The sequence below is a fragment of the Sungkyunkwania multivorans genome (assembly GCF_042675645.1).
In the GTDB taxonomy this organism is placed as follows: domain Bacteria; phylum Bacteroidota; class Bacteroidia; order Flavobacteriales; family Flavobacteriaceae; genus Sungkyunkwania; species Sungkyunkwania multivorans.
Genome location: NZ_JBHTJH010000017.1, coordinates 1,095,845 through 1,152,399, shown reverse-complemented (window position 1 = coordinate 1,152,399; position 56,555 = coordinate 1,095,845). Strand labels below are relative to the sequence as shown.

Annotated in this window: 64 protein-coding genes (2 of these 64 running past the window's edge); 25 read left to right on the top strand and 39 right to left on the bottom strand. The window is 41.8% G+C overall.

All coding sequences use genetic code 11. From position 1 onward, the window contains the following. The 11 genes from ACFQ1M_RS16545 to ACFQ1M_RS16495 all read left to right on the top strand — a co-directional run. Positions 1–864 carry the 3' end of a heavy metal translocating P-type ATPase gene (locus ACFQ1M_RS16545; RefSeq protein ID WP_386410289.1) on the top strand. 1,512 nt of this gene lie to the left of the window's left edge, so the window shows 864 of its 2,376 coding nt (coding positions 1,513–2,376); its start codon lies beyond the left edge, outside the window; it ends in the stop codon at positions 862–864. An 85-nt stretch (positions 865–949) separates the two neighbouring features. After that, positions 950–1,141: a cbb3-type cytochrome oxidase assembly protein CcoS gene (ccoS, locus tag ACFQ1M_RS16540; RefSeq protein WP_386410286.1), complete on the top strand. Its 192-nt coding sequence runs from the start codon at positions 950–952 to the stop codon at positions 1,139–1,141. Positions 1,142–1,143: 2 nt separating this feature from the next. Beyond that, a complete protein-coding gene (gene ccoN, locus ACFQ1M_RS16535) occupies positions 1,144–3,345 on the top strand; it encodes a cytochrome-c oxidase, cbb3-type subunit I (protein WP_386410283.1) in 2,202 nt (733 codons plus the stop codon). A gap of 2 nt (positions 3,346–3,347) precedes the next feature. Next, a complete protein-coding gene (locus ACFQ1M_RS16530; RefSeq protein WP_386410280.1) occupies positions 3,348–3,524 on the top strand; it encodes a CcoQ/FixQ family Cbb3-type cytochrome c oxidase assembly chaperone in 177 nt (58 codons plus the stop codon). Positions 3,525–3,529: 5 nt separating this feature from the next. Further along, a complete protein-coding gene (locus ACFQ1M_RS16525; RefSeq protein WP_386410277.1) occupies positions 3,530–4,474 on the top strand; it encodes a cbb3-type cytochrome c oxidase N-terminal domain-containing protein in 945 nt (314 codons plus the stop codon). 22 nt (positions 4,475–4,496) lie between these two features. Then, positions 4,497–5,918 (top strand): cytochrome c oxidase accessory protein CcoG, encoded by a 1,422-nt coding sequence (gene ccoG / locus ACFQ1M_RS16520; protein ID WP_386410274.1) that lies wholly within the window; start codon positions 4,497–4,499, stop codon positions 5,916–5,918. Between the two features lie 19 nt (positions 5,919–5,937). Beyond that, entirely contained in the window at positions 5,938–6,384 is a 447-nt protein-coding gene (locus tag ACFQ1M_RS16515) for a FixH family protein (RefSeq protein ID WP_386410271.1), read from the top strand. A gap of 1 nt (position 6,385) precedes the next feature. Then, complete coding sequence (locus ACFQ1M_RS16510; RefSeq protein ID WP_386410268.1) at positions 6,386–7,087, top strand: sulfite exporter TauE/SafE family protein; 702 nt, start codon at positions 6,386–6,388, stop codon at positions 7,085–7,087. A gap of 114 nt (positions 7,088–7,201) precedes the next feature. Continuing rightward, complete coding sequence (trxA, locus tag ACFQ1M_RS16505) at positions 7,202–7,498, top strand: thioredoxin (RefSeq protein ID WP_386410265.1); 297 nt, start codon at positions 7,202–7,204, stop codon at positions 7,496–7,498. An 8-nt stretch (positions 7,499–7,506) separates the two neighbouring features. Next, on the top strand, positions 7,507–8,793 hold the full coding sequence (locus ACFQ1M_RS16500; RefSeq protein WP_386410262.1) for an acetyl-CoA hydrolase/transferase family protein: 1,287 nt from the start codon (positions 7,507–7,509) through the stop codon (positions 8,791–8,793). Between the two features lie 31 nt (positions 8,794–8,824). Next, complete coding sequence (locus tag ACFQ1M_RS16495; RefSeq protein ID WP_386410259.1) at positions 8,825–9,169, top strand: hypothetical protein; 345 nt, start codon at positions 8,825–8,827, stop codon at positions 9,167–9,169. A gap of 27 nt (positions 9,170–9,196) precedes the next feature. On the opposite strand, the gene ACFQ1M_RS16490 is transcribed toward ACFQ1M_RS16495, so the two are convergent. From ACFQ1M_RS16490 to ACFQ1M_RS16450, 9 genes are all read right to left on the bottom strand, one after another. Next, on the bottom strand, positions 9,197–9,979 hold the full coding sequence (locus ACFQ1M_RS16490) for an ABC transporter permease (RefSeq protein ID WP_386410256.1): 783 nt from the start codon (positions 9,977–9,979) through the stop codon (positions 9,197–9,199). Next, the gene (locus tag ACFQ1M_RS16485; protein WP_386410253.1) at positions 9,972–10,679 is read right to left on the bottom strand and encodes an ABC transporter ATP-binding protein; all 708 of its coding nucleotides are present in this window, start codon (positions 10,677–10,679) and stop codon (positions 9,972–9,974) included. Before ACFQ1M_RS16485 ends, ACFQ1M_RS16490 begins: the two co-directional genes overlap by 8 nt. After that, on the bottom strand, positions 10,676–11,914 hold the full coding sequence (locus ACFQ1M_RS16480) for a nitrous oxide reductase family maturation protein NosD (protein WP_386410250.1): 1,239 nt from the start codon (positions 11,912–11,914) through the stop codon (positions 10,676–10,678). Before ACFQ1M_RS16480 ends, ACFQ1M_RS16485 begins: the two co-directional genes overlap by 4 nt. After that, complete coding sequence (locus ACFQ1M_RS16475; RefSeq protein WP_386410247.1) at positions 11,911–12,204, bottom strand: cupin domain-containing protein; 294 nt, start codon at positions 12,202–12,204, stop codon at positions 11,911–11,913. The genes ACFQ1M_RS16480 and ACFQ1M_RS16475 overlap by 4 nt, the downstream gene beginning before the upstream one ends. Before the next feature lie 6 nt (positions 12,205–12,210). Then, a complete protein-coding gene (locus ACFQ1M_RS16470) occupies positions 12,211–12,642 on the bottom strand; it encodes a nitrous oxide reductase accessory protein NosL (RefSeq protein ID WP_386410244.1) in 432 nt (143 codons plus the stop codon). Continuing rightward, on the bottom strand, positions 12,639–13,241 hold the full coding sequence (locus ACFQ1M_RS16465; protein WP_386410241.1) for a hypothetical protein: 603 nt from the start codon (positions 13,239–13,241) through the stop codon (positions 12,639–12,641). Before ACFQ1M_RS16465 ends, ACFQ1M_RS16470 begins: the two co-directional genes overlap by 4 nt. 87 nt (positions 13,242–13,328) lie before the next feature. Continuing rightward, complete coding sequence (gene nosZ, locus ACFQ1M_RS16460) at positions 13,329–15,245, bottom strand: Sec-dependent nitrous-oxide reductase (protein ID WP_386410915.1); 1,917 nt, start codon at positions 15,243–15,245, stop codon at positions 13,329–13,331. A gap of 64 nt (positions 15,246–15,309) precedes the next feature. Next, a complete protein-coding gene (locus tag ACFQ1M_RS16455) occupies positions 15,310–15,882 on the bottom strand; it encodes a fasciclin domain-containing protein (RefSeq protein WP_386410238.1) in 573 nt (190 codons plus the stop codon). Between the two features lie 13 nt (positions 15,883–15,895). Continuing rightward, positions 15,896–16,414 carry a c-type cytochrome gene (locus ACFQ1M_RS16450; protein ID WP_386410235.1) on the bottom strand — a complete coding sequence of 173 codons (519 nt, stop codon included), beginning with the start codon at positions 16,412–16,414 and terminating at the stop codon, positions 15,896–15,898. 115 nt (positions 16,415–16,529) lie between these two features. On the opposite strand from ACFQ1M_RS16450, the gene ACFQ1M_RS16445 reads away from it, so the two are divergent. Then, on the top strand, positions 16,530–16,961 hold the full coding sequence (locus ACFQ1M_RS16445) for an RrF2 family transcriptional regulator (protein ID WP_386410232.1): 432 nt from the start codon (positions 16,530–16,532) through the stop codon (positions 16,959–16,961). 74 nt (positions 16,962–17,035) lie between these two features. Here the strand turns inward: ACFQ1M_RS16445 and ACFQ1M_RS16440 are convergent, their stop codons facing one another. Together ACFQ1M_RS16440 and hemN are read right to left on the bottom strand one after the other, a co-directional pair. Then, entirely contained in the window at positions 17,036–17,869 is an 834-nt protein-coding gene (locus tag ACFQ1M_RS16440; RefSeq protein ID WP_386410229.1) for a universal stress protein, read from the bottom strand. A gap of 23 nt (positions 17,870–17,892) precedes the next feature. Further along, the gene (gene hemN, locus ACFQ1M_RS16435) at positions 17,893–19,257 is read right to left on the bottom strand and encodes an oxygen-independent coproporphyrinogen III oxidase (protein WP_386410912.1); all 1,365 of its coding nucleotides are present in this window, start codon (positions 19,255–19,257) and stop codon (positions 17,893–17,895) included. Positions 19,258–19,374: 117 nt separating this feature from the next. On the opposite strand from hemN, the gene ACFQ1M_RS16430 reads away from it, so the two are divergent. Together ACFQ1M_RS16430 and ACFQ1M_RS16425 are read left to right on the top strand one after the other, a co-directional pair. Then, positions 19,375–19,995 (top strand): WG repeat-containing protein, encoded by a 621-nt coding sequence (locus ACFQ1M_RS16430; RefSeq protein WP_386410226.1) that lies wholly within the window; start codon positions 19,375–19,377, stop codon positions 19,993–19,995. A gap of 2 nt (positions 19,996–19,997) precedes the next feature. Next, positions 19,998–20,444: a DUF2267 domain-containing protein gene (locus ACFQ1M_RS16425; protein ID WP_386410223.1), complete on the top strand. Its 447-nt coding sequence runs from the start codon at positions 19,998–20,000 to the stop codon at positions 20,442–20,444. Between the two features lie 61 nt (positions 20,445–20,505). On the opposite strand, the gene ACFQ1M_RS16420 is transcribed toward ACFQ1M_RS16425, so the two are convergent. Beyond that, entirely contained in the window at positions 20,506–21,132 is a 627-nt protein-coding gene (locus tag ACFQ1M_RS16420; RefSeq protein WP_386410220.1) for a hypothetical protein, read from the bottom strand. Between the two features lie 171 nt (positions 21,133–21,303). Between ACFQ1M_RS16420 and ACFQ1M_RS16415 the strand changes: the two genes are divergently transcribed. Continuing rightward, positions 21,304–21,753 carry a hypothetical protein gene (locus ACFQ1M_RS16415; protein ID WP_386410217.1) on the top strand — a complete coding sequence of 150 codons (450 nt, stop codon included), beginning with the start codon at positions 21,304–21,306 and terminating at the stop codon, positions 21,751–21,753. Between the two features lies 1 nt (position 21,754). On the opposite strand, the gene ACFQ1M_RS16410 is transcribed toward ACFQ1M_RS16415, so the two are convergent. The 8 genes from ACFQ1M_RS16410 to ACFQ1M_RS16375 form a co-directional block, all read right to left on the bottom strand. Next, on the bottom strand, positions 21,755–23,443 hold the full coding sequence (locus tag ACFQ1M_RS16410; protein WP_386410214.1) for an adenosylcobalamin-dependent ribonucleoside-diphosphate reductase: 1,689 nt from the start codon (positions 23,441–23,443) through the stop codon (positions 21,755–21,757). 6 nt (positions 23,444–23,449) lie between these two features. Then, entirely contained in the window at positions 23,450–23,752 is a 303-nt protein-coding gene (gene hpf / locus ACFQ1M_RS16405) for a ribosome hibernation-promoting factor, HPF/YfiA family (protein WP_386410211.1), read from the bottom strand. Positions 23,753–23,860: 108 nt separating this feature from the next. Then, the gene (locus ACFQ1M_RS16400) at positions 23,861–24,880 is read right to left on the bottom strand and encodes a hypothetical protein (protein ID WP_386410209.1); all 1,020 of its coding nucleotides are present in this window, start codon (positions 24,878–24,880) and stop codon (positions 23,861–23,863) included. Further along, complete coding sequence (locus tag ACFQ1M_RS16395) at positions 24,877–26,052, bottom strand: M20 family metallopeptidase (protein ID WP_386410206.1); 1,176 nt, start codon at positions 26,050–26,052, stop codon at positions 24,877–24,879. The genes ACFQ1M_RS16400 and ACFQ1M_RS16395 overlap by 4 nt, the downstream gene beginning before the upstream one ends. Next, entirely contained in the window at positions 26,049–26,654 is a 606-nt protein-coding gene (locus tag ACFQ1M_RS16390) for a flavin reductase (protein ID WP_386410203.1), read from the bottom strand. Before ACFQ1M_RS16390 ends, ACFQ1M_RS16395 begins: the two co-directional genes overlap by 4 nt. Before the next feature lie 507 nt (positions 26,655–27,161). Beyond that, positions 27,162–28,001, bottom strand: a complete 840-nt coding sequence (locus tag ACFQ1M_RS16385; RefSeq protein WP_386410200.1) for a universal stress protein — start codon at positions 27,999–28,001, stop codon at positions 27,162–27,164. Between the two features lie 78 nt (positions 28,002–28,079). Next, positions 28,080–29,129, bottom strand: a complete 1,050-nt coding sequence (locus ACFQ1M_RS16380; RefSeq protein WP_386410197.1) for a response regulator — start codon at positions 29,127–29,129, stop codon at positions 28,080–28,082. Next, positions 29,126–30,358: a PAS domain-containing sensor histidine kinase gene (locus tag ACFQ1M_RS16375; RefSeq protein WP_386410194.1), complete on the bottom strand. Its 1,233-nt coding sequence runs from the start codon at positions 30,356–30,358 to the stop codon at positions 29,126–29,128. Before ACFQ1M_RS16375 ends, ACFQ1M_RS16380 begins: the two co-directional genes overlap by 4 nt. Before the next feature lie 151 nt (positions 30,359–30,509). On the opposite strand from ACFQ1M_RS16375, the gene ACFQ1M_RS16370 reads away from it, so the two are divergent. The 4 genes from ACFQ1M_RS16370 (at position 30,510) to ACFQ1M_RS16355 (ending at position 34,712) form a co-directional block, all read left to right on the top strand. Continuing rightward, positions 30,510–31,604, top strand: coding sequence for a site-2 protease family protein (locus ACFQ1M_RS16370; RefSeq protein WP_386410191.1), 1,095 nt, complete (start codon positions 30,510–30,512; stop codon positions 31,602–31,604). Between the two features lie 82 nt (positions 31,605–31,686). After that, positions 31,687–32,769, top strand: coding sequence for an efflux RND transporter periplasmic adaptor subunit (locus ACFQ1M_RS16365; protein WP_386410188.1), 1,083 nt, complete (start codon positions 31,687–31,689; stop codon positions 32,767–32,769). Then, positions 32,766–34,028, top strand: a complete 1,263-nt coding sequence (locus ACFQ1M_RS16360) for an ABC transporter permease (RefSeq protein WP_386410185.1) — start codon at positions 32,766–32,768, stop codon at positions 34,026–34,028. The genes ACFQ1M_RS16365 and ACFQ1M_RS16360 overlap by 4 nt, the downstream gene beginning before the upstream one ends. Positions 34,029–34,037: 9 nt before the next feature. Next, positions 34,038–34,712, top strand: a complete 675-nt coding sequence (locus tag ACFQ1M_RS16355; RefSeq protein WP_386410182.1) for an ABC transporter ATP-binding protein — start codon at positions 34,038–34,040, stop codon at positions 34,710–34,712. 52 nt (positions 34,713–34,764) lie between these two features. On the opposite strand, the gene ACFQ1M_RS16350 is transcribed toward ACFQ1M_RS16355, so the two are convergent. Then, positions 34,765–35,631: a universal stress protein gene (locus tag ACFQ1M_RS16350; protein WP_386410179.1), complete on the bottom strand. Its 867-nt coding sequence runs from the start codon at positions 35,629–35,631 to the stop codon at positions 34,765–34,767. A gap of 215 nt (positions 35,632–35,846) precedes the next feature. On the opposite strand from ACFQ1M_RS16350, the gene ACFQ1M_RS16345 reads away from it, so the two are divergent. Then, on the top strand, positions 35,847–36,608 hold the full coding sequence (locus tag ACFQ1M_RS16345) for a GNAT family N-acetyltransferase (protein WP_386410175.1): 762 nt from the start codon (positions 35,847–35,849) through the stop codon (positions 36,606–36,608). A gap of 92 nt (positions 36,609–36,700) precedes the next feature. Here the strand turns inward: ACFQ1M_RS16345 and ACFQ1M_RS16340 are convergent, their stop codons facing one another. The 5 genes from ACFQ1M_RS16340 to ACFQ1M_RS16320 are packed head-to-tail and all read right to left on the bottom strand — an operon-like array spanning position 36,701 to position 40,358. Then, complete coding sequence (locus ACFQ1M_RS16340; protein ID WP_386410172.1) at positions 36,701–37,198, bottom strand: hypothetical protein; 498 nt, start codon at positions 37,196–37,198, stop codon at positions 36,701–36,703. Positions 37,199–37,204: 6 nt separating this feature from the next. Then, the gene (locus ACFQ1M_RS16335; protein ID WP_386410169.1) at positions 37,205–37,789 is read right to left on the bottom strand and encodes a DUF998 domain-containing protein; all 585 of its coding nucleotides are present in this window, start codon (positions 37,787–37,789) and stop codon (positions 37,205–37,207) included. Further along, positions 37,782–38,795 (bottom strand): MlaD family protein, encoded by a 1,014-nt coding sequence (locus ACFQ1M_RS16330; protein ID WP_386410166.1) that lies wholly within the window; start codon positions 38,793–38,795, stop codon positions 37,782–37,784. Before ACFQ1M_RS16330 ends, ACFQ1M_RS16335 begins: the two co-directional genes overlap by 8 nt. 1 nt (position 38,796) lies before the next feature. Beyond that, on the bottom strand, positions 38,797–39,579 hold the full coding sequence (locus ACFQ1M_RS16325) for an ABC transporter ATP-binding protein (RefSeq protein ID WP_386410164.1): 783 nt from the start codon (positions 39,577–39,579) through the stop codon (positions 38,797–38,799). Next, entirely contained in the window at positions 39,576–40,358 is a 783-nt protein-coding gene (locus tag ACFQ1M_RS16320; RefSeq protein WP_386410161.1) for an MlaE family ABC transporter permease, read from the bottom strand. The genes ACFQ1M_RS16325 and ACFQ1M_RS16320 overlap by 4 nt, the downstream gene beginning before the upstream one ends. A gap of 145 nt (positions 40,359–40,503) precedes the next feature. Here ACFQ1M_RS16320 and ACFQ1M_RS16315 point away from each other — a divergent pair, with 145 nt between their 5' ends. The 3 genes from ACFQ1M_RS16315 (at position 40,504) to ACFQ1M_RS16305 (ending at position 42,038) form a co-directional block, all read left to right on the top strand. After that, positions 40,504–40,890 carry a hypothetical protein gene (locus tag ACFQ1M_RS16315; RefSeq protein ID WP_386410158.1) on the top strand — a complete coding sequence of 129 codons (387 nt, stop codon included), beginning with the start codon at positions 40,504–40,506 and terminating at the stop codon, positions 40,888–40,890. Positions 40,891–40,965: 75 nt separating this feature from the next. After that, positions 40,966–41,742 (top strand): LOG family protein, encoded by a 777-nt coding sequence (locus tag ACFQ1M_RS16310; protein ID WP_386410155.1) that lies wholly within the window; start codon positions 40,966–40,968, stop codon positions 41,740–41,742. A gap of 5 nt (positions 41,743–41,747) precedes the next feature. After that, complete coding sequence (locus ACFQ1M_RS16305) at positions 41,748–42,038, top strand: heavy-metal-associated domain-containing protein (RefSeq protein WP_386410152.1); 291 nt, start codon at positions 41,748–41,750, stop codon at positions 42,036–42,038. On the opposite strand, the gene ACFQ1M_RS16300 is transcribed toward ACFQ1M_RS16305, so the two are convergent. From ACFQ1M_RS16300 to ACFQ1M_RS16265, 8 genes are all read right to left on the bottom strand, one after another. Next, positions 42,039–42,341, bottom strand: coding sequence for a chaperone modulator CbpM (locus ACFQ1M_RS16300; RefSeq protein WP_386410149.1), 303 nt, complete (start codon positions 42,339–42,341; stop codon positions 42,039–42,041). A gap of 8 nt (positions 42,342–42,349) precedes the next feature. Then, positions 42,350–43,243, bottom strand: coding sequence for a DnaJ C-terminal domain-containing protein (locus ACFQ1M_RS16295; protein ID WP_386410146.1), 894 nt, complete (start codon positions 43,241–43,243; stop codon positions 42,350–42,352). An 8-nt stretch (positions 43,244–43,251) separates the two neighbouring features. Beyond that, positions 43,252–44,046, bottom strand: coding sequence for a DUF6544 family protein (locus tag ACFQ1M_RS16290; RefSeq protein WP_386410143.1), 795 nt, complete (start codon positions 44,044–44,046; stop codon positions 43,252–43,254). Positions 44,047–44,065: 19 nt separating this feature from the next. Beyond that, positions 44,066–44,809, bottom strand: a complete 744-nt coding sequence (locus tag ACFQ1M_RS16285) for a sulfite exporter TauE/SafE family protein (protein ID WP_386410140.1) — start codon at positions 44,807–44,809, stop codon at positions 44,066–44,068. A 64-nt stretch (positions 44,810–44,873) separates the two neighbouring features. Further along, the gene (locus ACFQ1M_RS16280) at positions 44,874–45,410 is read right to left on the bottom strand and encodes a DUF4136 domain-containing protein (RefSeq protein WP_386410137.1); all 537 of its coding nucleotides are present in this window, start codon (positions 45,408–45,410) and stop codon (positions 44,874–44,876) included. A 67-nt stretch (positions 45,411–45,477) separates the two neighbouring features. Then, entirely contained in the window at positions 45,478–46,434 is a 957-nt protein-coding gene (locus ACFQ1M_RS16275) for a 2-hydroxyacid dehydrogenase (protein WP_386410134.1), read from the bottom strand. Positions 46,435–46,440: 6 nt separating this feature from the next. Further along, positions 46,441–46,881 carry a hypothetical protein gene (locus ACFQ1M_RS16270; RefSeq protein ID WP_386410131.1) on the bottom strand — a complete coding sequence of 147 codons (441 nt, stop codon included), beginning with the start codon at positions 46,879–46,881 and terminating at the stop codon, positions 46,441–46,443. 71 nt (positions 46,882–46,952) lie between these two features. Continuing rightward, a complete protein-coding gene (locus ACFQ1M_RS16265; RefSeq protein WP_386410128.1) occupies positions 46,953–47,393 on the bottom strand; it encodes an Hsp20/alpha crystallin family protein in 441 nt (146 codons plus the stop codon). A 190-nt stretch (positions 47,394–47,583) separates the two neighbouring features. Between ACFQ1M_RS16265 and ACFQ1M_RS16260 the strand changes: the two genes are divergently transcribed. After that, positions 47,584–49,041, top strand: coding sequence for an SLC13 family permease (locus ACFQ1M_RS16260; RefSeq protein WP_386410125.1), 1,458 nt, complete (start codon positions 47,584–47,586; stop codon positions 49,039–49,041). A 74-nt stretch (positions 49,042–49,115) separates the two neighbouring features. Beyond that, positions 49,116–49,559, top strand: a complete 444-nt coding sequence (locus ACFQ1M_RS16255; protein WP_386410122.1) for a hypothetical protein — start codon at positions 49,116–49,118, stop codon at positions 49,557–49,559. Here the strand turns inward: ACFQ1M_RS16255 and ACFQ1M_RS16250 are convergent, their stop codons facing one another. The 5 genes from ACFQ1M_RS16250 to abc-f all read right to left on the bottom strand — a co-directional run. Further along, positions 49,560–49,739 (bottom strand): CPXCG motif-containing cysteine-rich protein, encoded by a 180-nt coding sequence (locus ACFQ1M_RS16250; protein ID WP_386410119.1) that lies wholly within the window; start codon positions 49,737–49,739, stop codon positions 49,560–49,562. It abuts the gene before it with no gap. 3 nt (positions 49,740–49,742) lie between these two features. Next, positions 49,743–51,059, bottom strand: coding sequence for a TolC family protein (locus tag ACFQ1M_RS16245; RefSeq protein ID WP_386410116.1), 1,317 nt, complete (start codon positions 51,057–51,059; stop codon positions 49,743–49,745). Continuing rightward, positions 51,049–54,249, bottom strand: a complete 3,201-nt coding sequence (locus ACFQ1M_RS16240) for an efflux RND transporter permease subunit (protein WP_386410112.1) — start codon at positions 54,247–54,249, stop codon at positions 51,049–51,051. The genes ACFQ1M_RS16245 and ACFQ1M_RS16240 overlap by 11 nt, the downstream gene beginning before the upstream one ends. Further along, a complete protein-coding gene (locus tag ACFQ1M_RS16235) occupies positions 54,249–55,406 on the bottom strand; it encodes an efflux RND transporter periplasmic adaptor subunit (protein WP_386410109.1) in 1,158 nt (385 codons plus the stop codon). Before ACFQ1M_RS16235 ends, ACFQ1M_RS16240 begins: the two co-directional genes overlap by 1 nt. Before the next feature lie 142 nt (positions 55,407–55,548). Next, a protein-coding gene (gene abc-f, locus ACFQ1M_RS16230; RefSeq protein WP_386410106.1) for a ribosomal protection-like ABC-F family protein crosses the window boundary here: on the bottom strand, positions 55,549–56,555 show its 3' portion. Its footprint extends 895 nt past the window's final position; only the last 1,007 of its 1,902 coding nucleotides appear in the window; the start codon falls outside the window, past its right edge; the stop codon is at positions 55,549–55,551.

Sequence of the window (56,555 nt, the reverse complement as noted above, 5' to 3'; positions counted from 1 at the left end):
ACTACTAACAAAAAGACCAACATTAACTATGAAGGGTCAGAACTGACCAGAGAGGAAGAATCACTTTTGAAGAACACACTACGTTCCTCCAATCATCCATTGAGCAGGGCGCTCTATGAAATGCTCTCCGAATATGATATTATGCCATTGGACGCATATGAAGAACATCTTGGTAAGGGAATTGAAGGCAAGAAAAACGAGCAGCATATCAAATTGGGATCGGCAGAATTTGTAGGGGCTAAGCGCCAAGATACAGCTGAGAGCACCTCTGTACACTTATGTGCCAACGAAAGCTATAAGGGAAAATTCCTTTTTAATAATTCTTATCGTAACGGTCTGGCACAGCTCTTTAGAAACCTCAGCAGAGACATGCAGTTGGTCATTATCTCGGGAGATAATGAAGGAGAACGCGAACGTCTGTCAAAGCTTCTACCTGCCAACACAAAAATGTTCTTCCGCCAAAAACCACAGGACAAACTGAACCATATAGCACTTTTACAGCAACACGGGAGCAATGTGATGATGGTTGGTGACGGCCTAAATGACGCTGGTGCTCTTGCACAAAGCAATGTAGGAATTGCGATCTCGGAGAATGTGAACGTCTTCTCACCGGCCTGTGATGCCATTTTGGATGCGTCGAAATTTGAGCATTTGGACCAATACATAAAGGCTTCAAAAAATGCTGTTCAAGTTATTAAGGCCAGCTTTATCCTGTCTTTCATCTATAATATCATCGGTTTGTATTTTGCTGTTACGGGTCAGTTATCACCTGTGGTGGCAGCCATATTAATGCCTCTGAGTTCCATTAGCATTGTGGTGTTTACCACAGTGGCCACGAACATCCTTGGGCGGAGGTTGAAATAATTTCCATGAATCTCAAAAACATGATTTATGTCATTTTATTCATTTTACATCAAGTATACTTTTGAACCCAATAACAACAATTGGTATGAGCGTTATTTATCTTCTTTTGGCCATTAGCATTGTGGTCGCTATTGGCTTTTTTATTGCTTTTATCATTTCGGTAAGAAATGGCCAATATGACGATTCATATACGCCATCGGTTCGTATGCTCTTTGAGGACGAACTTATCACCGAAACGGAAAAAGAATCTTCACTAACTAATGATAAACAATCCTAATTATGGAAATGCAGCAATTTTATTATGATAACAAGATCGTAAAGAAATTTCTTGTAGCAACAATTCTATGGGGTGTTGTAGGGATGGTCGTAGGGCTATTGCTGGCCTTTATGTTCCTCTATCCTAATCTTACGGACGGCATCTCTTGGCTAAGCTTTGGTCGTTTGCGACCCTTACATACCAACGCGGTCATCTTCGCCTTTGTGGGGAATGCAACCTTTGCTGGCATCTATTATTCGCTACAACGATTGCTCAAGGCTCGAATGTTTAGCAACTTTCTAAGCAACTTCAACTTTTGGGGTTGGCAGCTCATCATTGTCGCTGCGGCAATCACCTTACCGCTCGGAATCACCACCTCGAAAGAATATGCAGAACTGGAGTGGCCTATCGATATTGCCATCGCTTTGGTATGGGTGGCCTTTGGAGTGAATATGATCGGCACCATTCTAAAGAGGAGACAACGTCACCTCTATGTTGCCGTATGGTTTTATATTGCCACTTTCGTTACCGTTGCTGTGCTGCATATCTTTAACAGTCTTGAGCTTCCTGTAAGTGCATTAAAGAGTTATTCTGTCTATGCAGGTGTACAAGATGCCTTGGTACAATGGTGGTATGGACACAATGCGGTGGCCTTTTTTCTAACGACACCTTTCCTTGGACTGATGTACTATTTTGTGCCAAAAGCTGCCAATAGACCGGTATATTCATATCGATTGTCAATTGTTCACTTTTGGTCCTTGATCTTCATCTATATCTGGGCAGGACCTCACCACCTCTTGTATTCTTCTTTGCCAGATTGGGCACAGAATCTTGGTGTTGTTTTCTCCATAATGCTCATCGCACCATCTTGGGGTGGTATGATCAATGGATTGCTTACACTTCGTGGCGCTTGGGACAAGGTAAGAACCAATCCTGTACTAAAATTTATGGTAGTGGCCATCACAGGTTACGGGATGGCTACCTTCGAGGGGCCAATGTTATCCATAAAGACCTTCAATGCGGTGGCTCACTTTAGCGATTGGGTCATTGCACATGTGCACGTCGGAGCTCTAGCTTGGAATGGCTTCCTAACCTTTGGTATGATCTATTATCTAATTCCAAAATTGTTTAAGACCCGATTATATTCGTTACAATTGGCCAATGCACATTTTTGGATAGGAACGCTAGGAATCATTCTATATGCTTTACCAATGTATGTCGCTGGTTTTACACAAGCCTCTATGTGGAAGCAGTTCAATCCTGATGGCTCGCTTGTCTATGGAAACTTCTTGGAAACGGTAACGCAGATCATTCCGATGTATTGGATGCGTGCTATCGGCGGAACTTTCTTTATCATAGGTATGTTGATCATGGTGTACAATGTAATTCTTACAGTACGACAAGGAAGTAAAGTAGAAGATGAATTGGCAGAAGCCGCCCCATTGGCAAGAGTTTCCAAACGACGTGTAGCTGGAGAAGGATTCCACACTTGGTTAGAGCGCAAACCTGTACAATTGACGCTACTGGCTACAGTTGCCATATTGATCGGAGGAATCATTCAAATCATTCCAACGTTGTTGGTAAAATCCAATATTCCTACCATCACCAGTGTAAAACCATATACACCTTTAGAACTTGAGGGAAGAGACCTCTATATCCGTGAGGGTTGTGTGAGTTGTCACTCCCAAATGGTACGCCCGTTTAGAAGCGAGGTAGAGCGTTATGGCGAATATGCAAAGGCGGGCGAATTTGTTTATGACCATCCTTTCTTATGGGGAAGTAAGCGAACCGGACCTGATCTGCTTCGGGTCGGTGGAAAGTATTCAGACAACTGGCATTTAAATCATATGTATGACCCTCAGAGCACTTCTTCTGGAAGTATTATGCCAGCATATCAATGGTTGGTGCGCAATGAGCACGACCGTTCTCAAACCGAGGCCAAGATGAAGGCGATGGTTTCGCTTGGTGTGCCGTATACCGAAGAGGACATTGACAATGCGAAGGCGAGTATGGCGGCACAGGCCGAAAAAATAGAGAAGAACCTTTACTCCGATCCAGATTTTGCTTCGACCTACGAAGCCGATAAGAAGTATGCTCAAGATAACGGACAGCCTTTTGTAGAAATGCGCGATAGAGAGATCGTGGCCCTCATCGCCTATTTACAGCGCTTGGGGACTGATATAAAAGTTAAAGATGTCGAAGAACTAACTGCTCAAAACCAATAGTCATGTTGAAGTTTGTAAAAAATCATATGGAAAGCATCACGGGTATCGAAATTTATCCGATGATCTCGTTAGTGATCTTCTTTGGATTCTTTATGTTGCTATTTTTGTGGGTGGTCACTGCCAAGAAAGAATATATCAAAGAAGTAAGTAATATTCCTTTAGACAATCAAAATCAATAAACACTATGAAAATTCCATCATACATAAGAGTCCTTTTACTATTCTTCATCGTCTATGGAATAGTTGAATATATGGTCGAAAGTGAGAAGCCCGCCTTTATCGAGTATCCGTACGTGGCTTTATTCTTGCTGCTCGTTCTGCTCATCCTTATCGCAATAGAAAGCATTGTAGGTGCAGTAGAGCGCGTTATGTTCCAAACGTTGAGTGAAGAGGCACAAGAACGCTATCTAGCCAAAAAAGAAAAGAAAGTCGAATTCAAATGGTTTAAAAACATCTACAACAAACTATTGGATCAGAGGGCCATCGAGGAAGAGGAAGAAATAATCCTCGATCATAACTATGACGGCATTAAAGAGCTTGACAACAGCTTACCACCTTGGTGGCTATATCTTTTCTATGCAACCATCGTCTTTGGCGTGGTATATCTGGCAAAGTATCATGTATTTAATGGAACGACCCAAGCTCAGGAATATGAGATTGAAGTAGCCGAGGCTAGGGCAGCCATTGAAGAATGGAAGAAAACGGCAAAAGATCTGGTAGATGTGAATACTGTCGTGTTACTTACGGATGCTTCCGATCTAAACGCTGGACAAAAGATCTTTACGACCAATTGTGTAGCGTGCCACATGGCAGATGGCGGTGGGGGAATCGGCCCTAACCTCACAGACAGACATTGGATATTAGGTGGCGGCATTAAAAACGTCTTTAGAACGATCTCTGAAGGAGGTAGGGATGGAAAAGGGATGATCGCATGGAAACAAAGTTTGAAGCCGGCCGAAATGGCGCAGGTGGCAAGCTACATATTATCCCTACAAGGTACAACACCAGCAAAACCAAAAGCTCCAGAAGGTGATATTTGGATAGACCCAGATGCACCACAGGAAGAAGCCCCTACTGATGACATCGAGCCAGAAAAGGCAAATGATTCATTAGAGGTTGCCATGAATTAATCATTGATCAAACAACAGCCCATTGGAAGCACCTGCCAACGAAAGATTTAGAGACTCTATCGGTACCATCGATGAAGAAGGAAAAAGGGCTTGGGTGTTTCCTAAAAAGCCAAGTGGGCGCTTTTATGAATATAGAAAATGGGTGAGCTATGGCCTGCTCGCCTTTCTATTTGCAGCTCCTTTTGTTAAGATCAACGGCAACCAGTTCTTGATGTTCAATGTGCTAGAACGTCGATTCAATATCTTTGGTTTTCCATTCTGGCCGCAAGACTTTCACCTCTTTGTCATTTCTATGATCATCGGAGTGGTCTTTGTAACCCTCTTTACAGTTGCGTTTGGACGACTATTTTGCGGATGGATATGCCCGCAAACCATCTTCATGGAAATGGTGTTTAGAAGGATCGAATATTGGATCGATGGCGATCGAGGGAAGCAGATTCGTCTAAAAAAACAAGCCTGGAACGCCGAAAAGATCAGAAAGCGCGTATTGAAAGGGGTCATTTTCTTTATCATCTCATTTCTGATCGCCAATATATTCTTGGCGTATTTGATCGGAAGTGATCAGCTCATTCGGTATATCACCGATGGACCTCTGGCACATGTGAGTACGCTGGTATCGCTTCTTATCTTTACGGGTGTTTTCTATTTCGTATTTGCATGGTTCCGAGAACAGGTCTGTATCATCGCTTGTCCATATGGAAGATTACAAGGGGTATTGCTGGATAATAAATCGATCGTCGTGGCCTATGATCACAAACGAGGTGAAGGCGAAAAAGGAAGAAAGAAATGGCGCAAGAATGAAGATAGACAAGCCCTAGGACATGGAGATTGTATCGATTGCTTTCAATGCGTCCATGTTTGTCCTACAGGTATCGATATTAGAAATGGTACGCAGTTAGAATGTGTGAATTGTACCGCTTGTATTGACGAATGTGATGATATCATGGAAAAAGTTGGACTTGCAAAAGGCCTCATTAGATATGCAAGTGAAGAGAATATAGAGAAGAAAGCTACCTTTAAAATCACTGCGCGAATGAAGGGCTATGCAGCAGTTTTAGCAATTCTTATAGGAGTGCTCACTGGAATGCTCTTTTTAAGAAATGATGTTGAAGCTACCATTCTAAGATTACCGGGGCAGCTATATCAGAAGAAAGAAAACAACATGATCAGCAACGTATATACCTACAAGCTGGTGAACAAAACGACCAACGAAATTAAAAATATCAGCTTCAAACTGTTATCTCACAATGGTACAATAGAATCCGTTACGCACGAAAATTTTGATATGCCAGCACAGGACCTGGCCGAAGGAACTCTCTTTGTAGAGATCAACGCCGCCGCCCTTACCGGTGATAAAGATCGTTTAAAGATCGGCATCTATAGTGGCGAAGATCTTATAGAGACAACAATGACAGCCTTTTTGGGTCCACGGAGTTATAAATAAAATTTAAAAAAAGAATAAGATGAAAATCAATTGGGGAACTGGAATCGTGATCACTTTTATAGCATTCATTGGGTTTATCTTGTATTTTGTGATCACCTTGACCACGAATTCGGCATACCATCATGAACTGGTCACTGAAAAGTACTATGAACAAGAACTTGGCTACCAGAAAGAGATCGATGCAGAACGAAATGCAAGAGCGCTGCCTATTGATATCGTTCTCGAGAAGACAGCCGAAGGAATGGAAATACGGTTTCCAGAGTCATTGGATCCCAAAGCGATCAAAGGAAAAATATCCCTATACAGACCGTCTAACAAACAACTAGATTTTGACATTCCAATTGTATTGTCTAAATCGCATTTGCTCATACCTGAACAACGTTTGGTAGACGGTCGCTGGGATATAAAGATCCATTGGGAATACGATCAAAAAGAGTATTTATTTAAAAAGAGTATCACGTATTAGCATGTTATTTTCAGCATTCATACTAGGCCTACTGGGAAGCCTCCACTGCATTGGCATGTGTGGCCCCATTGCCTTTATGTTACCCGTTGATAGACACAACCCCAAGAAGAAACTTTTTCAAATAAGCATCTATCATTTTGGCAGGATATTGGCATATAGCATCATAGGATTGCTCTTTGGGCTGTTGGGCAAGAGTTTTCAACTATTTGGGCTTCAACAACAGCTTTCTATCGGAGTTGGAGTGCTCATGATCTTTGTCGTACTGATTCCGCAACATCGATTAAGTCGTTTTTCACTATCCAAGCCATTATTCAAAATTGTCTCCAAAGTGAAGAGCGAATTGGGTGCTGCACTAAAAAAACGAACCCCTGATACTTTTATTACCATCGGTTTTTTAAACGGCTTTTTGCCGTGCGGACTGGTATATATGGCAGTCTTTGGAGCAGTCGCCCTTGGAGACACCTGGCAAGGGAGTATGTATATGATATTGTTCGGTTTAGGGACGATTCCTTTAATGACATCGGCCATTTACGCAAGTAACTTTTTAAATGGAAAAGCAAGGCAGCACATTCGGAAAGCAATTCCGGTCTTTGTGATGATCATCGGAGTCTTGTTTATCGTTCGAGGTTTGGGATTGGGTATCCCATACATTTCGCCTAAGCCTGTGGTCGAATTGGTGTCGGCAGAACTAGAATGCCATTGAAACATGCCTTTTGTCATTGTTTGCAGTTGAGAGATCTCCTAATTTCGGTCAGATTTTAGGTTGTCGAAGACCTATCAATATAATGCAGTATCCATTGATAATAACATTCAAAAAATGAAATCCAACTTTAAAAAGATCATCAATGCCGAAGTCCCGGTACTCGTGGATTTCCATGCGGATTGGTGTGGTCCGTGCAAAATGCTCGCTCCAATTTTAAAACAAGTGAAGGATGAGCTTGGAGAGGGCATCAAGATCGTTAAGATAGATGTGGACAAGAACCAAGCCATTGCCAATAAATTTCAAGTGCGAGGAGTCCCAACCATGCTTTTATTTAAAGATGGAAAGCAGGTCTGGCGACAGTCTGGAGTACTTCAAAAACAAGATATCATCAATATCATTAATTCTCAATAACCAACGCTATGAAATACACTTTAAATACCGTTTTGCCAGAAGATGCAGTTTCCGTAGTAAAATCTGGAGACCGAGTATTCTTTCAAGGAGCCGCGATGACCCCCAACGTGCTTATAGATGCACTTTGTAATCGTTATGCAGAATTAGAAGATGTTGAGATCATTCAAATTCATACCGAAGGAAGCGCACCTTACATTCAAGAACCTTTTAGCAATTCCTTTAAATTGAGTTCTTGTTTTGTGGGAGGAAATGTCCGAAAGGCCGTAAATATGAACAATGGTGATTATATCCCGATGTTTCTTGGTGAAATGCACCTGCTTTTCAGAAGGCAAATTCTGCCCTTGGATGTCGCTTTGATACAAGTATCACCACCAGACAAACATGGCTATTGTTCATTGGGCGTTTCAGTAGATATCACCTTGCCGGCGATACAGAACGCCAAAACGGTCATCGCGCAAGTGAATCCACAGGTACCACGTACACATGGAGACGGTATCATTCACATGAAACAGATCGATCTTGCGGTTGAGGTCGATATGCCAATTCATACGACCATACTACCAGAGGTCACCGATATAGAACGTAAGATCGGGCGGCACGTGGCCAGTTTGATCGACGATGGCGCCACCTTGCAGATGGGTATTGGAAACATTCCCAACGCGACTTTGAGCAACTTGGGCAACCATAAGCGCCTGGGGGTGCATACCGAAATGTTCTCCGATGGCATATTGCCCTTGGTAGAAAGCGGTGTCATCACTGGTGAGGAAAAGGAAATTAAGACCAATAAAATAGTGACCTGCTTTGCTGCCGGATCACAAAAGCTATATGATTTTATAGATGACAATCCTATTGTCCATTTCAAAGAGGCAGCCTATACCAATGATACAGCTATTATAAGACGGAATCCTAAGGTGACAGCTATCAACAGTGCAATAGAGATCGACCTTACTGGACAAATTTGCGCCGATACGATTGGTAGTTATCAATATTCTGGCGTGGGCGGCCAAATGGATTTTATTAGAGGGGCCTCTTTATCTGAAGGTGGAAAGGCCATCATCGCAATGCCATCGACGACCAAGAAAGGAGCTTCGAAGATCTCGCCCTTTCTCAAAGAAGGTGCGGGCGTTACTACGACAAGGGCACATGTGCATTACGTTGTCACCGAATATGGGGTAGTGAACTTATTCGGAAAAAGTTTGAAGAAACGCGCAAAGGCACTTATTTCCATTGCGCATCCTGATCATAGAGCAGCTTTAGAGGAAAAAGCCTTCGAGAGGTTCAAATGTATCATATAAGATCTTGTCGCCCTGATTAACTATTAAAGGTATGGAACGAGCCCAAAAACTATTGACCATAAAGCTAGTTCATACTGTAATATGGGCATTCTTTGTTGCGATCATCTTTTATATCCTATATTCCGGATTAACAAATACCGTAAATACGTATACCTGGATCGGTATTGGACTTATCATTGGTGAGGGTATAGTTTTGTTACTGTTTAAGATGTATTGCCCTCTTACAGTCTTAGCGCGGAACTTTTCAGATTCTCAAAAGGACAATTTTGATATTTTCCTGCCTAATTGGTTAGCTAAACATAACAAATTGATCTTTACTACCATTTTTGTTGTAGGGTTTGTACTTGTAGTATTTAGATCGCTCAACCAGCCTTAAAATGGTTTATCATATGTTGCTCAATGGCTAGAAATCCTTTTTCTTCGACTTTCTGTAGATATTTAGGATAGGAAAAAGAACCCATATAGCAAGCCCGAGAAAGGAAAAAAGGACGCCTGTATTCGTTCCGAAGAATTTCTGGAACACTGCTCCAGTATAGCCTAAAAGAGCAGATATATCGAGTTTTAATAAAATAAGAATCCGTGAAAGATCGATCGGATTGAGCATGGTTGCCCACAATGAAAACTTATCCAAGGGGTAGGACTCAAAAATGATGAGTGATGCCAGAAACAATCCATCGTAAATGACCGCCATAAACAACCAGAAGAGAATAGCGTAGCTAAATCCTTTGATCTTGTTCTCGTTATAAAGCGCAATATTGAAGGCGAGCGCTGTGAAGATGAAGGTGAGAAAGGTTCCGATGATGAGCAACAAGAAAAATTCCCAGATGGCATCCGACTCGAAAAGACCATAAAAGAGAAAAGGCAGTCCCAATCCAATGATCAAACTCATGGAAAGCGACAAGGCCACACCCAAATACTGCCCTAGAAAAATAGAGGTTCGTTTTACGGGTTGTGCCAAGAGCAATTCGGTGAACTCCCTTGAGTTATAATAATACATGACCCCAAAGATGGTTCCAATAAGCGGCACCAATACAATGATGACATTCATCAAGGTAATGATGGCCTTCGAAAGGTCGCTGTTTAGGAATAACAGCACCATTCCCAGTGCCAAATAGAACAATAGGTAAATATAGCTCCATCGGCTACGAATAAGATCAAAGAAGCTGTATTTCAATATTTTAAACATAGGTTTCCTTTAAGATGGATGCAATGGCGTGTTCGAAATCTCGTTCGTCGGTCTTTTCCCTCAATGCGGCGATAGTTCCTTTAAAATAGATCACCCCATCCAATAGAAAGACGATCTCGTCGGCCACTTCTTCAACAAAGCTCATGATATGAGAGGTGATCAGAATGGTCTTTCCCTTTTGCTTTTCTCGTTGAATCAATTTCTTTAAATGCAAGAGTGCGATAGGATCGAGCCCAGCAGTAGGTTCGTCGAGGATGATCAACGGACTATCGAACATCAAGGCCAAAACAAGATTCACCTTTTGTTTGGTTCCTCCAGAAAGATTGACCAACTTCTTATCCAAGAAAGGCTGAAGGTTAAAAGCCTCAACAAGTGGCTGAAGCTCCCCTTTCCTTTCGCGCAGATCAACGATCATCCTTATAAGTTCTTTCACCTTCAAATTATTGGGAAAATTAGCGATCTGAGGTAAATAATCTATTTCTTGACGATATCTCCAAGCATTCTTTATGGATCGATCATCAATATAGATCGTTCCATGGTCCGGAATCACCATTCCCAAAAGGCATTTGATCAAGGTCGTCTTACCTGACCCGTTGGGGCCCAATACAGCGAAAACCCCACCGTTCTCAATTTGAAGATCGATACCACGAAGCACTTGGTTTTTAGAAAAGGATTTATGTAAATTCTCTATACTGATCATCGTGTGCGATTTATCAAAGGATTATGATCTACCAGGTCATCCGGAGTAAAAACAGGTGACACCCTTTCTGAGAAGTCGATGATGTCGACAAACAAGCTTCTCATAAGGATGATCGTCTCTGGGGTACGATTCACCACATAGGAGAACAATTTTACCGGACGATGTGGAACATCTCCTATTCCATCTTTATCAAGGTCGTAACCCGTATAATTGCTCCAATAGTTTTGATCGAAAATATTATCGTTGAGTTTGCTGTTATAGGAAACATCGAAACTATTGTACAAGAAGTTATTATTGATAAAATTATTGGTGTAACAGGCGCCTCTTACTTTGATCGCCCATCCATTCTGTTTGAAATCGTTACTGTGATAGTTGATTCTATTGGCACCCTCGATGCTAATGCCTATGGTATTCTCCTCAAATAAATTACCCTTGATCTCCGCGTCATTGATCTCCTTTAATAGCAGTCCGTACGAAGCCGTTCCCCAATTCTTACGAAAGGTATTCTGGAGCATTTTAATTTTTTTTGAGAACATCACTGCTACGCCCGCACCATTGTTTTCAAAGGTGTTAGACTGATAGAGGTCATCGTTTGAGAACATAAAATGTAGGCCGTAACGCAAGTTGTTGGTACTCCTATTGTTTTTGATGCGGCAATTGTTGGCAAACTCAAGATAGATGCCATCCCTTACTTTGGTAATTATATTTTCTGCAATATCTATATTGTGTGAATACCACAACTGAATACCATTCCCAGAGTTGTATTCTTCTTTGGCATTTCCTATGATCCTATTATTAAGTACTTTTCCATCTCTCGACTTCTCTAAATAGATTCCAAAGAACAATTTTTCGAGCACTAAGTTCTGAATGACAAAGTGTTTGCTCTTTACTACTCTGACCGCGGCAAAATCTTCGGTATAACTAGTGCCCACATTGATGATGAAGAGTCCATCAATAATCACGTGATCTGCCTGTACCCTGATGATTTCACCTTTGGATTCACCATCGATGGTCGGATAGTCTATACCTAGAAGCGTAAGCGGCTTATCGATGATCAAACCTGACTCATAATAGGTTCCTTTTCTAATGAGTACTGTATCTCGCGACTTGGCCAATTCAATTCCTTCTTTGATGGTCGTGACCGAACAGTTCTTACAAACCTCTATTCGCGAGGCCCATAACAGGCTCGGAAGCACCAAAAAAAACATGAGTATCAGGGATGAGATATTTTTCATCTTATGAGAAGAAATTTCGCATTTTGGATGGCTTTTACACTATGCTCGGTGTTTGCTGGAAAATCGAAAGTTTGATGGGTTTTCAGCAGGTATTCTTTGTCATTGATATAAAAGACCATTTCACCTTCAAGCATTACTAATAGTACATCTCTAGGTGCGGTATGTTGAGGAAATCTATGTCCTTTTTCTAGGCTAACGATCAATACTTCAGCAGCTTCTTTAGCTACGAGTTTTTTGATCTTTAACCCTTCAAAATCCAATTTATTAATATGGTCGGTAACTTGATACATCTCGCGCTATCTTAAATAGGTTAATAATCCCTCCCAATCGTAAAGTTCACCTCCTTTTTCGAGCTGTACCTCTACGGCCTGTTGTTTGTCTTTGAACCCTGTTAGATAAGCACCCATAGGGCTCGGAACATTTTCACTGATCAAGAAGGTCGCTTTGGTCGCATCGATCAATTCCTCTGGAGTGGCATAATGATTGGCCAAATAGTACCTGATCCGTTTCTCTTCTATTTGCTCGTGATAGTTTACCATGCATTCTATGGCGTCAAACTTATAGACCTTTCCCTTATTGGTAACGATCTCTGCGGCATGTATCTTATCGACAATGGTCATACTACAATAATGACAACCGTCTACACCGTATTCTATTGGTTTTGGACCATTGCTACAAGCACAAAAGAAAACGATGACCAGTAATGATATAGGCAACCTGTTATTCATGATTCGCTTTTTAAATTCTTTTCTTTTTTACCTACGAAAAATGCCACGAAGGAAAGCGCGATGCCAGCGGCCAAGAAATATGCTCCTAATTGAGGGTACGAATGTGCCTTGAAATTCAAGATATCCTTTGACCCAAACAATGGCGGTTGAAATCCCATGACAGAACCATCGGGATTGGTGAACTTCATAATGGCTTTCGGATCTAGATCATGACCGTAATCGTGTTCCCATAAATAAAAGTCGTATAAACCTGCAGCACTGAGTAGCATCATTAAGATAAACCATCCCAAATACCACTTGTAATTTCCCTTCCAGGCGATCAATAACCCTAAAATGGTGGTGGTGATGATACCTGCCGGAAATATCTTAAACTCTGGTATGGCCTCCGGGATGTACTTCATCCCCACGTAATGATTCATCAAATTGATGTTCTGAATGTCGTGAGGGTGCATATCGGTAAAATCATTGATATGAATGTTCATCCCTAGGGGTATAGGATATTGTGGCGCTTCTAGTGTTATATTCCATAAAGGAAAGACAAATAGGAATAGCGGAAGCAATGCCGCAACGATCATTATTATTCTAGATTTCTTCTTCATATTTGTGGTGTTATTCTTTGTAAGAAGGGGGAGAAAGATCTTCCTCCCCCTTCAAAAGGAAATTAAATAAGTGTTATTGAATTACCTTTAATCTTCACCTAGCGACCACGACAATGCAATATTGGAAGATGCTGGCGACACTCTCACATATCCCTGCATCTCTTGGTGCAATGCCGAACAGAAATCGGTGCAATAGAATGGCCAGACCCCGACTTGTTTAGGCTCCCAAACAAAAGTTTCGGTTTGGCCTGGCATGATCAACAATTCAGAAGTATTGGCACCGATCATACTGATCCCATGAGGCACGTCGTAATCTTGTTCCAAGTTAGTGACATGGAAATACACCTTATCCCCTACTTTGATGCCTTCGATGTTATCTGGTGTAAAGTGACTTCGTATCATCGTCATATAGACATGTACTTCATTCCCATTGCGTTCTACGCGTGTCTCAGCACTGCTTTTCACTCCATATTTATGCTGATTCTCTTCTAGCTTAAATATCTTCTTGGATCGTGGTTTTACAAGATCTGCCGCGATGCCTGCCGCATAGTGCGGTTCTCCAACCGTTGGAAAATCCAACAACAACTCCATTTTTTCACCAGTGATATCGTACAACTGCGCGGATTGTGTCACCTCCGGACCCGTAGGAAGATAACGGTCCTTGGTGATCTTATTCATGGCCAATGCATATTTTCCAAAAGGCTTTCTACTATTTCCTCCTGGGATCATTAAGTGTCCCACAGAGTAGTAGGTTGGTTTTCTATCGATCACCTCCCAAGTGCCCACTTTCCATTTTACAACTTCAGAAGAAATGAAGAAGGTGGTATAGGCATTTCCTTTGGCATCAAACTCGGTATGCAAAGGACCTAATCCTGCCTGAGACACCACTCCCGCCAACGCATCCTCGAATTTAATGATCGGAATTCCGTAGGCATCGCCATCGAATTTCTTATTCTCTATAGCATCCAACATTTTAGTGAAAGAGTGCACCGTGAGGTCGGCAGATAACTTGCCATTGCCAACGATGTATTCTCCCGTTGGGTCTACATCACATCCGTGAGGCGATTTTGGAGTTGGTAAAAAATAGACCAAACCTGGGCAATCTGCCGGGTCGAGTACTCTTACCTCTTTTTTCATCGTGGAAGTTGCCGTGTGCGTTCTTTCGTCATAGACGTTGTGCGCATAATTGGCTGGCATTGTTTTGAATTTTCCTTGTTTGATATATTCTTCTGCCTTTTTCCAATTGATCGCCGCAATAAAGTCCTTATCGTTTTGCGAAGCATTGACTTCCATCAAAGTATGCGACTCTTCCGAATTATAGGTCGAAAAGAAAAACCATCCATGTGAGGCACCTCTACCCGGGTGTGCCAGATCATAGTCAAATCCTGGGAGAAGGATCTGAAAGGCCATTTCCATCCCGCCATCTTCTGGGTCGACACTGATGAAGGAAACAGAACCTTTGAACTTGCCTTTGTACTCCTTGATCGAAATATCCTGTTGCGGAATCGGAACGGAGAATCGTGTGCCCGCGACGACATACTCCGTGTTTTCGGTAACGAAAGAGGAGCTGTGGTTACCAGCACTATTTGGTACTTCGATGATCTCTGTGGTTTCAAAGGTGCTCAAGTCTATCTTAGCGATTCTAGGCGTATTATTTCCATTGATAAATACCCATCGCCCATCGAGTTCCCCATTGGTCTGGGAGATATCTGGATGGTGACTGTCATCCCAAGGAATAAAGCCGTGAGAAGTATTCAACATGGGTTTGGTCTCTTCATTATAACCCCAAGCCTTCTCCGCATCTTGCGAGAAGACCGGAATTATTTTGAACAGGCGTCCAGACGGTAAACCATAGACCGATAATTGACCGCTGAACCCCCCAGAGACAAATGCATAGAACTCATCGTGCTCTCCAGGAGCAACATACACTTTCTCTGCAACGTTTGACGCCAAGGCCCCATTTTCGGAAGATCTTCCGGTTTTATTACAGCCGGAAAAGATCATTGCCGTAGCACATATCGCAATCACAAATTTTATAGAGTTTTTCATTGAACGAGTTTTTTTTGTATTAATCTGTTGGTGGTAGTAATACCTTATCTATAACATGCACGATACCGTTTCCGGCCTTTACACTCGCAATTATCTTGGCATCGCCAATGTACACATCTTCTCCTTTCACCGTGACAAAAACATCGACACCGTTGGACTGTCCTAATTTTTTAAATTTCTTTAAGAAATCCTTAGAATAATTTCCAGGAGTAACGTGATATTTGAGAATGTTAGCCAACATATCTTTATTTTCTGGCTTTAAAAGATCTTCTACAGTGCCTTCGGGAAGTTTTTCAAATGCCGCATTTGTAGGTGCAAAGACCATCAAGGGTCCTGCATTGACCAAGGCATTTTCTAACTCCGCCGCCTGCACGGCTGCAACCAAGGTGGTATGGTCGGGGGAACCTATGGCTATGTTGAGGACGTTAGGGGTAGCTTCATCATCCTTGATGAAGGCCTGCCCCTGCTTTTCAGCTTTTTCAACTACTTTTTGCTCAGTGTTTGAATCACTCGGTTCGTTTTTGGTTTCTTTGCAACCAATAAAAAATAGGATGCTCAGAAAAACCAAGATCAATTGGTTGATTGTTTTCATTTTTGGATCTATGTTAATTTTCTGGTTTCAGCGTTCTGAAATATTCGAGTATTGCCCTGGCTTCCTCTTCGGTAAGACTTTGATTGGCCATGGGAGAACCATTATGCTCCACCAATAACTCTTTGGCTAGAGGATCTTCTTTGACCATCTTCTCAGGATCTAGGATCATGTTCATCACCCATTCTGGCGTCCTTCTATCTAAAATACCCACTGGTGGTGGACCAATGAATTTTTTATGAGACTTGTGACATGCAGTACATTTCACTTTAAAAAGCTCCGCACCCGTGGCGGCCATTTTCTCATCGACCATTGCGGGTAAGGTTAAAGTTTGGATTTTTCCTACGCCCTTGTTCGTAAGGTCCACTCTTTCTGAAGCCAAGACCTTGGTCGTGGTTGGGTTGGTTTCTTTTTTCTCTGATGTGGTGGATTTGGATCTTTCGTAACTGAATTTTTCTTTTTTCTCTTCTTTTTCTCCACAGCTTATAAAAACTACTGCCAATAAAAGAGGGATGATCTTGAATACTGTTCTCATGGAGGAAGGTGTTTGTTATGGTATCAAAAGTAATTAGGGCGGAAAAGTTAAAATATGACAAAAATCATATTTAAGACATCTATATCTTTTTTATTTTTATCCCAAAAATTGCACTATGTTCTCAAATTCTACAAAATACGCTTTGAAGGCCGTTCTTTACCTTGCGGTACACTCGAATGAAGACCAAAAAATAATGGCAAAGGATATTTCCGCACCTATCAACGTTCCTAAAGCATATATAGCAAAGCTTCTTCAAGAGCTTTCAAGAAAAGGTCTGATTTCCTCTGTAAGAGGTCCGAAAGGAGGATTTTATTTAAGTGCACAAAATAAAGAACACACACTTATCGAAATCATAGAGGCTATCGGCGACACCGATCATATGAGAAGCTGTTGGCTTAGCCTAGAGGGATGTGATGAGAACAGACCTTGTCCGCTGCATGCGGTATTGGCATCATCTAAATCAAAAATTCTGCAGCAGCTAGAACGAAAAAGTATCAACGAAACGGCTGAGGAGGTCAAGGCGGGTATTTCATTTTTGCCGCTTTGAGCAATTTCATGAAAAAAGGGAGACGACAAGCATCTCCCTCTTTTGGTTTCCAAGACAAAATTACGTTCGTCATATTATATTTTAAAGGTCATCACCGGAGTATTGGCATGATTTACAATATCCTCACCAATACTTCCGATAAAAAAGTGCGACAGCCCTTTTCTGCCATGTGTGGGAATCGCCAAAACATCAGCATCGACCTTCTGGCCATGCGCAAACAATCCTTTCTCCACAGAATAATCATTTCTGACAGTCACTTTTTTCATATTATCGGTATTGCCATCAGCCTTGATAAAAAACTCTTTTAATTGCTTCTCTATCTCATCGCTATCTTTAAAGCTTTCATTAGGCAAGTTTACATATAGCAAACTTACATCAGCCTTGATCTTTTTGAACAATGACATCGCATTGAGATAAGGTCGCACATTGTCTCGTTTAAAATCACTGGCAAATACTACCTTGTTAGCACTAAAATCTTTACGTCGCTGTTTTACCACCAACACAGGCAATTCGGAATTTCTCACCACCTTCTCAGCATTACTGCCGACAAACAGTTCCTTTGCGCCACTAGCGCCGTGAGACCCCATAACGATGAGGTCGGCACCTTGCTCGATAGCGGTGTTGTTCACTTCCGAAAAAACTTTGTGATACTGCACGATATCAGTGACCTTAACACCTTCTAAGTAGTCCTTTTCCAAAAAGTTCTCGAACTTCTTTTTTGCCAACTTCATAAAGAAAAGCGCTTCGGAGTAGTCCGAACCTTCGGCCTTGTTCACAAGAGATTCAGAAATTTCGAGCATATGAAGTGCTAAGATCTCGGCATTGTTAGCTTTTGCCAAATTAGCAGCCACCTCTAATGCGTAGTCCGAATATTCTGAAAAGTCGATGGGTACGATAATTTTATTCATAGTTTTATTGATTAGGGTTTAGTTTAAATAGTCATCGAAAAAAGTTGTGCTTCTGGTCTCTTTCTTTTAAGTCTTAGATCAAAACCCATGCAAATATTTCGTACAAAAGGGATTCCTTTGGTTGTTATCTTCAAATGATCTGAACCGATCTCCAAAAGTCCGTCCGACTCCATTTCCTTCAATTGGATCAGTACATCAGCGAGTTCGCTGAAACGTCCTTCTTCAGCACTCCATTGTGTGGAGAACTTACACATGAGGTTAAGGATATGCTTTCTAATAATGACGTCCTCCTCATTTAAGATATGACCTCGAAACACAGGAAGGATATTATTGTCGATCAGCGATCGATATTCTTCCACCCCTTTCACGTTTTGTGCAAAGCCATACCAACTATCTCCAATGGCGGAAACGCCGAGTCCGACCATCAGCTGAGTCTTCGAAGCGGTATACCCCATGAAATTTCTATGCAACCTCTTTTCATCAACGGCTTGATAGAGCGAGTCGGTCCTTAAAGCAAAATGATCCATCCCTATCTCGCTATAGTGGTTTTCTTCGAGTAATTGCTTCCCATTTTGATACATCTCTTGCTTTTGGTGCGCTTTGGGAAGATCGGCCTCGTCAAATCCGCGCTGTCCATTTCCTTTGATCCACGGAACATGGGCATAACTATAAAATGCGATTCGATCTGGATTTAAAAGTCTTGTCTTTTCAATAGTGTGCTTTACATCGTCGACCGTTTGAAATGGCAGTCCGAAGATGAGATCGTGCCCGATAGAAGTATATCCTATTTTGCGAGCCAATTTGGTAACCCGTTCCACATTTTCAAAGGGTTGAATTCTGCGAATGGCCTTCTGTACCGTCTCATTATAATCCTGTACGCCAAAGCTTACCCTTCTAAAACCTAGATCGAACAACACTTTCAAATGTTCTTCGGTGGTGTTATTGGGATGCCCCTCAAAACTAAATTCGTACTCCTCGGCAATATGAGAGCCGCGCAGTATTCCCACGATCAAAAATTCTAAATTTTCAGGACTAAAAAAAGTTGGAGTTCCACCACCGATGTGCAATTCCTTGATCACGGGTCTTTGGCCAAACAATTCTCTATATAGTTTCCATTCTTTGAGTACCGACTTTATGTAAGGGACCTCAACCTCATGCTTTTTGGTAATTCGCTTGTTACAACCACAGAAGGTACACATGCTTTCACAGAAAGGTAAATGTATGTAGAGGCTTATCCCTTCTTCGGTACTGTTTTCTAGAAAGCGCTGCTTTAGAGACTGCTTCCAACGTATCAGGGAAAAGGTGTCGTTCTCCCAATATGGCACCGTGGGATAACTCGTGTAGCGAGGTCCTGGGACGTTGTACTTCTTTATAAGATGCTTGTTCATAGAAATATATTGCGTCTCAAAAATAAGGGCTGTATTTGGCTCTAAATATGACATAAGTCATTTAGAGGATTTTGTTTGTTTTATACCTTTCTATTCAATAACCAAAACCGTAAAACCATGAGACTGATTGCTATTTTAATACTTGGAACGTTGTTAGCGACACCCCTCTGGTCGCAAGAGCATAAAGGGCTGGAGGCCGTTGGCGAACTATCTGAAGGTCTGATCGCCATAAAGAAAGATGGGAAATGGGGCTTTATCGATACTGAAAACAATATGGTCATCGATTTTCGTGATGACATCGTCGGGGAATCCTATAAAAGTTCAAAAGATCGTAAAGCACCAAAATTTAAGAACGACCGTTGCCTTATCATGTTAAAAAAAGAAGGCATCCCTTACTATGGTTATATCGATAGGACCGGCAAAACAGTGATCCCTCCACAATATTTGAATGCTACAAATTTTCACGAGGGATATGCGTTGGCGGTAAAACCGTATAAAACCGTAAGAGGCAGAAATAAGTATTTGGACAAGGAAATCATTCAATACAATTTTGCTGAAGAGCTCATAGATGTCAATGGCAACTATGTAAAAAGTTTAAAGGAAATGCCGCATATTTTGATGTCTGAGAAAAAATTCAAAAAACCATTTTCCAGTTCACATTTTATTAGCTCGAAACAAATTGCAGTAATGACTCAAAAGGAAGGTTGGCAGGTATTCTCACTAGATAAAAGTTTGTGATCATGGCACTTAATTTTAACAAATATGCCGCTGAAGGAAATTCTTTCCTTAAAGAATATGCCAAAGGGTTGAATCTTGGTGAAGACACAGCAACGGCCGGAAGGATCTTGTCTGCTGTTCTTCATGGTTTGCGCGATGTGATCTCTACGGAAGAGTCGTTGCAGCTGATCGCTCAATTTCCTATGTTCCTAAAAGCGGTCTATGTGCAAGGCTGGTCTTCCAAAAAAAAGAGAAAGGTGAAGAATATGACCGATTTCATCGATCGTGTAAGAGATTATGATGGAGTCACCTCGGTTCATGATTTCAAGTCCGACGAGCTGGCCGAACGCTACATCGACGCCACCTTTATCCTGTTGCGAAGGTATATTTCATTGGGTGAATTGGAAGACATTCGCACCGAATTACCAAAGGACCTTAAGAGTATGGTGTATCATAATTTTATGTTCTAATCCACTATTAAAGATTCTTTTAATTACTTGATTTACCTATCGCTTTGATCTCTCATGAGTCTTAGTGCCAACGTATGCGCCTATCCTGTAACCTAGCTCGGTATTTCCTATAAACGACCAAGTTCAATACTACAAACCAACCTATAAAAGACAAAAAAGTTACTTTTTGAATCAATGGCAGCGCTCTTATCAAGGAGCCAGTCTCATAGACATAATAATTTCCTAAGAAAATAAAAAGACAAAAAACACCCCAACCGAAAAGCTTGAAAAAACGGATCTTGAAGAGTTCGATCAAAACGGACAGGAGCGTTATCACTCCAAAGGATCCTGCTATTCTAAGGATGAGGTCGTGATTGACAGAAGATAAAAATACGGTCATACCTAAAGAGGCCACCCCGGTCACCAACGTTATTTTTTGGTTGACGCTCTTTGTGGTAAAAATTACAGGTAAGTAAAACCACAACAGAATCAGGCTCGTGCATAATATTCCCAATGCGACTATTGCCAAGGCTCGTGAGGTGTTGAGCTCCCCATTGATGGCTTGGACATCCAGTAGGTCGCATAGGTAGTTATGAATAAAACTGAACCCAGGCTTGTTGGGAAAAGCATCGGAGCCACCGGGATAGAGCATAGCTGCGAAAAAATATAATAGCACGAAGATGACCATTCCAAAGATGGGCAAAAGCATTAGTTTTCTTTTTAAAACATTGAAGCGCATGTTTCTCTCTTGGTCATATCCAATAAATACAATATCAGTTAAATTAAAAATGACAAGTATCAGTGAAAATAGCAAAGATTATCTTTTTCTTTACACTCAATACAGGATAGTATGAAAAGGTCGCTGTCGACATACATCTTAATGCTCCTACTTCTTTTTCAAGCGGTCAGTGCCATTCCTTCGGGAGCCATGCTTATCTATGACCCAAGCGGAATAACTATTGGATTTCCTAGAAGTATTCTCCAAGACTTACAGGTCAACGCTCCCTTTACAAACTTCTTGATACCAGGCCTGTTCCTAATGATCTTTTTAGGATTGCTGCCCTTACTTATCGTCTATGGTCTTATCACAAAGAAGAATTTTAAGTTGATGCAAACTATCAACCTTTATAAGAACTACCATTGGTCCTGGACCTTTTCCTACTATTTGGGCATCCTTTTGGTGCTATGGATATGCATGCAGCTCTATTTCGGGATCGGATTTGGGATGCTTCACTTCTGGTATGCTTTATTGGGTGTATTGATCGTGGTCGCCACCCAATGGACAAGTACCAAGCGAGACTATTATATATCCGACCATTCTTGGGAATAACTCAACAATCGGTGGTATTGTTCAAATTGCATTTTTGAAGAACCTGTTTGGACTTGCTTCCATATCGATAGACGGTGATGCCCTTGAGTTTATATTTCCAGGCGGTCCAAAAAATTGTCGACACCTCATCGATAGTGGCCGAAGTAGGTAGATTGATAGTCTTGGAAACGGCATTATCGGTATATTTTTGGAATGCCAGTTGGTGCTTTAAGTGATATTCCCATGGAATCTCCAAACTCGTTTTGAATAATTCCTTCATGTCATTCGGAATAGTCTTTATATGTTGAATACTTCCCGTTTTTCTAACCTCGTTTTCAATTTCTTTGTTCCATAATTTCAGTTCTTTCATTTTTTGAACAAAAACCCTATTGAATTCATTCTGAACCTTTCCGCCTAAAATGCCTACGCGCTGATAAGCTAATGCAAAAAGAGGTTCTATTGAATAGGAAGTGTTTGCGATCACCGATATCGTACCCGTAGGCGCAATGCTGTTGCAGGTAGCATTTCTTCGCTTTTGACCCGAGGAAAAGCTTCCTCTTTCCTTTGACAGTGCCGTAGAAGCTTCATAGCTTTTTTCTTTAATGAACTTCATAAGCCTTTCACCTAAAGAAATGGCCTTTTTTGAGGCATAGGGAATTTCCAACAGCATCAACAATTCTGCCCATCCCATTACTCCAAGTCCAATTTTTCGGTTGGTAGTTGTCATCTTTTTTATCTGGGACAAGATGTAATGATTGGCATCGATAACATTATCTAAAAATCGAACGGCCATCGTCACAGTATCGCCGAGCTTTGTCCAATCGAGCCTGATGTTGTCATTTTGAGAGGAGATCATTTTTACAAGATTCAACGAACCGAGATTACAACTCTCATAAGGCAAAAGAGGCACTTCGCCACAAGGATTGGTGCTTTCTATGGTTCCTAAATTGGGGGTGGGATTTTGTTCGTTGATGGTAGACAAGAATATGAGCCCAGGATCCCCAGTTTTCCAAGCTTCTTCCGTAATGGCGTTCCAAACTTCTGTAGCTTCCACTTTTTTGGCGATGCTACCATCTCTTGGATTGATAAGCGACCACGGCAATTGCTCTTCGACGGCCTTCATGAATTCGTTAGAAATTCCGACCGAAATATTGAAGTTTTGCAAACTCAGGTCATCAGCTTTTGAAGTGATGAAATCCAGAATATCGGGATGGTCAGCATTTAAAATCCCCATATTGGCTCCTCTGCGTTTGCCTCCTTGCTTTACATGTTCGGTAGCTGCATCATAGACTTTCATAAAGGCGACTGGGCCAGAGGCTTTGCCAGAGGAGGTCGTTACCCAATCACCTTTCGGTCTTAATTTTGAAAAATTATATCCCGTACCACCTCCGCTTTGATGAATGAGTGCGGCGTCTTTCAAGCTCGTGAAAATACTTTCTAAGCTATCATCTACGGGAAGCACGAAACAAGCGCTAAGTTGTCCTTTTGGATTCCCAGCATTCATAAGTGTTGGCGAGTTTGGAAGAAACTCCAAACCCGCCAACAAATTATAAAAACGCGCTTCCCATAGTGAACGATCTTTTTTTTCCGCACTAGCTATATGCCTAGAAACTCTTCGGAAGAGTTCTTCCGGGCTTTCTATGATCTTGCCCTCTGCATTCCTTAACAGATAGCGTTCCTTGAGAATCTCTATGGCATTATCAGTGAGCATCGCTCATTACAGGTGAGGCTTCATTTTGCTTTTGCGTTTTTTGAGCTGTCGCTCCAAGTCTTGTATCGTCTCGGTAACAGCAAGTTCAAATGACTCCTCGTTCGAAGACGAAAATATCCTTGGGCCAGGGGCACTTAATTCTATCTCGCAGATCTTTCCTTTCGGCGACGGGTCATTCTCTTGCTTTATGTTCACTTGTGCTTTGATCAACCAATCATATTTTTCTGCCAGTAGGCTCAATTTCTTTTGAATAAAGGTTTCAAAGGTTTCACTTCTTGGAATTTGTACAAATTGAATTTGAATGTTCATGTTCTAATAAATTTAAATGGTTATCATTTCAGATTGAAGTTTATATGAATTTAATGATTCGCTCTAAATTTCCTATCTTAATTATCATTCCTTTAACGCGCCTTGTCTTTAAAGTATCAATTGGGTGGCCGAAGATAGCATTCGCTTCAGTTCACTCGTGGTCTTTGGGTCGATGAGGTTGAGTGCTCTCACATTGCACAGTTCTTCTACCATTCTAGTCCCAGCGAGCGTATTGGTAGCGATTCCGGTTACAATATCTGGAACGATCTCAAAAGCTTTCATCAAACCATATACTGCATACGGATCCGATGCGCTTAGAATGATACATTTGATCTGTTCTCGTAATGCGTTAATAGCGATGTCGCCATTGTAGGGTTCAAGTGGAGAGGCGCCGATCTCAATAACGGCAACATCTGCCTCTGCCATAGCGATCTTATTGAGTAACTGTCGCAACTTGCGTTGATACTCTTCTCTGGGGCAGATAGAAGAGGGAAGTCCAACATCCACAAAATCTAATACCTGATCCGCGCCTACATCCTTGACTGCAAGGATATCTTTAAAACGACCTGCTCCTGTCAACTTTGCCCCAACAACTTTATGATCTGCCAGTTTGAAGAGATGTGTTACGATTCTGGCAGAGGTTGTTTTGCCCGCCGACATTGAAGTCCCAACGAACAATACGACTGGTGTATTAAAGGGTGTATCTTTTGTAGGCACAACAAAAGTATCCATGGTCAGCCGTTCATCGTTCCTAAAGGCATGCCCAACATAGACCACTTCCATCATATTAGGGATGAAGACAGATTTTGAGGTAAGCTTCCCCATAAGGCCCGCACCGGTTAACACATTCATTTTCAAATCGTCCCCCACTTTCTTCCACGTACCAGTAGCTTCGAGTGTAGCAAAACGCTCGCCTAAAACCCCTACTACAGATTCTCCCCCAATGACACCACGCATACGACCACTGGCAAGCTCAATGCTAAGGGTATTGCTTCCTGGGTCGGTGATCCTCACCACGACGTAGTCTCCTGTAGCCCATTCGGACTTAGGCAGCTTCTGTATTACGAAATCCTTTTCTTCCAAATCAGAGATCCTTGTCAACGAAGTGTATATATATTTATGATTCATGATGTGTGTTTCAAAGGTTCGGTCATCAATAGCAATATGAGCAATGCTGTTCGCTCTGCAAGTCGGTTTCTCAAAATATACTCATGGGTGGCGTGTGCCCCGTCTCCTGGCGTTCCCAGCCCATCGATTGTGGCGGTATACAGACTAGTTGTATTGGCATCAGAACCTCCACCGGCCAATGCCTCTTCGAGAGAAATACCAAGGCGTTCTCCCATCTTTTTGGCCACGTTCCACAAGTGTCGATTTCTTGGAGTATTTTCCATAGGCGGTCTTCCAATACTCCCTTCGATATGCAAGGTCACATCTGGCAATTGAGCTTGCAAACTTTTGATCTTGTTGGTGATGTATTCGCCATCCTCTGCTTTTATAACCCTAACATCGACGATCGCCTTGCTTTCTGGAGCTACTACATTTGGAGAAATACCGCCTTCGATCATTCCAACATTTACGGTGATCCCTTTGTCAAAGTCGTTCATAGCGTATAGTTGCTGCACCTGATGCGACAACTCTACGATGGCATTGATCCCTTTTCCCGGATCCAAACCAGCATGGGCCGCTTTTCCTTTCACGGTAACAGTAAAACGACCAATGCCTTTTCTCGCTGTTTTCAACTTCCCTTCTATCCCAAGTGGCGGCTCTAACACATAAGTCCTATTGGAGAGTTTGGCAAGTCTCTTTATGACATGGGCAGATTCTCTGCTGCCGATCTCCTCATCAGAATTGATCAGTATCAAAGGAGTCACCAACAGCGGTAATGAAAGTTCCCGAATGGCCTTTAATGCAAAGATCATCTGTGCGAGACCTACCTTCATATCATACACTCCAGGCCCTTTGATCTTATCATCTAATTCCATTAAAGGCATTCCCTTGATCGTCCCTTTTGGCCACACGGTATCGCAATGTCCTATTAGAAGTTGAAAAGCTTTTTCATGGTCATAATCTTTGGGCCTACAGTACAGGTATCCACCTGTTTCGCTACCTGGAACATGTATTGTATAAAAACCAATCCCTTCAAATGCTTCCCTTAAGAAATCGAATATTTGATGTTGCGCCTCTATAGATTTTGATGGAGTTTCTATATTGACCAATTCTTTTAGAAAAGCGGTCATTTCCGGTCGATGTCTTTCTAAGAAATCTTGAATACTGTTTATATCTACCTGATTTACCATCATCGCGAGAAATCTTTGGGAAATGGAAAGTTGTAGGTCCTGGCAACAGTTGCATAGCGCCCATCCGCAACATAGGCCATGAGGGGGAATCGATCGATCTGTTCATTCTCATCCTTTTCTGATTCGCGGAGGTATTCTGGGTGCACAGAAGCAGCTATTATTTTTCCTGTAATGATGCTATTCGCGTTAAATCCATCGATGACCTTGAACAGTTCGCACTCGAGATGCAAGTACGAATGTTGTAGTAACAATGCATCAACCTTAGTTGCCTGGATGGTTGGTAATGCGTCTACGATCTTTTTAGATTTGCTCATTTCTTCTATTCTCGGCAAAGCACTAAGCGAGGTGAACAATACCTGATCTGGTAGTGGAAAACTGATGGAGAACTCCTTATTGGCCAGTATGTTTTGGTAGGTAGAATGCCTTGGTGTACATACAAATCCAAAATAATTATCAAATCCTATTGGGGTAGCCATGTGCTTTGGTGCCAAGTCGTAACCATCACCTTCTTTAGTACCTACTACGATCAAGGGTGCTATGGTAAAGAAGTGCTTCCAAATAGGAAATTTGGTATCCAATGCTATAAAATCCTCTTGCACATTCATGTTAGATACAAGTTACAAAAGGGGTAGGGTTTTAAAACTGACATTCATCAGCTAACCATATCCCAATGAGACCGTATATAACAAAAAAAACGGGGACACAATGTATCCCCGTTCCTGTAAAGACGTCAATGTCGTCAAATGATCTTTCGACTATTAAAACTACTTTGACCGCTTCACATAACACTAAAGGCCGAAGCGATTAATGTATGCTATACAATTAAAACTTGAAAAAGGAAGCAGGCGTCAAAGACACCCGCTTCCGAAGAAGATATTAATTGCTATTCAACGCTAACAATGAGACCGAACAGGCCTTATCGCTAATTCCTGTAGCTACCAAAAGGTTGAAAGAACATTTGATATCTTCTATCGGTCTTTACGCCATTGCAAGCGCAAAAACCTAGATTCAAATTTACATTTCCAAAGAACTATTTTTCAATGTCTCAAAGATACGGCGATCATTATCGCAAAAACATGACCGATGTCAGTTTTCAAGCATTTTTCTTTTTTTTATTCGTGAAGCACTAAGAAGGGAACTCTTGTATGGTAACTAATAGTTTCCACGGTAGGCCTAAAAAAGATCTGTTGAAAAAAGTTGATATTCTTTGCCACCATGGCGATCATGTCAACATCACGACTTTCGGTAAAACATTCTATCGCCGCTTCCAACTTGTTATTGGTCACGGTATGAAAACTATGTTCATGGTCTTTAAAATATCCTTGCAGCAGTTCTTTATTCTCGATTTGATCTGAACTCAACTTTTCATTCCTTTTAGCTACATGCAGCACTCGGATAGCTGCCTTATTCATAACTGATAGTTCTAACAACGTATCAAGTATATTGGCATTATAAAGCAAATTATAATCCGTAGCGAAAGCGATTTCCTTTAACTTAGTGTATTGGGCATCCTCTGGAATGATTAAAGAGGGACACTTCACCCTGGTGATCACATCTCCAGTATTGCTGCCGATAACAAATCCTTTAAGCCCTGAAGCTCCTTTCGTGCCCATTACTATGAGATCGATATTCTTTTCTTCGATATGCTCTTTGATAGAGTTTAGGAAAAAATTGCTGTCGACCAACGAAATGAAGTTGTGCTTGGCATTGTAGGGTAGCCGTTCTATTCTTTTGAATAAGGCCTCCATCTTTTTCCGCGCTTCTACACTGATCGCTTTTTCCAAAATGCCTGTGTTGTGCACATAAGGTGTGTCTGCCCCGAACATCACATCCGATTCTACTACATGAAGCACATAGAAATTGCAACGTGCCTTCTTAAAATACGAAAGCGCGAACTCTATGGCATTCCATGAATTCTCGGAAAAGTCAGTTAGTAAGAGGATATTCTTCATTGCAAAAAACCTGCTTTATAAAACAAATGTATTCGGCTGATTGCAAGAAAAAAATGATAAAAGTCAGTTTAAAAAAAGCTACTCTATACTTAGTAGTCCTTCTTTGTCCAAAACATTAATGGTACGACCCTCGATGTCTATGAGTCCTTCTTTTTTGAGTGAAGACAATGCGCGTATGAGACTCTCTGTGGCAATACCAGCCACACTGGCCAGGTCGCTGCGTGAAATTTTTATATGTTGTTGATCCTGATGTTGAAGTTTCTCTATAAACTTTAAGATGGTATTTGCCGTTTTTTTTCGCACCGAACTGTACGCCATCTCCAATAGTTGGTCTTTCGCCTCCGAAAGATTATCGGTTAAGAAATTGATCAACTCAAAGGTGATATGATGGTTCTCTTCCAGCAAATCCTTTAAAGCTTCTTTGCTTATTTTGTAAACCTCCACTTCTTCAATTGCAGTAGCGGATTCCTGATATGGGGAATGATTGGCAAACGAGGCATATCCAAAAAAATCTCCCGCTTTGTGAAGTCCTGTGATCAATTCTTTTCCAAACTGATCGATGCGATGATTTTTAACAACACCTCTTTCGATCAAATAGACGTAATTGGAATGTTTTCCTTCTTCATACACCGTCTCGCCAGCTTTGAAGACCTCAACGTCTCCTTCGTCCAGGAAGTATTCCTTCAAGTCCTCCAGATTATTCAATGCACCCATCTCTTTCGTTTGCATTGCCATTATACCGCCGTTTTCCTTTAAAATCGCCATCTTGGCCAATCGACTCTCAATGGCGTTTATCAATTCCTTTTCGTCAAATGGTTTGGTAAGATAGTCGTCCGCACCCAAGTCCATTCCCTTGCGAATGTCTTGACGTTCGGTCTTTGCAGAAAGGAAGATAAAAGGAACATGTCTTGTCGTACTGTCTTTGGACAAGTTCTCTAGTACGGCATACCCATCCATTTCGGGCATCATGATGTCGCAAACAATAATATCTGGGGTATTCATTTTGGCTTCTTGGATACCGATCTTCCCATTTGCTGCAGTCGTCACTTCATAGTCCGAAAGCTCTAAAAGTTCGGCGGTGTTTTCGCGCAATGCCGTATCATCTTCGATCAATAATACTTTTTTCATGAATATATTTTACTTAATGTCCTCGGTAACTCTACGGTAAATGTGCTTCCTTTACCTTCCTGACTAATAAAACTAATCGTTCCTCCTAAATTATCCAAATGTCCCTTGATGATATTTAGGCCTATTCCGGTTCCCTGATATGTGGTTGCATTTTCTGCTCGAAAATAACGCTGAAACACATGCTTCTGGTCTTTCTTCGGGATTCCCATGCCTTGATCCCTCACTGTTAGTAAAAGCGTATCACTTGCCTCGGTGGTCTTAATATCGATGACGGTATTTTCAGGAGAATATTTTATAGCATTGCTCACTAGATTCGTAAGGACCAACGTTAAGATCTTTTCGTCAAAGGTAATGGCGATCTCGTCCACATTCTCAGGATAGTTAATTCGTTGGCCACTTTTAAGTAGCATATTGGCACTGTAGATGACCTCATTGAGCACCTTGCTTAGTTGAAAGGTGCTGATCTTATAGTTTACCTTTCCAGATTCTAGACGTTCTACAGAGAGAAAATCATTAAGGATGCCATCTAGATAATGAACCTTGTTCTTTATCAGATCTAAGTGTTTTTCACGTTTTGGTTGATGATCGGTCTTTTCATATTTTCCAACCAATACTGCTGAGGTTAGGATCCCTGTCAATGGTGTCTTGAATTCATGAGAGACTAGCGAAAGAAATTTGGTCTTCAGTTCATTCAATTCCCTTTCGCGCTGAAGCGACTCCAATGCCTTTTCTTCTGCCTTCTTTCTTTTTTCTACCTCTGTTTGAAGCTCCAAAACCGTATGTTGAAGTTCTTTGGTTCGTTCCTTTACTTTCATTTCCAGCTCTGCATTTAGATCCAGAATCCTTTGCTCTGTCTCTTTTCTTACCGTAATATCGACCATAAGCGCCATGATGAAGGTATCTCCGGACAATTCAAAGGGCGCAAGTCCAACCTCTATCGGGAATTCTTCTCCACTTTTTTTGATGCCGAATAGCTCTCGGCCGATGCCCATGGTACGTTTTTCTGCATTCCTATAAAAACTGCTAAAATGACCTCCGTGTTGCCGGTGGTAACGTTGTGGAATAAGGATCTCCAAACGTTGTTTATCGAGTTCTTCCTTGTCATAGCCAAACATCTCTAGGGCCGAAGTGTTCGTCGCTACTATCTCTTGTTTTTTATCGACGACGATAACGCCTTCAGGAATTGCTTCTGAAAGCGTTTCGAAAATGTCTGCATTTAATTTGAACATTTGCTGGAAGTCAGTATTCGTCGCTTAAAACTAAGCGTTCTCTATAAAAGAATAAAGATACAAAAACTAGTTACAGACAGGTCGGAGAAAATGATTTTTATCATTGCTACAAGATTGGTCAGTGGTTATTTTCAAAGGATAAATTCTTATCATGAAAGGGATATTAAAACTTGGCACAATATCAGGAATTCGGATAGAGGTACACTGGACATTCATCTTTTTGATCGTTTGGGTCATTTATATAGAGGTCAAACGCGGAGGTAGCTTCGAGAGTGCCATGATCCATATGGCCTTTATTCTGGTACTTTTTGCATGTGTCGTGCTACACGAATTAGGACATGCCTTAATGGCGAGGCGCTATGGTATTGCCACGCAGAAGATCACCCTATTGCCCATTGGCGGAGTCGCCTCTCTAGAAAAGATGCCCAAAGAACCAAGAGAAGAATTGTTGGTCGCCATTGCCGGGCCACTGGTCAACGTTGGGATTGCCTTGTTGCTCCTAATCGTAGTACCTTGGCAACAATATGTCCAGTTGAACGCTGAAGAGCTGGAGCAAATGTTCAGCACCATCAGCTTGCAAAATTTTCTATTCTATCTTCTTGTTGCCAATCTCATACTGGTCGTTTTCAATCTAATTCCCGCATTTCCTATGGATGGGGGACGAGTGCTCAGAGCAATATTGGCCATGGGAATGAATCGACGAAGAGCTACGAGCATCGCGGCAGGACTTGGACAACTATTGGCCATAGGCTTCTTTGTGTTTGGCATATTCTTCAATCCATTTCTAATTCTGATCGCCCTGTTCATCTTTCTAGGTGCAGCAGGAGAAAATCAAATGGAGCAGCAACTTTCACTACTGGAGGGATATACGATAAAAGACGCCATGCTTACCAACATCACTAAACTTTCACCCTCAACACAGATCAAAGAGGTGGTCGAACTTTTGATTGCAGGAACGGAAAGGGATTTCGTTGTTGTCGATGACCAAGATGAGCTTCTAGGCGTACTACTTCATGGGGAAATCGTAAAAAATGTAAAGAATCACAATTTGCCGATAGACAGCATCATGAACAAAGACCTTACAGTTTTGGAGGCCAATACGCCTCTAAAGGAGGCCCTCTCAGCGATGGCCTTGGAAAAGAAAAAGTTCTTTCCCGTGATCGAAAACAATCATTTGGCAGGTGCCATCGACCAGACCAATCTAAGCGAATTCATCCTTTTGAGATCCCAGCTCTTAAATACGTGACATTGCATTATAGATCCATGATTTTGGTCATAGGAAAATGCAGAGCTAACCTGTTATTTTGAATCACTGTAACATCCGTGTCGTGAAAAGAATCATCATTCTCTTTAGTCTACTTTTTGCCCTTTCCTGCAATAACTCACAAGAAAAGATCCTTCCTACGAATGGAAGCCTCACCGAATCGGTCTATTCTTCTGTGACCATTCAACCAGATAGCTTATATCAAGTGTATGCTGCCGTTGGTGGAATCTTGGATGCAAATCTTGTGGACGAGGGTGATCTGGTCTTCAATGGTCAACCGATGATGCAGATCATTAATAGCACTCCAAAACTGAACATGCAAAATGCCAAGCTGGCCTATGAGCTGGCAAAAGAAAAATACAACGGCAAGGCCGCCATCTTGGAGGAAATAAAGGATGAGATCGTTTCTGCAAGATTAAAATTCAAGAATGATTCGATCAACTTCTACCGACAAAAAAATCTTTGGAATCAAAACATTGGTTCCAAGATCGAATATGAAAACAGAAAGCTCACCTACGAGTTATCTACCAATAATTTGAATCTGCTACAAAGTAAGTACCGCCGAACCGAGCAGGAATTAGAAACGCAATTAAAACAAGCTGAAAATAATTACAAAACTGCCGCTATCACCACTAGAGACTTTACTGTTAAAAGTAAGATCAATGGAAAAATCTATGCATTGTATAAAAATCCTGGAGAGGTGGTGAATACTATGGAACCTTTGGCTGCTGTTGGATGTAGTGACGATTTTCTCATAGAAATGTTGGTCGACGAGGTCGATATCGTAAAGCTTCGTGTAGGGCAGAAAACCTTGGTTACCTTGGACGCATATAATTCTAAGGTGTTCGAGGCAACATTGACCAAGATCTATCCCAAAAAAGACGAACGCTCCCAAACATTTACCGTTGAGGCAGTTTTTATTGAGCCTCCAAAGGTCCTCTACGCTGGTCTTGCAGGTGAAGGCAACATCATCATCGCCAAAAAACAGGACGCCTTGTCCATCCCTAAAGAATATCTGATCGACGATTCCAAAGTTATAACCGAAAATGGCGAGGTCAACGTTGAGATAGGCCTACAAAACTTGGATAGAGTGGAGATCTTAAGTGGTATAGATGAAAATACCTATCTATTAAAACCAAAGGAATGATCAACTGGAAAGTGATACTCAATATCGCCAAGACCCACCTTGTGACCAAGAAGAAGTCGACGATCACGGCCGCATTGGGTGTGACCTTTGGTATTGGTGCCTATATCACCTTGGTAAGCTTTATGACCGGACTGAACAAAATGTTAGACGACCTTATTCTCAACCAGACACCTCATATCCATGTTTTTAATGAGATAGAACCATCTGAGAAGCAGCCTGTGGCCCTTTACAAAGACTTCGAAGATACCTTTAACATTGTGCATTCTATTAAACCGAAACAGAGCCAACGAAAGATCCATAATGCATTGCCCATACTTGATCATCTAAAGGAGGAAGAAAATGTGAAAGGTGTCACCCCTCAATTGCGCGCGCAGATCTTTTATATATCGGGATCTATAGAATTAGGAGGCAATCTCACCGGTGTGGACATAATGGAGGAAGCACGGCTTTTCAACATCAACGACTATATTACCAAAGGCAGTCCGCAAGCCTTGAAGAACAACGACAACGGCATCTTGCTCGGGGCAGGATTGGCCAAGAAAATGTCGCTAGATATAGGTGACCGCGTACAAATAAGCACCGTAAAAGGAAATACTTTCCCATTGAAGATCGTAGGCATCTATCAAAGCGGTATTGCGGACATCGATAACATTCAAAGCTTTGCCAATCTTAAGACGGTACAACGTATTTTGGGAGAGGCGGAGAATTATGTGACGGATATCAATATCAAACTTTTTGATATTAAAAAGGCGCCCGAAATGGCCAGGCAATTGGAGAGGCAGTTCAAGTTGAGGGCTATCGATATCAATGAAGCCAATGCTCAATTTGAAACAGGCACTACCATACGTAATCTCATCACCTATTCGGTATCTATCACTTTGCTTATCGTCGCAGGTTTTGGCATCTACAATATTTTGAATATGCTCATCTATGAAAAAATGAAGGATATCGCTATTTTAAAGGCTACGGGGTTCTCTGGTGTCGATGTTCAGTTGATCTTTATGAGTCAAGCGATGATCATAGGCGCAATAGGAGGATCGCTAGGTATCGCCATTGGCTTTGGTCTTTCAAAACTTATAGACAGCGTCCCATTCGAAACGGAGGCACTTCCAACGATATCGACCTATCCCGTGAATTATAACCCATGGTTTTATGTGATAGGAATTTCCTTTGCACTGATCTCAACCTTTGTCGCGGGATATCTTCCATCGGCCAAAGCAAAACGAATAGACCCCGTTCGAATTATCAGAGGAACTTAATCGCCAATTATGACTCTAGTTCTAGAAGCCCAACATATCAACAAGCATTTTCAAAAACCCGTGCCTTTTCATGTATTGAAAGATATCTGCTTTGATGTAAAAAAGGGTGAATTCGCGTCCATCATGGGTAAATCGGGCTCTGGCAAATCCACTCTGTTATATATTCTTTCTACCATGGACACTGATTATGATGGAAAGTTATTCTTGAATGAACATTTGGTCACTGGAAAGCCTTCGAAGGAACTCTCTCGGATCCGGAACAAGCATATCGGCTTCGTGTTTCAATTTCATTATTTGTTGTCTGAATTTAGCGTGATCGAAAATGTGATGCTTCCTGCGAAGAAACTCGGCGAAAAAAGTCATGCCGAAATAGAACATGAAGCTATCAAGAAATTAGAGATGTTACACATTGGACATTTGGCAAAAAAACGTGCCAACAGGATCTCTGGCGGAGAAAAACAGCGGGTGGCCATCGCCCGTGCGTTGATCAATGACCCATCCATTCTTATGGGTGATGAACCCACCGGAAATTTGGATTCATATAATTCTGAGAACGTATTTCAGATCTTTAAACAATTAAAGGAAGAAAAAGGATTGTCCCTCTTGGTGGTTACACACGACATGGACTTTGCGAAAAGGACCGATCGGATCATTGAGATGGAAGATGGGAGCATCATCAGCTGATCTGTAACGCCCGTTATGCAAGAACAGCTATCACCCAAAGAAAAGACAATTTTCAAACCTTGAATGGATTGAGAATTTCATCTTTAGCAATCATATTGAAACTCATCAACGGAATTTTTATCTGAGAACCCATCTTTTTCACCAAGTCCTTGTGAAATAACTTTCTCCATCCCGTATGCTCTCGCTCTAGCATCCCTAACATATCGGCATCTACCTTTTGCAAATATTTTTTGAGTTCTTCGGAGACATGGTCTGAAAACCATAGATCAAACCTTAGTCTCTTATAGCTCACATGCTGTTGAAGCAACTCTTTGAACCATTCCATCTGCTCTTTGCCAGCATACTCATCTCTGGTAGAAATGTGAAAGACAAAGATCTTGGCGTCAAAGGGGTTTGCGATTGTCGCAAGCTTTTTTATAGCAAAAAGATCATCTTGTTCAAGATCGGTGGCATACACGATATTTTCAAGCGTTAGTTTGCTCATTTCATTCGGGATCACCAACAACGGACTCGGAACCTTTTTTAGAAGCGCCTTGGCTATGTCTCCAGCAAAGAGACCCCTTTTGCTATGTTCATCCTTCATTCCGATAATAACAAGATCGACGGATAAGGTGTCTGCCTTTGCTATAATACCATCAGAAATGGAGCTGTTTTTGGTTACTTCAATACGCGTGTTTACCTCTTCAAGATCCTTTCCAAGAGTTTTTGAACAATAAGCCCTTGTAAGGGCCAAATATTCTTCTTTGGTATTCTTCTCTATCCATTTTGACGGGCGGGTAGTAGAGACGGTTATGGGAGGAATGTCGTACACATTTAGGACCACAAGGTCTGCCCCCAATTTAACACTGAGCTCATAGGCACAGCAAAGAGCTGACTTGGCATGTTCTGTACAATCCGTAGCGTAAAGTAACGTCTTCATAATAAGAGAGTTGATTACAATGGGATGAAACTAGGCTATTCAAGAATGATTAAAAATGACGAAGGTCATCCTTCCCAATTCTAGGGACATATGACCCATATCATTTCCTACAAAGTGATCAACAGCTACCTTTATCGATTACAAATAACTAACAGTCAAAGTGTTGACCAAATTATCGGTTTCTTGAATACTAGATCACTATAAAGATAAAAACCATGAAAATAATAACTGTAACACCCGAAAATGTACAAGATGAAACGTTGTTCTGCATCAAGGACATCACCAATCCAGGGTTTGATGCTAAGAAGGCTTGGTTTAAAAAACGCTATGCTGAAGGCTTGCGAATGAAAATACTAAAAGACACAAATGATAAAATGATTGGTTTTATAGAATTTGTGCCTGCCTCAAATGCGTGGAGACCCATAAATGCTGATGATTTTATATTTATTCATTGCATGTATGTGTACTCTAAAAAAGACAGAAACCAAGGTTATGGTTCAATACTGATCAAAGAAGCGGAGAAGGAGGCTAAAAAAAGAAAGATGGCAGGTGTCTGCGTCATGTCTAGTAAAGGGTCTTGGATGGCTGATAAAACTATTTTCGAGAAGAACGGATATAAGGAAATAGCTCGTAGAGGACGTTTCGAATTACTGTCAAAAAAATGGATCGATGAAGCTGCCGACCCACAGCTGTACGACTGGACCTTGCAAAAAAGAAAGTATCAAGGATGGCATTTGCTATATGCCGATCAATGTCCGTGGCATGAAAAATCCGTTGCAGCACTTCTAGATGTTGCGATGGATCATGGGATAGATCTTAAAGTGAAGAAGATCACTAACGCCCAGGAAGCAAAGCAAGCCCCCTCAGGCTTTGGTGTTTTTAGCCTTTTACATAACGGCAAATTGCTCGAAGACCATTACCTAAGTGCCACAAGGTTTAAGAACATTTTGCAGAAGGAATTACAATTAATTTCTTAAACGATCTTCCGCTGGGCAAGGAACTAAGTTACCAATCGGCTTGGGGAAAATGGATATGATTGAGGTTGCTGTCATTTTTATCAATCTATGGCTCAACTGGCAAATCCTACCTTGTCGCGAAGACTTGGCAGGTCCCATTTGATCATTTCCTTTAAGAAATCATCGACCGCCTCTACGATCATTTTTTCATTGATCTGTTCGGGGGTATAGGCCCCTAATTCGATAGTGTCTTGCTGATCGGGATGATTGACCGTCGAGGGAAAAAGAATGAACACCAAGACATCACCGCTATACGACTGAGAAAATACCAAAGCCCCTCCTTGAATGAACTGATATGCAGGGATCTGGTTAGTTTTTTCGATAAGTTCGGGCGGAAAGGAATCGAAAGTGATGTTCACCGCCTCGTTGCTATGTATCCAATTGAGTTCTTGGACCCGCCATCCGATATCGTACATTTTTACGATTTCGTTGAGTGTTTCCCTTAGAATGTATTTGGTCTTGGTCTTCCATGTTATTTTCTTTTCTACCACCGTCTCTATCGAAACTTTGTAATCCTGTATTCGTTCGGCCAAATGTGCGATTTTCATCATGGGTATTTATTGAAGTTCTGCTTTGTTGAATATGTAGATCATCCATCCAAACGACATGATAAAGATGATGCGTTGCCAAATACCCATATATTGCTCAACTTCAAACATGAGCATAGAGAGTATAGTTACCAAGACACCTACCAGTACGGCCAAGGCCTTAGCCGTTCTTTGCCCAAGGATAAAACTCATGGAGATCGCAAAGACCGTAAAAGAAAAACCAGTTATAGTTGCAAACCAAGAATGTAACTGATCTTCAAACGGATCAAATGGTATCTTAACGATAGGAGCGTGTTGAAAAAAAGCACAGAGCATCAATGAAATGCCAAAGACAAGAATGGCGATCTTATGGAACCAAAATTTCCCAAGAAACCGCCAGCCATCGATGATCGCACCAAGTCCGAGTAAAATAAAGGTGAAATTCATCACCCAGGCATAAGGTGCCGATTGAGCACCTAAGTGACTTGTGGTGTTCTTTAGTATATCGTATTCAGGCACACTAAAAAAAGGCAAGACAACGATTACCAACAACATCAATCCATATGCAAATGGAAGTATTTGCAGCACATTGGTGGTATTCGATTTCTTATTCATGCCCTCCCTTGACTTGATCTATTTTAACCTTTTCCTTTTTCTTCTGTTCTTTTTCTAACTTTCTGAAGTATCTTCTAAATAAAAAATTGTGTTTTAAGGCCTCCATATTTTCGTTAAAGCGCGCGGTCCCCTCTTCAATATTTTGCATCGTTCTTCCTAGCTGTCCCACAAGCGTTGTATCTTTTGAAAGATAATTGACCGCCCCATGACCATCTTTCATATCCGTTACGATACTATTCAAGCTTTTGGACATTTTGTCGATCTCTACGCTAGAAGTTTCCAAATTTGAGACAATGCTCTGCACTTTTTCGCCTGTGATGCTATCGCTCAACAACACCCCTGCGATACTTTCCTTAAAATTGATCTCTTTAATGATATCATTCAATTCTTTGATCGCACTGTTCGCCTCACTACTTGCATGTTTGAGATTAAGGATGGTTTGTTGCAGGTCGTTTGCCATTACTGTATCGTTCAATAATCGTCCCATGGTTCCTTTTCCTCGTGTAAGCGATTGCGTTACTTTGAGAAGATCGGCTGTAAGGATGGCAGCGTTTTCGTTGGTCACACTCAAGGTGCTCAACATATCTTCTGTGCCGATCCTGCTGTAGGAAACAATTTCGTCGCCAGCCTGTATCGATTCCTCCGAATCTTTACCGGGAATGATATTGATGATCATGTTCCCAACAAGGCCGTCCGAACCAATGGTGGCGATGGCATCTTTCTTTATATGCGATTGCATCTTTTCTTCGATGGACATGCGAACCCGAATCGTGGTATCATTTTCCATTTCGATGGCTTTTACGGTTCCCACATTGATCCCTGAGAAACGCACATTATTGCCGATCTGCAAACCATTGACATTGCTAAAAACGGTGTTGATGGAGAAGGTCTTGCTAAACATATCTTGGTTGTTGCCTATCATGTAGGCGGCAATTACCAGAAAAACCGATGCTAGCACCACAAATATCCCTAGCTGTATTTTTTTTGAGGTCGACTTTGTCATCATCTCATTGTTTAAAGAAGGCCCTTACCTTTGGGTCGGTCACCTTCGACAGTTCGTTAAAAGTTCCTTCTGCATAATCGATGCCATCTACCAATAGGATCATCCGTTCCGAAATGACCCTCGCACAATCGACATCGTGAGTAATGATCAATGATGAGGTCTGATACTTGTTTTGTATACTGCGCATCAGTTCGATGATCTCCTTTGAGGTGATCGGGTCGAGCCCGCTCGTCGGTTCGTCATAAAGAATGATCTTAGGTTTCATAATTAAGGTTCTGGCCAATGCCACTCGCCTTTTCATACCTCCAGATAATTCGGAAGGCATGAGATCCACCGTATGGGCCAATCCAACATTTTCCAATGCCTCCATCACCAAAGCCTCGGTATCGATATTCTTATCAAATTTATTTTTATGCCGCCTCAAAGGAAATTCGAGATTCTCACGCACGGTCATTGAATCGTACAATGCGCTGCCTTGAAACAGAAAACCTATATCCGTACGTAATTCATCCAAGGCTTCACGATCCAATTCGGTAATATTCTTTCCCATGACCGTGATGGTGCCCGAATCAGCTTGCATCAACCCCACCAAACATTTGATCATCACCGACTTTCCAGAACCCGACTTTCCCATGATGACCAAATTCTCACCTTTATAAAGTTTCATGTTAAAGCCATTGAGCACATGGTTATCACCAAAACTCTTTTTTAAGTTCTGAATGGAAATGACCTCCTCAAGATCTGTTCGAGGGTTCTTTACTGGCGATATTTCTTTTACCGTTTTCATAATTCATAAAAAATATCTGTGATCACCACGGCGATAAAGTCCAACACAAATATGAGCATGGAAGCCATTACTACCGCTGTATTTGCCGCAGTGCCAACACCTACGGTCCCTTTTTTACAATGATATCCCTTAAAACAGCCCACGAGTCCAATAGCGAAACCAAAAAAGAAGGATTTTATGGTAGCTGGAATAAGATCACCAAATGCCAGCGCATCGAACATTTTATTGAAGTAAAGCTGAAATGACACATCCCCTTTCACATGCTCTATAAGAAATGACCCGTATAGCGCCAAAACATCTCCAAAGATGACCAACAATGGGACCATAAGTGTTGTGGCCGTAATTCTTGTGATCACTAAGAACTTGAAGGGATTGGTACCCGAAACTTCCATGGCATCGATTTGCTCGGTAACGCGCATCGAGCCTAGCTCGGCACCAATACCCGACGCCACTCGGCCAGCGCATATCAATGCCACGATGACCGGACCGATCTCTCTGACGATAGAAATGCCTACCATGTCTGGCATCCAAGAGACCGCGCCAAATTCTTGCAAGGTGGGGCGTGTCTGCAAGGTTAGGACCAGCCCAATGATAAAGCCCGTGACACCGACCAATGTCATGGATCGGTTTCCTACATTATAACATTGACGAAGCAGTTCGCCGAACTCAAAAGGTGGTTTAAAAACTTCCTTAAAATACCTTCCCGCAAAATAAGAAAGCGCTCCTATCTGGACAAAGAATTGCTTTACACTACTCGATATTTGAGATGCAATGGTCATGTCTCATTTCCTATGTAGGTCTTTCAAATATAGACAAGCCTATAACCGATTAAAATGACCAAAGTCATGCAGCTCGATTGACAAATATCATTTCTATCCGCAGACTTTCATCCTATATTTATAGCTAGTCGTAAAAGAAATTATTATGGAAACCACAACAGTATATAACGAGGACCTGCATTTTGAGCATGTGCAATGGAATAAGGAGTTGGCCTTTTGGGAAGATGAGTTGAAGTCTTTTCAAAATAGGTTGGACGAGCTGGTGCAGCGATGGACCGATGACCGTGTTTTAGCCGAATTGGGACAATATCAAAATCAATTTATCATACACAAAGAAAAGATCGATGAACTGAAAGAGGAAATTGAAGCCCATGAATTAAGCATTGCGGAACACTTAAAAAAAAGTGAAAATGTGATCGATAGGGTCCATTATAGATATCATCTCGCGTTTAGAGAACGAATGGAGACACAACGCGATATCTATAGCGACCTAAAGAGACGCTTCTTTGACTTTCTTTCCAAATACATGTGATGGTTTTAGGTTTTAGGATCTATTCGTAATCGGATCCTTGATGCGATTGATGAACATCTAAAGTCCATGTACCTGATGAATCGATATAAGCAACTGAATAATTCGCATTATCTAAGTGAGGAACGTTCCTTTCTTGATGGCCCTAGAAATAGATTCAAGGAATTATGGTTCACTATAAAAGTCAACTATAATTTTATCAAAGCCTTTAGAACCTTACACTTTATCGGGCCCTGTGTCACTGTTTTTGGGTCTGCACGATTTGATAAGGATAACCAATATTATCAACAAGCCGAGGAAGTTGGGAAGGCACTTTCGGACTTAGGATTTACTGTGATGACAGGCGGAGGGCCTGGTATCATGGAGGCTGCGAACAAAGGTGCCTATATGAATGGTGGTTATTCTGTAGGTTGTAATATCGTTCTGCCTCACGAACAAAGAGCGAACCCTTTCTTGCACAAATGGATCGAGATACCCTATTTCTTTGTGCGGAAGTTTCTGTTGATGAAATATTCCTACGCCTTTGTGGTAATGCCTGGTGGTATCGGCACCTTAGATGAGCTTTTCGAGTCACTTACGCTCATCCAAACAAAGATGATCAGTCATTTTCCTGTGATATTGTTTGGAAAGGAGTATCATAAGGAGCTTTATGAGCATATACAGCTGATGGCTACAAACGAGAGCATCGATAAAGAAGATATGCAATTGTTGTATATCACAGACTCTGTATCCGAGATGAAAGATCATTTGAGCGAGCATGCCGTTAAGAAATTTGGATTGGTAAAGAAACCCATGAAGACCAGTTGGTTCTTTGGTGAATCTAAACTAAAAAACACACAGAATATCAAAAAATAAGCAAGATGAGAACAACAGTTGAAATTCAAAATCTAAAATGCGGAGGTTGTGAGAGTACCATCGCAAGAAAATTACACACCTTGAAAAATATTAAAGACATTGCTATCGATCGAGACCATTGCACCGTATCATTCAGCTATGAGACCAACGACGGCCTTGAGACCGTAAAGAAAGAATTGAGCAAGCTTGGATATCCATTATCCGACGATGCCAATAGCTTTGGAAAGAAGGCCAAATCGTTTGTGAGCTGTGCATTGGGTAGACTTGCAAAAACTGACCTAAAGACCTATAGCTAGCTAGAAAGGGTCTTCCTCGAATCTACTGAGCCTTCTTCTCAAAGACCATAATTCGTCTTGAAGTCGGTCCACTTTTTCCAACAAATGCTGAATCGCTTCGATTCCCTCGATGTTTACCCCTAATTCGTGATGCAATCTGACGATCCTCTCTAATTTTGGTAGTTCTTTGGTGTGTATCTTAGCCTCGTCGTCCAATACCGCTATCGAAATCAATTCTCGTTCGCTCAAAGATAGTACGAAGGATTCTTCGATACGGTGACCAACACAAAAGTCTTTGATGGTGATATAGTATTCGGTTTTCATAAGATCGCTTATAGGTTAGTTTTAGCAAGTTCCTCAAATAGTTCACGCTGCTTGGCCGTAAGTTTAGCTGGCAATTGTACTTGATAGGTAATGTACAGATCACCATACTGTCCTTCCTTCTTATATTTGGGAAAACCTTTCCCCTTTAGTTTTACTTTGGTGTTATTCTGCGTTTGTGGTGCCACTTTCAATTTTACCTTACCGCTAAGTGTCTCTATAGTGATCTCTCCTCCAAGAACAGCCTTGGTAAGTGGCAACTGTATTGTTTTATAAAGGTTGGCCCCCTCTCGCTTAAAGCTTGTATTGTTGTTGATAGCAAAGGTAATGTACAGGTCACCATTGGGTCCGCCATTGACCCCTGGACCTCCATGACCAGCAATTTTGATCGTTTGACCGTCCTCGATGCCAGCTGGGATAGTGATCCTTATCTTTTTATCATTGATTGTCAAGGTTTGTTTTTGTGTCTTGTAGACGTCCATCAGATCCATGCTCAATTCGGCATTGTAATCTTGGCCTCTAAATTTTACTTGTCGACCACGGCTTCTATATCCTGCGCCACCGAACATCGCATCGAAGAAATCTGAAAAATCCTCAGAAGACTGCCCTTGCGTATAGGTATAACCGCCAAAGTCACGACTGTCCCTTTGTGCCCGCTTCGCTTTTTCGAACTCCTCTGCATGCTGCCAATCTTTTCCATACTCGTCATATTTCTTACGTTTTTCAGGGTCGCTAAGTACCTCATTGGCCTCATTTATCCGTTTGAATTTCTTTTCAGCCTCGGTATCATTGGGGTTAAGATCCGGATGATATTTACGTGCCAATTTTCGATAGGCCTTTTTTATATCGCCATCCGAAGCGGTCTTATCAAGTCCCAAAACTTTGTAATAGTCAATAAATTCCATATATAATGCTATTCTATGTTATGGTGGGTCATCCTCGCATTGAAATACTCGAAATCCATGGTTGGAAAATTCCAAATTCCGGTCATCTTCGTCGGAATCTTAAGTCCATTGAAAATGCTATATTCATCATATTTCCCTATGAATTGCACCAATTTTTCATCTTTGTAGCGCATACTTTCGAATCGTTCAATAAGTCCCTCCCCATTGAAAAAAAAGACTCCTGAAGATACTGTATTTTCATAAGAAAGAGTAGCTCTAATTGCCATATCATTGACTTTTTCCCAAGAAATATCTCGGCTCAAAAACCCCATCGGACAACAGACCAGCTCACCGAGACAACGACCCAACGCACTTTGGGAAATTCGTTCGTCCTTAAAAACACCGATGCTGGTAAGACCAAAAAGGTCAATGGTCATCTCTCCTTGTCCTTCAATGCTTTTATCTCGAATAAACATAGGAAATACATTGGCCTTCCAGATAAATCCTGGATGTACTGATGTCATATATTGGGTTGCAGCAAAATGTTTCCAACCGGCCTCGGGCTTAGCCCTGATCTTCCCCCGTTGTTTGAAAATAACATGGCAATCCCTACACCTACCTAAGACGCCTACCTGTTTCAAATAATTCTGTACCATAAGTGGAAGTCGGTCTAGGTCATCGATCATCACCTGTTTTTCGGTGGTCCCATATTTGTTGAAAAAGCGTTCCTTCTCTCGTGCTACCTTAAAGTTGAACTTTGCCATCCCGTAGAAAAGTATGATGACGATCGTTGTTATAATAATGATAAAAATTACTGCTAGCATTTTTGGTTCTTAAAATTGATCATGGCTCAGTGGTATTGAAGATGGTGTTCAAAATAGTTGCAATCCCAATGACCAAGATGAGTATGAGTACAAATCCTCTAAATTGCTCTTGACTTACATGATCGAGAATACGTTTCCCGAGATAGGTCCCTACAACGCTCACCACGATCAGGATAGGCACCAAATAGAGGTCGTGCTTATGTACGTAGCCATTGTTGATATAGACAAGGCTTCGGCTAAAGTCGATCGCGAGGTCAATGATGGCCGATGTGGCGATAAATTGATCCTTTTTCAACTTGAACGCCGCCATGGTGACACCTCTGATCGCACCTCCAGTACCTAAAAGCCCTGCACTCATCCCTGAAAGTGTACCTCCAACAATGGCATTGCCGGTTTTTGGAGTAATACGGATCTGTTTAAAGATGATAAAGATCAGACTCATCAGTATCAGAAAAATACCGAGAATATATGTAAGCAGTTGGGGGTCGGCAAACTTGCTCAAATAAGCTCCGACGGACACAAAAATGACTGCAGGAATACCTAAGCTTAGCGCTAACTTTTTATCAAAACCTTTTCTAAAAAAGGCGATCTTTGAGATATTGCTAGACAAATGATAGAGTGCTGTGATGCCCAATACCGATTGGAAGTCCAAGAAATAACTTGCCATCGGAACAAAGAAGACAGACGATCCAAATCCACCGATGGTGCCGAGCATTTCTGCAAGTAGTGACAATAGAATGAACAAGGGTAAGTAACGAATCACCTGTAGCTTATTTTAGCGTGAAGTTATGGTAGTTACTTGTCTTTTTTTATGATTATTGTCAATTCTAGATAGGATATTCTTTAAAGATCCTTGCGACCGTCTCGTCGATGGCACGGGTCATTTTCTTTGGAGAACCGATCAACGCTCCGGCCATTGAACCTTGCCAAATGATGCGATTCTTTTGAAGGTCCATTACATAAAGCACCAAGGTCTGTTCGGTATAATTGATCGCAGTCAATTTACACTCTGGCCAATAGTTGGGCTCGCGCTCGTCATAACAATTCGTAACGACCATTTCCCTGTCTAGAATGACCAGTTCAAAACCAGCTTGTAACTCTGGACTTCCTTCTTCGAGCACATACCCTTTATTCAACATTTGATCGGTGATCGCCTCTTTGATCTTTTCCCTGTTTTGTTCATTGTCGTACTGTGGGTAATTAGGGTTATGGATCAAGAGGTCCTCTTGGCAAATGGTAAAGGTCGTATAATCTTTAAAATCGATTTCTGGATCTTCATCAGCAATTACATTGCTGCTAGCACAGCCTAATAGCAATAGCGCCAAGATGGCATTCATTAGAATTTTTAGCTTCACGATTTTCATCTTCTTAGTTTTATGTTGAAGTCTTCAATGCTCTCGACTGTAATTCATTTGGTGAGATTCGCCCACTTTACCAAAGATCGAGATTCTCAAAAGTCGTCTCCGCGATATTGGTAAGCGCCTCTTCTGTTAAAAAGGCATGATGCGAGGTGATCAATACATTGGGCTTTTCGATAAGTCGCTTTAGGATAGTGTCATCGATTCCCTCGTCCGAGTGATCTCTAAAAAATATCTTATGCTCCTTTTCATAAACATCCATGGCAAGACCTCCAATGCGCTCATTTTCCAAAGCTTGAAGAATTTCGGTGGATTGAATTATTGCCCCGCGCGCCGTATTGATGATCAAAACTTCCTTCTTCATTTGCGCTAGCATATCCTTGTCGATAAGATGATGGGTGTCTGTATTCAGCGGGGTATGGATGGAGATAATATCCGATCGATTACATAAGGTTCGGAGATTCACATAACGCAGTCCATATTGGGAGCTCAACGATTCATCTTCAACGATATCATATCCTAATAGATGACATCCAAATCCACTCATTATCCTTGCCATGACACTTCCTATTCGCCCTGTGCCAATAATGCCTACGGTCTTATCCACTAGATCGACCCCTATAAGTCCATCTATGTTGAAATTGTATTTTGCGACTCTACGGTCAGAGATGGTTATTTTTCGGTTTAGCGCCAGCAAAAGTGTTACAGCATGTTCGGCAATGGCATTTGGTGAATATTCGGGCACGTTGGCCACTTTGATGCCCAATCGTTCCGCTGATCGTAGGTTAACGTTGTCATAGCCGGTGGATCGAAGGGCTATGAATTTCACCCCAAAATCTTTTAGTTTCTCCAATACCAAAAGGGAGGCATCATCTGCAGAAAATATAGATATCGCGTCAAAGCCCACGGCTTTCATTGCATTTTCCGAACTAAGGGATTCCTCGACGAATTTCAACTGATGGCGCCCATCATTGGCCTTGGTCAAATATGGAATTTCAAAATTTTTGGCACTATAGACAAGTACTTTCATGATAACTTAGTTTAATAAGCGTTTTTGCTTATCGTGTTTCATGATATCAATGACCAGTGTGAAGGTATTTTTTTTCAATTCCTTAAAATCACGAAAGAATGAATCGGTACTAGCCGTCAACTTTCGATGTTGCGCCTTTACCTCTCTCTCCTCATAGGGCTGATCGATACCATCGAGCAATACAACAAGCTCGTTGTTATGCTTTTTAACATCGTTGATAAGCGTTTTGATCATTCTCTTGTTATCGCCGAGAAGTCTTACGATCTCAACGGTCTCAGGATATTGTTCTTCAGATGATAGTTTTAGGAAATATTCCGCAAGCAGATCATCTAAAAAATCATGCTCGTCCTTAATAAACTGTAGTTCAGATAACCAGCGAAGTACATCTCGATGCATCTCTTCGGCACTTTGCCACTGGGTATATTCGTATGCAACTTTAGGTTTCATAATTTTTTTTTTAGTGTTATAAAAACGGGAAATGCGTGTTTCATTTCCCGTGGTCTTACTTAAGGCATCCCCTAGGAAATTTCTATTTCTTTTGAGGTATGCACTTTGGCTTCTTCCTTTTTATTGAGGCTCAACTTGAGAAGTCCATCCTGATAGGTGGCTTTGATATCTTCTTGCATCACGGTTTCTGGCAGTAACAATGATCTTTTAAATGAATTGTAGTTGAATTCTCTTCGAGTAAAGTCATCTTCTTTCTCCTCTTTTTCTGAGGTTCTTTCGGCAGAAATATTCAAATACCCATCATCGACAGATACTTTAAAGTCCTTTTTCTCCAAACCAGGTGCAGCCAGCTCAATTTCGAAGCACTCATCGGTTTCCTTGATGTTCAGCGCAGGTTGTGACACAATTCTTCTATTCCAGAAGTTCTCATTGAAGAAGTCATCGGTATCGAAGAAGTTGGACATTTCCGAACCGAACCAAGGCAGGCGATTGTTAAATTTAATTAGTGACATGGTCTTTGGTTTTTGGTTAAACATCATTTTTTAAGCCTCCTTAAAGTACAAAGCCTTGACCCTTAAAAAAATGACGAAAATCAGGAAGGAACGCATTTGTTGCACAAAAAACTTCACAAGCGAAGCCAGACCGAATTTTTTCTAGTAAATTCACGACATATCAATGTAGTGTTAAAGTTCCAACCAATTAATGAAAGTAAAGAAGATAGGCCTCATAAGTGGTCCCCTTATATTTTTATTGACCTTAGGTTTTTTTGAACACGAAGCGCTGTCAGCCCAAGGAACGGCGGTGCTTGCCAGTACCCTCTGGATAGCGATCTGGTGGTTAACAGAGGCCATCCCTATAGCTGCTACGGCGCTCTTACCTTTGATCTTGTTTCCACTAGGCGGTGTAATGCCAATCACAGAAATGGGCGCATCATTTTCCAACCAGATGATCTTTCTTTTTCTCGGTGGCTTTATTATTGCTACCGCCATAGAAAAGACCAACTTACATAAACGCATTGCACTTTCCATTATCTATGCCATTGGTTCCAATTGGAATAGGATCATTTTGGGTTTTATGGTGGCGACAGGATTCTTGAGTATGTGGATCTCAAATACCGCAACCGCGATCATGATGCTTCCCATTGGGCTAGCCTTGGTCTCACAGATCAAAGCTGAAAATACTGTGAGGTCAAAAATGGGGCAATCGCTTATGTTTGCCATCGCCTATGGATGCTCGATAGGTGGGATCGCCACCATCATAGGAACACCTACCAATCCTATTTTTTTGGGCTACGTAGAACAGAATTACGGTATCACCATATCTTTTACTCAGTGGATGTCCGTTGGGCTCCCTTTTTCGGTCGTTATGATCATCCTAGGTTGGCTGTATCTGACCAAGGTAAGTTTTCCGTCTAGCAATGATGAATTGTCTGGAGGGCTTTCTACGATCGGAGAACAACTACGAGATCTCGGCAAAATGAGCTATCAAGAACGTACAGTAAGTATTTTGTTTGCAATTGTAGCCTTCTTATGGATCGTTCGGAAAAGTCTGATAGCTCCTTATATAGATGGGACAAGTGACGCCTTGATCGCCATTGCAGGTGCCATCGCATTATTCATTGTTCCTTCTGGGGATAGAAAACGTCCTTATGGTATCACTGATTGGAAAAATGCAGAAACCATTCCCTGGGGCATCCTATTGCTGTTTGGTGGCGGATTGGCAATTGCTAGCGGTTTTAAATCTAGTGGGCTCGACATTTGGATCGGAAATCGAATGGTCGCCTTTGGTGTTTTCCCATCCATTTTGCTCATCCTTGCCATCATTACTGTTGTGAATTTTCTCACGGAGATCACCAGTAATGTCGCTACCGCCTCTATGCTGATGCCGGTGTTGGGAGCCTTGGCCTTCACCATAGATGCCCATCCCTTCTTTTTGATGACCGGTGCCACCATTGCTGCCTCCTGCGCGTTCATGCTTCCAGTGGCCACGGCGCCAAACGCCATCGTCTTTGGGTCGGGATTGCTCACAATAAAGGGGATGATGAAGGTGGGCTTTTGGATGAATATCATATCCATTATACTTGCAGCTTTACTCGTATATTTTGTGTTGCCTAAAGTCTGGGGAATACAAATCGATGTTTTCCCTGAAATTTTTAAATAAGGAATAGTTTTTACAAAGCTTTAACCAATTTTGGCACGCTCTTGGTTACATTTGTATTCAAAGAATTGCATCCAATGACACTTCAAATAATAAGGCGTACTATCATGCTCTCGGCCATTTGTCTATTCCCATTTTTGGGAGTTTGTCAAAAGTCGATCGATTGGAAGACACTATCAGACGTCACTTTCAAGCAAGAATATGTCAAAGAATTTGACGGGTATTTTCAAATTCCCACTTTTGGAGCGTCTGTTAAAGAGCTTAAGGACAAAGAAGTGATCATCACTGGCTATGTTTTGGCATTGGACAAAGCGAAGAATCTTTATATGCTGTCTAAAAATCCAATGGCCTCATGCTTCTTTTGTGGAGGTGGTGGACCCGAAACCATCATGGAGGTAAATTTTAAAAGCAACATCGATTATGAGACCGATGATATTGCGACCTTGAAAGGAACGTTGGTATTGAACAAAGATGATGTGAATCATACCAACTATATGCTTATTGACGCTGTCGGTTTCTAATTATTGCTCTATATCTATCGCTTCAAAACTGGATAACTCACCATCTTCAAACTGCACCCTCACTTGAATCGGATTGCAACACACCTCACAATCTTCTACATAGGTCTGAGACACCGAACTGTCTAACAACATGGAGATCGTTTCCCAACAATAAGGACATTGAAAAAAGTGCTCTAGCATCTTCTAAAAATCTACATTTAATAATTGCCCGCTCACCTGAAGCATCAACAACTCGGCTAACTTCGCGCTATATTTTGCCTGACTTCTCGCTAGCTTTGCGTTCAAAAGGTTTATTTGAGCCTGTCTAAATTCAATTGAATTGACCTGCCCCAATTTGTATCGTTCGTTCGTTCTTAGGAAGTTATTCTGGTTCGTCTGTAAATTCTTCTCTTGAACCTCTAATACAAACAAAGCGTTGCGATAGCTATCCCATGCGTTCTTTATATCGCGTTCTACCTGCAATTCGGTCTGTCGTTGCAGGATCTCTTGATTTTGATAGGCGATCTTCGCGTTTTTGACCGCATTGATATTCCTTCCGCCTTCAAAAAGGTTCCAGGTAAGATTAACGCCACCAGATAGTCCATTTGACGAATTTTGAATTACAAAGGCAAGTGGGTTGTTATTGGAAGATTCGTTCCATCCGTAAGATCCAGTGAGTCCAATGGTAGGCAAAAAACTACTTCGTGCCCCTTTCAATCCATAATCGAGAATGGCCATATCCTTTTCTATCAGTAAGAGCTGAACATTATTCTGTTTCGCCTCTGCAAACACACTTTCCATCGCTAAGTTTGGCACAAAGGAGACGGTCGTATCCGACACGAAACGAGCAGATAGGTCCCTATTCATCACCAAGTTTAGATCGCGTTTTGTATTGCGAAGCAATTGTGTAGCATTTAAAAAGTTGATACTATCCGTATTTACATCTACCTCTGCATTTAATACGTCCAAACCAGTATTCTGACCATAGTCGAATTGATAACGTGCTCTAAGCAAACGATCCTTAGAAATTTTTAGGGCTTCTTGAAGATTATTGGTGTTCTCTTCTAAGCGTGCAACCTCATAATACACTGTAAATAGTTGTAAGATCGTATTCTCTATCGTTTGCCGCACCTGCAGCTCCGATTGATTGTATTCTTCTTTAAATCTTTTATAGTCATAATACCGCCCTAGCCCATCAAAAAGGGTATAATTTAGGTTGATAGAGGCATTGTAACGTCTGGTTTCGACACCTTCGGCAGTTCTCGAATCACCATTTGCCAGCTGTCCCTCTGTATTTTGACGGTCGATACTTCCTGCTGCATTACCAGTGATCGTTGGTAAATATCCACTACCAAGGATACCAGCATTGTTCTTCGCGATCTGTTCGTTATTTTTTGCCACCTTGATGCCAAGGTTATTCTCTAGCGTGTATTGAACAGCCTCCTCTTTGGTCAATAGCTCTTGGGCTGTTGCGGTAAAACCTACCAAGAGTAATACAATGAATGGAAATTTATGCAGCATCCTGTGATTCATTTTGTTCTTTGATCGCTCGTTCCACCTCTTCCCTCGACACATCTTTTTGTGTAAATAGCCATTTTAGAGAAGCCTTTATCTCGTTGCTTAGGGATAAGAATAGCGGAAGCATTAGCAGCGTTAAAAAAGTAGCAAAGCCAATTCCGTAAGCGATCGAGATCGCCATAGGCTTTAAAAATTGTGCTTGACGACTCTTTTCGAAAATCAAAGGAGCAAGACCGGCCATCGTCGTCAAGGAGGTTAAAAATATGGCTCTAAATCTCGACTTACCAGCCTCATGCAAGGCATCATCGAAAAGCATACCCTTCTTAAGATTGGTATTGAATTTACTGATCAATACCAAGCCATCGTTGACCATGATCCCGATAAGTGCGATGATTCCTAACAGGGATAGCGCATTGATCGGAAAACCGTGAATAAAGTGTCCCCAACCTACCGCTGTAAGACTAAAAGGAATTAGCAACAACAAGAGCAATGGTTGACTGTAGCTTCTAAAGGTGAATGCAATAGTGACATAGATCAAAAAGATGATGATCGGAAATACCCTTCCAAGTGACCTATTTAACTTACCAGCCTCTCTATTCTGTCCTTCAAAAGAGGAGGTGACGCTTGGATAGTCTGCCTGAATCTGCGGCATGATGTTGTTTTTGATATCATCTAGGATATCGGTATTGCTTTGGCTGGGGTCTTTCATATCTGCCGATACCTGAATCTCCCGTTGTCCTTCTAGGTGATTGATCGAGACATCGCCCCTTTCAATGCTATAGGTAGCGATCTCTGCCAATGGAACACGATCCCCAGTCGGCGTCACGATACGCATTTCATCCAGATCTGTTATTGAAGAGCGGTTATCTCTATCATAACGAACCCAAACACGGATCTCATCCTGTCCCCTTTGAAATCGCTGCGCTTGAGCCCCGAAGAAACCAGCTCTAACCTGATTCATGACCGTTCGGAGGTCTAATCCAAGCAAATATGCCTTTTCTTTCAATTGCAAACGTATTTCCTTGATGCCTGCAGGATCATTATCGGTCACATCGGTCAGTAACGGATTCTCCTCCAAGATCTTTTTTAAGCGCTCTTTGGCTCCCTTTAGATCGTTGATATTATTGCTCAATAATGAGACCGAAACCGGGCTTCCGCCAAAGTTACTTCCCGATCCAAAAATGAGACGTTCCGTACCAAATACCGGTCCGACCTTTTCGCGGAGTTTGTTTGCTACGAGATTGGAGTTAATGGCATCTGGACGCTCTTCTCCTGGAAGCATGTTGATGTTAAGTGAAGCATTGGCCGAGCCTGGACCAATGGCCTTTTGGATGTTTTCGAACAACACTTTATCCGTTCCACCAAGATATTCATCTGTGAGCTCTTTATTCACCTCCCAAGCTTTTTCTTCGATAAAGGAAATAATAGAATCGGTGATCCGAACGTTGGTACCTCGAGGCATGCCAAGGTCCACTGCGACGCGATCACTGGCAATCCTCGGAAAAATGGTGACCCCGATAATTCCGCCGCCGATAGAACCTAGGGTCAATACCAAGGCAGAGACGAATACTGCAAACATGAAGATCTGATTTTTGAGGCTGAATTTCAGTAAAGGCCCATACCATCGATCCCGCATGTAGGACATAATGCGATCACCTACATCGTTTACACCTCTCATCTTTGCAAAAAAGCTACCTATGGTGGTTTTAGGCTTCTGATTCTTCGCTCTCAAAGCTTTCGAATGCGCCAAATGCGCTGGAAGGATCAAGAGTGCTTCAACTAAGGAAACCACCAGAGTGAGAATAACGATGGTGGATACTTCACTAAAGAACTCCCCGATACGGCTTTCGAGAAAGAGAAATGTAGAAAAGGCCAATACGGTTGTGATAATGGCAGAAACAATGGGCGGAATCACCTCGATAGTTCCCTCGAGGGCAGCCTCCTTTGGTTTCATGCCTTCTTCATATTTCTGATAAATATTTTCAGCAATTACAATACCATCATCTACGAGAATACCAATAACGATGATCATCCCAAAAAGCGAAAGTACATTGATCGTCACATTGAACTGACTGGCAAACATAAACATCCCTAAGAAAGCCACAGGCAAGCCAAAAGCCACCCAAAATGCCAATCGGGTATTTAAGAACAAAGACAGAAAAATAAGGACCAGTCCAATTCCCATGGCGGCGTTTTCCAAGAGCAACTTGGTTCGTTGGTTCAGCGTGATCGACAGATCTCGGATAACATTCAACTCGGCATTCTTGTAATTCTCATTGAATTGGGCAATGTATTCTTTAACACTATCTGCAGCAGAGATCAAGTCTTCATTATTGGTGCTGGTCACCGTGACGCTCACGGCAAGGTCGCCATTAAAGTAGGACGCATTTGGTGTCTCAGAGAAGCGATCCCTGACAATAGCGACATCCTTGAGCCGAATGACCGTGCCATCGGGATCTGTGCGAACTACAACATTATTGAGCTCTCCGCCATAATATGAACGATTGTTCGCTCTGATCAGGTATTCTTCTTCACTGGTTTTGATATTTCCTCCTGTGACCAAGATGTTGGAGGTGGCCACCGCATTTGAAACCTCTGCAAAACTCAGGTTATAGGCCAACAAGCTATTTTCGTTGACAGCGATCTCTATCTCCTCAGCGGGATATCCGCCGATCTCGATCTGGGAAATACCGTCGATAATTCTCAGGTCATTTTCCACCTTTCGAGCCAACTGCTTGAGCGTTGCCAAGGGAATATCTTTTCCACTTAGCGCAAAACTTATGGTTTGCCGAACTTCTTCGCGCTTGGCCACCACTAAAGGCTCCATTCCCGTAGGATAAGAGGGTACACGATCCACCGCATTTTTCACTTCCAACAACATGAAATCGATATTCTCACCATTCTCAATTTCTACGGTGATCGTTCCTGAGTTTTCGGAGGAAGAAGACGTGACTCGGTCGATTCCAGGAAGCCCTTTAAGATTATCTTCTATCTTCAACACAACACCCTCTTCAATCTCTTGAGGTGACGCTCCAGGATAGGTGATATTAATATTGATGATCTTAGAATCAACTAGTGGAAAGAATGACGAACGCAGCGACAAGGCACCGATGAGACCAAATATGAGAAAGGCCAAAATAACGACGTTTACCGCCACATGATACTTGATGAAATAGGCTATTAACTTTCTCATTATTGAATGGCGTTGGCATTAAGCGAATCTTTAGATGCTTTCTCTTCAGACTTGAAGATCTGCACTTGCATCCCAGGATAGGCCCCTAGAACAGGCTTGGAAACAAGTTTTACACCATCTGGCACCCCTTTGAGAACAACGGTCTTATCCGAGAAATATACCGGTTGCACTTGAATCGTATTCAAAATAGTGTCATTCTTGACCACAAATACTTCGTTATTGTCCTGAAGCAGATTTCGAGCGATCTCTATGGCGTTGGGCTCTTCTTTCGCCTTCAAGTTGGCCTCTAGGTACATTCCCTCTTTTAGACCTGTTCCTCGGACCTCAACAAAGGCCCTTACCGTTTGGGACGCTCGATCAACGCTGGCATTTACTCGAATCACCTTGCCATTATAGGTCTTATCACCTTCGATTGTCTTGAGTGTGACTCCCTTTCCAATTTCTAACATATTTGCATAAGCGGCGGGTACGGCCACTTCCAATTCATAGACCGAAGGATCGATGAACTCTCCAAGTTTTTGGGCGTTTCTGATCAACGTACCCTCGGTGACCGATGCTAAGGTAAGAATTCCATCAAACGGTGCGCGTATGGTGAATTTGGACAAGCGCTCTTGCAAGTTTTCAATATTGAAATAGGTAGTATATATATTTCTCCCTGTGATAAAATACTTTTCCCGCTCGGAAGCTGCCTCTGGCAGTGGTCGCAAGGGTGCATTCATATCAAACCTATTCAGATAGTCCTGCCACTTGGGATAGGCCTCCGGATAATCGATCTGAAGATCTGGCATTATCGAGGTGAGTAGATTATAGAAATTGCTCTTAGCAGATTGTACATTGGCATAATATTCTGTCGCATCGATACGTACCAGTACTTCCCCTTTGCGATAGAATTGTCCGGCCTTGAAGGGTTTCCCTGTGTTTTTGAAAATACCTGAGACCTCGCTATATAACTCGATGCGACGCTGAGCACTCAAATTACCATTGGCGTTAATGATGATGGGGATATTTCCGTTTTGAGACTCTTGGACAAAAACTGTTTTAACAACCTTATTTAAACGTGGCTTCGGTTTCTTTTTGTTGCTTACTATCTTGTAGGCCATAAAGATGGAGCCGGCAATAAGCGCTAGACCGAGAAAGGCCATAAAAAATTTTCTCATGGGCTGTTAGTGTTAATAGTTACGCAAAGCTACTTAAAAGGGAAATCTGGTTTCGTTAAATAATTCCCAAAATAGATCAAACAAAAAATAGCTCTTTATGGTATGATACTGAATAACTTGGGATAGAAGCGCTAAGTCTTCTTTAACCCTCTAACTCTTCTGAAATATGCTCCCAGTCGAGCATGAGCTGCTCCAATGTATCTTTCTTCTTTTGGTAATTGTCAAAGAAGTCGGGCTTTGAAACGACCTCGTCATAATTGATAGCAAGTTCAACGTCTATTTCGGCGATCTCCTTCTCTAATTGAGAGATTTTAGATTCTACCTTGCTGAGCTTATTTTTTAGTCCTTTTAAGCGTTTTTGGTCTTCGTAGGAGTTGTTTTCTTTAGACTTTGATGAAGTAAGCTGCTGATCCTTTCTTTCGATATCGCGAAGATTCTCGATATTTCTTTGTTCAAGGTAAAAATTGATATCTCCTAAATATTCTTTGATCTTTTTATTCCTAAATTCATAGACCTTATCTGTCAATCCTTGAAGAAAATCCCTATCATGAGAGACGAGTATTAGGGTGCCTTCAAATTTTTGCAGTGCCTGTTTCAGGATATTCTTCGATTTGATATCCAAATGGTTGGTCGGTTCATCCATCACCAACACATTGAACGGCTGTAAGAGCAACTTTGCCAATGCCAGCCGGTTGCGTTCGCCACCCGACAGCACTTTCACCTTTTTGTCCACATCGTCCCCTCTAAACAGAAAAGCCCCCAAAATATCTCTGACCTGGGTGCGATTGGTTTCGTTTGCCGCATCGATCATGGTATCTAGCAAGGTCTTCTCCCCATCTAAATACTCTGCTTGGTTCTGTGCAAAATATCCCAATTGAACATTGTGTCCTAGCCTAAGGTTACCATCATAGGGAATTTCGTCAACGATCATCTTGGCCAAAGTGGTCTTACCTTGTCCGTTTTGTCCAACAAATGCCGTTTTGCTTCCCCGCTCTACCAAAAGGTCGATTCCCTCTAGGACCTGCTTTTCTCCATAACTTTTAGCCACTCCTTCGGCTTCGATCACCACTTTCCCTGGTTGAATAGATAGGGGGAACTTGATATTCATCGTGGCATTGTCTTCCTCGTCCACCTCGATCCGATCTATAC

Coding starts and splice junctions, on each gene's coding strand:
- ccoS (WP_386410286.1), top strand. CDS start 950: ATGAGCGTTATTTATCTTCTTTTGGCCATTAGCATTGTGGTCGCTATT.
- ccoN (WP_386410283.1), top strand. CDS start 1,144: ATGGAAATGCAGCAATTTTATTATGATAACAAGATCGTAAAGAAATTT.
- ACFQ1M_RS16530 (WP_386410280.1), top strand. CDS start 3,348: ATGTTGAAGTTTGTAAAAAATCATATGGAAAGCATCACGGGTATCGAA.
- ACFQ1M_RS16525 (WP_386410277.1), top strand. CDS start 3,530: ATGAAAATTCCATCATACATAAGAGTCCTTTTACTATTCTTCATCGTC.
- ACFQ1M_RS16515 (WP_386410271.1), top strand. CDS start 5,938: ATGAAAATCAATTGGGGAACTGGAATCGTGATCACTTTTATAGCATTC.
- ACFQ1M_RS16510 (WP_386410268.1), top strand. CDS start 6,386: ATGTTATTTTCAGCATTCATACTAGGCCTACTGGGAAGCCTCCACTGC.
- trxA (WP_386410265.1), top strand. CDS start 7,202: ATGAAATCCAACTTTAAAAAGATCATCAATGCCGAAGTCCCGGTACTC.
- ACFQ1M_RS16500 (WP_386410262.1), top strand. CDS start 7,507: ATGAAATACACTTTAAATACCGTTTTGCCAGAAGATGCAGTTTCCGTA.
- ACFQ1M_RS16495 (WP_386410259.1), top strand. CDS start 8,825: ATGGAACGAGCCCAAAAACTATTGACCATAAAGCTAGTTCATACTGTA.
- ACFQ1M_RS16490 (WP_386410256.1), bottom strand. CDS start 9,979: ATGTTTAAAATATTGAAATACAGCTTCTTTGATCTTATTCGTAGCCGA.
- ACFQ1M_RS16485 (WP_386410253.1), bottom strand. CDS start 10,679: ATGATCAGTATAGAGAATTTACATAAATCCTTTTCTAAAAACCAAGTG.
- ACFQ1M_RS16480 (WP_386410250.1), bottom strand. CDS start 11,914: ATGAAAAATATCTCATCCCTGATACTCATGTTTTTTTTGGTGCTTCCG.
- ACFQ1M_RS16475 (WP_386410247.1), bottom strand. CDS start 12,204: ATGTATCAAGTTACCGACCATATTAATAAATTGGATTTTGAAGGGTTA.
- ACFQ1M_RS16470 (WP_386410244.1), bottom strand. CDS start 12,642: ATGAATAACAGGTTGCCTATATCATTACTGGTCATCGTTTTCTTTTGT.
- ACFQ1M_RS16465 (WP_386410241.1), bottom strand. CDS start 13,241: ATGAAGAAGAAATCTAGAATAATAATGATCGTTGCGGCATTGCTTCCG.
- nosZ (WP_386410915.1), bottom strand. CDS start 15,245: ATGATCTTTTCCGGCTGTAATAAAACCGGAAGATCTTCCGAAAATGGG.
- ACFQ1M_RS16455 (WP_386410238.1), bottom strand. CDS start 15,882: ATGAAAACAATCAACCAATTGATCTTGGTTTTTCTGAGCATCCTATTT.
- ACFQ1M_RS16450 (WP_386410235.1), bottom strand. CDS start 16,414: ATGAGAACAGTATTCAAGATCATCCCTCTTTTATTGGCAGTAGTTTTT.
- ACFQ1M_RS16445 (WP_386410232.1), top strand. CDS start 16,530: ATGTTCTCAAATTCTACAAAATACGCTTTGAAGGCCGTTCTTTACCTT.
- ACFQ1M_RS16440 (WP_386410229.1), bottom strand. CDS start 17,869: ATGAATAAAATTATCGTACCCATCGACTTTTCAGAATATTCGGACTAC.
- hemN (WP_386410912.1), bottom strand. CDS start 19,257: ATGAACAAGCATCTTATAAAGAAGTACAACGTCCCAGGACCTCGCTAC.
- ACFQ1M_RS16430 (WP_386410226.1), top strand. CDS start 19,375: ATGAGACTGATTGCTATTTTAATACTTGGAACGTTGTTAGCGACACCC.
- ACFQ1M_RS16425 (WP_386410223.1), top strand. CDS start 19,998: ATGGCACTTAATTTTAACAAATATGCCGCTGAAGGAAATTCTTTCCTT.
- ACFQ1M_RS16420 (WP_386410220.1), bottom strand. CDS start 21,132: ATGCTTTTGCCCATCTTTGGAATGGTCATCTTCGTGCTATTATATTTT.
- ACFQ1M_RS16415 (WP_386410217.1), top strand. CDS start 21,304: ATGCTCCTACTTCTTTTTCAAGCGGTCAGTGCCATTCCTTCGGGAGCC.
- ACFQ1M_RS16410 (WP_386410214.1), bottom strand. CDS start 23,443: ATGCTCACTGATAATGCCATAGAGATTCTCAAGGAACGCTATCTGTTA.
- hpf (WP_386410211.1), bottom strand. CDS start 23,752: ATGAACATTCAAATTCAATTTGTACAAATTCCAAGAAGTGAAACCTTT.
- ACFQ1M_RS16400 (WP_386410209.1), bottom strand. CDS start 24,880: ATGAATCATAAATATATATACACTTCGTTGACAAGGATCTCTGATTTG.
- ACFQ1M_RS16395 (WP_386410206.1), bottom strand. CDS start 26,052: ATGATGGTAAATCAGGTAGATATAAACAGTATTCAAGATTTCTTAGAA.
- ACFQ1M_RS16390 (WP_386410203.1), bottom strand. CDS start 26,654: ATGAATGTGCAAGAGGATTTTATAGCATTGGATACCAAATTTCCTATT.
- ACFQ1M_RS16385 (WP_386410200.1), bottom strand. CDS start 28,001: ATGAAGAATATCCTCTTACTAACTGACTTTTCCGAGAATTCATGGAAT.
- ACFQ1M_RS16380 (WP_386410197.1), bottom strand. CDS start 29,129: ATGAAAAAAGTATTATTGATCGAAGATGATACGGCATTGCGCGAAAAC.
- ACFQ1M_RS16375 (WP_386410194.1), bottom strand. CDS start 30,358: ATGTTCAAATTAAATGCAGACATTTTCGAAACGCTTTCAGAAGCAATT.
- ACFQ1M_RS16370 (WP_386410191.1), top strand. CDS start 30,510: ATGAAAGGGATATTAAAACTTGGCACAATATCAGGAATTCGGATAGAG.
- ACFQ1M_RS16360 (WP_386410185.1), top strand. CDS start 32,766: ATGATCAACTGGAAAGTGATACTCAATATCGCCAAGACCCACCTTGTG.
- ACFQ1M_RS16355 (WP_386410182.1), top strand. CDS start 34,038: ATGACTCTAGTTCTAGAAGCCCAACATATCAACAAGCATTTTCAAAAA.
- ACFQ1M_RS16350 (WP_386410179.1), bottom strand. CDS start 35,631: ATGAAGACGTTACTTTACGCTACGGATTGTACAGAACATGCCAAGTCA.
- ACFQ1M_RS16345 (WP_386410175.1), top strand. CDS start 35,847: ATGAAAATAATAACTGTAACACCCGAAAATGTACAAGATGAAACGTTG.
- ACFQ1M_RS16340 (WP_386410172.1), bottom strand. CDS start 37,198: ATGATGAAAATCGCACATTTGGCCGAACGAATACAGGATTACAAAGTT.
- ACFQ1M_RS16335 (WP_386410169.1), bottom strand. CDS start 37,789: ATGAATAAGAAATCGAATACCACCAATGTGCTGCAAATACTTCCATTT.
- ACFQ1M_RS16330 (WP_386410166.1), bottom strand. CDS start 38,795: ATGATGACAAAGTCGACCTCAAAAAAAATACAGCTAGGGATATTTGTG.
- ACFQ1M_RS16325 (WP_386410164.1), bottom strand. CDS start 39,579: ATGAAAACGGTAAAAGAAATATCGCCAGTAAAGAACCCTCGAACAGAT.
- ACFQ1M_RS16320 (WP_386410161.1), bottom strand. CDS start 40,358: ATGACCATTGCATCTCAAATATCGAGTAGTGTAAAGCAATTCTTTGTC.
- ACFQ1M_RS16315 (WP_386410158.1), top strand. CDS start 40,504: ATGGAAACCACAACAGTATATAACGAGGACCTGCATTTTGAGCATGTG.
- ACFQ1M_RS16310 (WP_386410155.1), top strand. CDS start 40,966: ATGAATCGATATAAGCAACTGAATAATTCGCATTATCTAAGTGAGGAA.
- ACFQ1M_RS16305 (WP_386410152.1), top strand. CDS start 41,748: ATGAGAACAACAGTTGAAATTCAAAATCTAAAATGCGGAGGTTGTGAG.
- ACFQ1M_RS16300 (WP_386410149.1), bottom strand. CDS start 42,341: ATGAAAACCGAATACTATATCACCATCAAAGACTTTTGTGTTGGTCAC.
- ACFQ1M_RS16295 (WP_386410146.1), bottom strand. CDS start 43,243: ATGGAATTTATTGACTATTACAAAGTTTTGGGACTTGATAAGACCGCT.
- ACFQ1M_RS16290 (WP_386410143.1), bottom strand. CDS start 44,046: ATGCTAGCAGTAATTTTTATCATTATTATAACAACGATCGTCATCATA.
- ACFQ1M_RS16280 (WP_386410137.1), bottom strand. CDS start 45,410: ATGAAAATCGTGAAGCTAAAAATTCTAATGAATGCCATCTTGGCGCTA.
- ACFQ1M_RS16275 (WP_386410134.1), bottom strand. CDS start 46,434: ATGAAAGTACTTGTCTATAGTGCCAAAAATTTTGAAATTCCATATTTG.
- ACFQ1M_RS16270 (WP_386410131.1), bottom strand. CDS start 46,881: ATGAAACCTAAAGTTGCATACGAATATACCCAGTGGCAAAGTGCCGAA.
- ACFQ1M_RS16265 (WP_386410128.1), bottom strand. CDS start 47,393: ATGTCACTAATTAAATTTAACAATCGCCTGCCTTGGTTCGGTTCGGAA.
- ACFQ1M_RS16260 (WP_386410125.1), top strand. CDS start 47,584: ATGAAAGTAAAGAAGATAGGCCTCATAAGTGGTCCCCTTATATTTTTA.
- ACFQ1M_RS16255 (WP_386410122.1), top strand. CDS start 49,116: ATGACACTTCAAATAATAAGGCGTACTATCATGCTCTCGGCCATTTGT.
- ACFQ1M_RS16250 (WP_386410119.1), bottom strand. CDS start 49,739: ATGCTAGAGCACTTTTTTCAATGTCCTTATTGTTGGGAAACGATCTCC.
- ACFQ1M_RS16245 (WP_386410116.1), bottom strand. CDS start 51,059: ATGCTGCATAAATTTCCATTCATTGTATTACTCTTGGTAGGTTTTACC.
- ACFQ1M_RS16240 (WP_386410112.1), bottom strand. CDS start 54,249: ATGAGAAAGTTAATAGCCTATTTCATCAAGTATCATGTGGCGGTAAAC.
- ACFQ1M_RS16235 (WP_386410109.1), bottom strand. CDS start 55,406: ATGAGAAAATTTTTTATGGCCTTTCTCGGTCTAGCGCTTATTGCCGGC.